The following is a 54,393-nucleotide window of genomic DNA, read 5'->3' as shown; positions in this document are numbered from 1 at the left end:
CGGGGTCGCGAGTTCGAGTCTCGTTTCCCGCTCCAAATTCTTATCTCTACACATATCCACAGTGAACGGCTGCTCGTGGTGCGTCTCTTTTCGTTCCTGATATATTCTTGTAAACAGAGTTATCCACAGACTGCGTATTTGTCTTCTGCGTTTAAAACGCTTCGCAGAGTGAATGATATTTTTATATCCCGCTGAAATATAAGAAATAAATAACATCTTAAATTGTTAAGCGGATCGCTTGACGATTTTTTCGTGCTTGAATAGCAATGTGTTTTTAATTTTATGCACAGGCTGTGGACGACTTATGCGTCCCGTGGAAGCCCTTTTTCAATGGCTCTGACCAGACGTTTCTGCTGCGGGAGTTGCACCTCGACTGCACTGGCATTTCGCTTTGCGATCTGCTGCGCGATCGCCCACTGGATGTGTTCATCGAGAAGTGGGTGCTCACCCCGGCGGTTTTCCAGCGCACAGAGCACGTCTTCACGCCAGGGCGCGTTGCCAAGGGCGACCGCGATATTCCGTAACCAGCGCAGGTGACCAATGCGCCGGATAGCTGAACCTTCGGTGATTTTCAAAAAGCGAGCTTCGTCCCAACTGAAGAGTTCAATTAGCGCCGGCGCGTGCAGTTGTTGGCGTGGGCTGAAATCCGCTTCGTCCGTTAATTGTGAATATCGGTTCCACGGACAGATGAGCTGACAGTCGTCGCAGCCGTAAATCCGGTTGCCCATTAAGGGACGCAAGTCTTCGGGAATGGCGCCTTCGAGTTCAATTGTAAGGTAAGAAATACAGCGGCGGGCATCTACCGTATAAGGGGCGACAATCGCGCCAGTTGGGCAGGTCGTCATGCAGGCGACGCACTTTCCGCATCCGTCTTCAACGGCGTGGTCCACGGGCAGCGGGAGATCGATTAACAATTCACCCAGAAAGAAAAACGACCCCGCTTCCCGGTTGAGGATAAGTGAGTGCTTACCTGTCCACCCCAGACCCGCTTTTTCCGCCAACGGTCGCTCCAGAATGGGCGCAGAGTCAACAAAAGGTCTAAAATTCAGCGAGACACAATGCTGCTGAATCCTCTCACCCAGTTTTTTTAGTCGGTTACGCAATAGCTTATGGTAGTCGCGCCCCAGCGCGTAGCGGCTAACGTAACCCAGGTCAGGATTTTTCAGCGTGCTGGCAAACGCAGCCCTGGCGGGAAGATAGTTCATACGCACGCTAATAACGCGCAGCGTACCAGGCAACAGCTCATGAGGGCGCGCGCGCATCATGCCGTGGCGCGCCATCCAGTCCATCTCGCCGTGGTACTGTTTGTCCAGCCATGCCTGCAGTTTGGGTTCGGCTTCGCTGAGATCAGTATCGGTAATACCTACCTGCTGAAAGCCCAGTTCCAGCCCCCACTGCTTAATTTTTTGCGCTAACTGATTGAGATCGAGGGGCTCTGACATGACGGACCATACCATAAAGAAAAACCCCGTAAGTATACCACACTCCCTCTGGCCCGCCGACGACATCAGAGGACTGGAGCAAGAGGCTGCTGATACGCTTGGGTTGACGTTGTTTGAACTGATGTTGCGTGCCGGAGAAGCGGCGTTTGACGTCGCGCGTGAAAGCTGGCCTTATGCCCGCCACTGGTTGGTGCTGTGTGGTCACGGGAATAACGGCGGCGACGGGTATGTGGTGGCGAGGCTGGCGAAAGCGGCGGGCATTAATGTCACGTTGCTGGCTCAGGAGAGCGAAAAGCCGCTGCCGGAAGAGGCCGAACAGGCGCGGGAAGCCTGGCTGAACGCGGGGGGAATTATTCATGCGCCGGAGATTATCTGGCCGGAAAAAGTGGACCTCATTGTTGATGCTTTGCTCGGCACCGGGTTAACCCAGGCGCCCCGTGAACCGATCGCCGCACTCATTGCACAGGCCAACGCCCATCCCGCGCCGGTTCTGGCGGTTGATATCCCGTCCGGGCTGCTGGCGCAAACGGGCGCAACGCCGGGCGCGGTAATCGATGCCGATCGCACCGTCACCTTTATCGCGCTGAAGCCGGGCTTGTTGACCGGAAAGGCCCGCGATGTGGTGGGCGAACTGCATTTTAACGCGCTGGGTCTGGAAGAGTGGTTAGCAGGTCAGGCGTCGCCGATCCGGCGCGTTGACGCTTCGCTGCTCGCGCAATGGCTGGCGCCGCGTCGTCCTACCTCTCATAAGGGCGATCATGGTCGCCTGGCGATCGTTGGCGGCGATCATGGCACCGCGGGCGCCATTCGCATGGCCGGAGAAGCGGCGTTGCGTACCGGCGCCGGACTGGTGCGGGTGCTGACCCGCAGGGAGAATATCGCGCCGTTGTTGACGGCTCGCCCGGAATTAATGGTTTATGAGCTGACGCCGCAGACGCTGGATGAGAGCCTCGAATGGGCGGATGTCGTGGCGATTGGCCCTGGGCTCGGTCAGGCGGAATGGGGCAAAAAAGCGCTGCAGAAGGTCGAGAATTTTCGCAAACCAATGCTCTGGGATGCCGATGCGCTGAACCTGCTGGCAATCAACCCCGATAAACGTCACAATCGCGTCATCACGCCGCATCCGGGAGAAGCCGCGCGGTTACTGGGTTGCTCTGTCGCAGAAATTGAAAGCGATCGCTTACTTTCTGCGCAGCGTCTGGTAAAACGTTATGGAGGCGTTGCGGTGTTGAAAGGCGCGGGAACGGTGGTTGCCGCGGAGCCGAATGCGTTGGGAATAATTGATGCCGGAAATGCAGGAATGGCCAGCGGCGGTATGGGGGATGTGCTCTCCGGGATCATTGCCGCATTGCTTGGACAGAAGCTTACCCCGTATGATGCAGCCTGTGCGGGCTGTGTTGCCCACGGCGCGGCGGCAGATGTTCTGGCAGCACGTTTTGGCATGCGCGGCATGCTGGCAACCGATCTTTTTTCCACGCTACAGCGTATTGTTAACCCAGATGTGATTGACGTTTATCATGATGAATCGAGTAATTCCGCTACCTGACGAACAGGCCACGTTAGACCTGGGGCTGCGGGTCGCCCACGCCTGCGACGGCGCGACCGTTATCTATTTGTTCGGGGATTTAGGCGCGGGTAAAACCACCTTTAGCCGCGGGTTCCTGCAGGCGTTAGGTCATGCCGGTAATGTAAAAAGCCCAACGTATACGCTGGTCGAACCCTATGCGCTCGATAACCTGATGGTTTATCACTTCGATCTGTATCGCCTCGCCGATCCGGAAGAACTGGAATTTATGGGGATCCGGGATTATTTTGCCAACGACGCCATTTGTCTGGTGGAGTGGCCGCAGCAGGGGAAAGGTGTATTGCCGGACCCGGATATTGAAATCCATTTAGAGTATAAGGCGCAAGGCCGTGAGGCGCGAATTAGCGCCGTTTCCTCCTCCGGGGAAGCGCTGATTGCGCGTTTAGCCGGTTAACCTTAAAGGTGGCGGGATGATGTATCGCATCAGAAAGTGGCTGGCGGCAACGCTGGTGTTACTGTGCGCGCAGGCTGGCGCGGCCAGTTTGTCCGATATTCAGGTTTCAAACGGTGAACAGCAGGCGCGGATTACGCTGAGCTTTATCGGCGATCCGGATTACGCCTTTTCGCAGCAGGGTAAACGTACCGTCGCGCTGGATATTAAGCAAACCGGCGTGATTCAAGGGTTGCCGCTGCAGTTTAGCGGCAACAACCTGGTGAAAACGATACGTTCCGGCACGCCGCAGGATCCGCAGTCGCTGCGTCTGGTGGTCGATCTCACGGAAAACGGCAAGACTGAAGCGGTAAAACGGCAGAATGGCGGCAATTACACCGTCGTCTTTACGATCAACGCCGATGCGCCGCCGCCTCCGCCAGTGGTCGCAAAGCGGGTTGAACCGCCCGTGGTGACGCCACGCCCGAGCGAACCGGCGCGAAACCCGTTTAAATCCAGCAATGAGCGTACTACGGCCGTCACCAGCAGTCATACGATCACGCGCCCCGCCGCGCGTACGACGACCAGTAACGGCGACGAGGTGGTCATTGCCATCGACGCCGGGCACGGTGGGCAGGATCCAGGGGCGATTGGCCCCGGCGGCACGCGGGAGAAAAACGTGACCATCGCGGTGGCCCGCAAGCTGCGCACGCTACTGAATAACGATCCTATGTTTAAAGGCGTTCTCACCCGCGACGGCGACTATTTCATCTCGGTAATGGGCCGCTCCGATGTGGCGCGTAAGCAGAACGCCAATTTCCTGGTGTCGATTCACGCCGATGCCGCGCCAAACCGTAACGCCACCGGCGCGTCGGTGTGGGTGCTGTCTAACCGTCGCGCCAATAGCGAAATGGCGAACTGGCTGGAAGAGCATGAAAAACAATCCGAGCTGCTCGGCGGCGCGGGCGACGTACTGGCGAACAGTCAGTCCGACCCTTACTTAAGCCAGGCGGTTCTGGATTTGCAGTTCGGCCATTCCCAGCGCGTAGGGTATGATGTGGCAACAAATATGTTAGGCCAGCTCGAACGTATCGGGTCATTGCATAAGCGGCGTCCGGAGCATGCCAGCCTGGGGGTGCTACGATCGCCTGATATTCCGTCGGTGCTGGTTGAAACCGGATTTATCAGTAACCACAGCGAAGAACGGCTGCTCGCCAGCGATGCGTACCAACAGCAACTGGCCGAAGCGATTTACAAAGGACTGCGGAGTTACTTCCAGGCGCATCCCCTGCAGTCAGGTCCACAAGGGACACAAACCGCGAGCGCCGTTACGCCTGGCGAGTCGTTGATTAACTAAGGAATTGTCATGCCGATTCAGGTGCTACCGCCACAACTGGCGAACCAGATTGCCGCAGGCGAGGTGGTGGAAAGACCTGCGTCGGTGGTCAAAGAACTGGTGGAAAACAGCCTTGATGCGGGCGCAACGCGTATCGATATTGATATCGAACGCGGCGGCGCGAAGCTTATCCGTATTCGCGACAACGGCTGCGGCATCAGGAAAGACGAGCTGGCGCTGGCGCTGGCCCGTCATGCCACCAGTAAAATCGCCTCGCTCGACGATCTGGAAGCGATTATCAGCCTCGGTTTTCGTGGCGAAGCGCTGGCCAGCATCAGCTCAGTCTCCCGCCTGACGTTAACCTCCCGCACCGCCGATCAGCAGGAAGCCTGGCAAGCCTATGCTGAAGGGCGTGATATGGATGTGACGGTTAAACCCGCCGCGCATCCCGTAGGCACCACGCTGGAAGTGCTGGACCTGTTCTATAACACGCCCGCCCGTCGCAAGTTTATGCGCACCGAAAAAACCGAGTTTAATCATATTGATGAGATCATTCGCCGTATTGCACTGGCGCGTTTTGACGTGACCATCAATTTGTCGCACAACGGTAAAATGGTGCGCCAGTATCGCGCGGTGGCGAAAGACGGGCCGCAAGAGCGCCGTCTTGGCGCGATTTGCGGCGCGCCATTTCTTGAACAGGCGTTGACTATCGAGTGGCAGCATGGCGATCTCACCCTGCGCGGCTGGGTTGCCGATCCCCATCACACCACCACGGCGCTGGCAGAAATTCAGTACTGTTACGTGAATGGTCGTATGATGCGCGACCGGCTGATAAATCACGCTATTCGTCAGGCTTGTGAAGATAAGCTTGGCGCCGATCAGCAGCCGGCTTTCGTGCTTTATCTGGAAATAGACCCGCATCAGGTCGATGTGAACGTGCATCCAGCCAAGCATGAAGTCCGTTTTCATCAGTCGCGCCTGGTACATGATTTTATCTACCAGGGCGTGCTGAGCGTGCTGCAACAGCAGCTTGAGTCGCCGCTGCCGCTGGAGGGGGATGACGCTCCTGCGCCAAGACACGTGCCGGAAAACCGCGTGGCGGCAGGGCGTAACCATTTTGCCGAGCCTGCGCAGGCGCGCGAAACGACAGCGCCGCGTTATTCTTCTCCTGTTTCGCCTGCGAACGGCGGCGCGCGTCCGACGCAGGCCGGTTGGCCCCATGCTCAGCCGGGCTACCAGAAGCAACAAGGAGAGGTCTATCGCCAGCTCCTAAAGACGCCTGAACCGGTTCCCGCAGGCAAAACGCGCGCGCCGGAAACGGCGGTTTCCGCGTTATCCGGACACAGCCAGAGCTTTGGACGCGTGTTGACAATCGTTGGTCACGACTGCGCGTTGCTTGAGCGTGATGGGCAAATTCACCTGCTGGCGCTGCCGGTGGCGGAGCGTTGGCTACGTCAGGCGCAGCTGACGCCGGGCGAGGGAGAGGTTTGCGCGCAACCGCTGCTCATCCCGCTGCGCCTGAAAGTGACCGCTGAAGAAAAAGCGGCGCTGACAAACGCGCAAAACGCGCTGGCGAAATTGGGGATCGAATTTCAGTCAGATGCCCAGCATGTGACCGTTCGGGCGGTGCCTTTACCCTTACGCCAACAAAATTTACAAATCTTGATTCCTGAACTGATAGGCTACCTGACGCAGCAGTCAGCGCTCGAACCTGACAATATGGCGCAGTGGATTGCACGCAATTTAATGAGCGAACACGCGCAGTGGACCATGGCGCAGGCCATTACGCTGCTGGCTGACGTGGAGCGGCTTTGTCCGCAGCTTGTGAAGGCGCCGCCGGGTGGTCTGTTACAACCTGTTGATTTACATACGGCGATGAATGCCCTGAAACATGAGTGATACCCCTAAGGCGAGCCTGCCAAAGGCAATTTTTTTGATGGGGCCGACGGCCTCGGGCAAAACGGCGTTAGCGATTGAACTGCGTAAAGTTTTGCCAATAGAGTTGATTAGCGTTGACTCCGCCCTTATCTACAAGGGGATGGATATCGGTACGGCGAAGCCGGACGCGAAAGAGTTACAGGCGGCGCCGCACCGATTGTTAGACATTCTCGATCCGTTGCAGGCATATTCAGCCGCAGATTTCCGCCGCGATGCGCTGGCGGAGATGGCAGATATCACCGCAGCCGGACGAATTCCGCTGCTGGTGGGCGGAACCATGCTGTATTTCAAGGCGTTGCTGGAAGGGCTTTCGCCGCTGCCGTCGGCGGACCCGGAGGTCAGGGCCAGAATAGAGCAGCAGGCGGTAGAGCAGGGATGGGATGCGTTGCATCAGCAGCTTCAGGCGATTGACCCTGTCGCCGCTGCGCGTATTCATCCGAATGATCCGCAAAGGCTTTCCCGGGCACTGGAAGTTTTTTTCATTTCGGGTAAAACTTTAACGGAACTGACGCAAACGTCAGGTGATGCTTTACCGTACCAGGTGTATCAGTTCGCCATCGCCCCGGCGAGTCGTGAATTGCTGCATCAACGCATCGAGCAGCGTTTTCATCAGATGTTGGCTTCAGGTTTTGAAGCAGAAGTCCGGGCGCTATTTGCCCGTGGAGATTTGCATACGGATTTGCCTTCCATTCGTTGTGTGGGATATCGCCAGATGTGGTCGTACCTTGAAGGCGAAATTTCATACGATGAAATGGTTTATAGAGGTGTTTGCGCCACGAGACAGTTGGCGAAGCGTCAAATGACCTGGTTGCGCGGCTGGGATGGGGTGCGCTGGCTTGACAGCGAAAAACCTGAACAGGCGCTCAACGAAGTATTACAGGTTGTTGGTGCTATCGCGAACTGAATGTGTACAATTGAGACGTATCGTGCGCAATTTTTCAGAACCAAAAGGTTCAAAGTACAAAGCATATAAGGAAAAGAGAGAATGGCTAAGGGGCAATCTTTACAAGATCCGTTCCTGAACGCACTGCGTCGGGAACGTGTTCCAGTTTCTATTTATTTGGTGAATGGTATTAAACTGCAAGGTCAAATCGAGTCTTTTGATCAATTCGTGATCCTGTTGAAAAACACGGTCAGCCAGATGGTTTATAAGCACGCGATTTCTACTGTTGTCCCGTCTCGTCCGGTTTCTCATCACAGCAACAATACCGGTGGCGGTACCAGCAGCAACTATCATCACGGTAGCAACGCGCAGGGTTCTTCTGCGCCGCAGGACAGCGAAGAAACTGAATAACGTTTCTGGCTGTTTTACACACGGGGAGCCAGGTTATCTGCGTTCCCCGCTGATTTATATCGAGGGGTTGACGCTTGTTTGACCGTTATGACGCCGGTGAGCAGGCGGTACTGGTACACATCTATTTTTCGCAAGACAAAGATATGGAAGACCTCCAGGAGTTTGAATCTCTGGTGTCTTCCGCCGGTGTCGAAGCAATGCAGGTGATTACCGGTAGCCGTAAAGCACCGCACCCGAAGTACTTTGTAGGTGAAGGTAAGGCTGTTGAGATTGCGGAAGCCGTAAAAGCGACTGGCGCTGCCGTCGTGCTATTTGACCATGCATTAAGCCCGGCCCAGGAGCGTAACCTGGAACGTTTGTGCGAGTGTCGTGTTATCGACCGTACCGGTCTTATCTTGGATATTTTCGCTCAACGTGCGCGTACCCACGAGGGGAAACTGCAGGTTGAGCTGGCGCAGCTGCGCCATCTGGCTACGCGCCTTGTCCGTGGCTGGACCCACCTTGAAAGACAGAAAGGCGGGATTGGTTTGCGCGGTCCGGGTGAAACCCAGCTCGAAACCGACCGCCGTTTATTGCGTAATCGTATTTTGCAGATCCAGTCGCGCCTGGAAAAAGTTGAAAAGCAACGTGAGCAGGGGCGACAGTCGCGCATTAAAGCGGATGTCCCGACCGTCTCGCTGGTGGGATATACCAACGCCGGAAAATCTACCCTTTTCAACCAAATTACAGAAGCCCGGGTCTATGCGGCAGACCAACTGTTCGCAACCCTGGACCCCACGTTGCGCCGTATTGACGTCGCGGACGTAGGTGAAACCGTGCTGGCGGATACCGTAGGGTTTATCCGCCATCTTCCGCATGACCTGGTGGCGGCGTTCAAAGCCACCCTCCAGGAAACGCGTCAGGCCACGCTGTTGCTGCACGTTGTAGATGCTGCTGATGTGCGTGTGCAGGAGAACATCGACGCAGTGGATACGGTTCTCGAGGAGATCGATGCTCACGAGATCCCAACCCTGATGGTGATGAATAAAATCGATATGCTGGACGACTTCGAGCCGCGTATCGACAGGGACGAAGAGAACAAACCGATTCGTGTCTGGCTTTCCGCGCAGACAGGGATCGGAATACCACAGCTTTTTCAGGCTTTGACGGAACGGCTTTCCGGCGAGGTAGCGCAACATACGCTGCGTTTGCCGCCGCAGGAAGGGCGTCTGAGAAGTCGTTTTTATCAGCTTCAGGCAATAGAAAAAGAGTGGATGGAGGATGACGGCAGCATGAGCTTGCAGGTTCGCCTGCCGATCGTGGACTGGCGTCGCCTCTGTAAACAAGAACCTTCCCTGGCCGACTACGTTGTCTGACCGGGAGGAAAGGGCCTGAGGATTTTTGCCCAATACTCTGAGCATTTCGGGTTATACGACAAGCCACCTGGTGCGACGTTGTCATCACCTGGAACACAGTGGGTATATCACCGCATAACAAATATGGAGCACAAACATGGCGTGGAATCAGCCCGGTAATAACGGACAAGACCGCGACCCGTGGGGAAGCAGCAAACCAGGCGGCAACTCTGAGGGAAATGGAAACAAAGGTGGTCGCGAGCAGGGGCCACCTGATCTTGATGATATCTTCCGTAAGCTGAGCAAAAAGCTCGGTGGACTGGGTGGCGGTAAAGGTACCGGCTCCGGCGGCGGAAGCTCATCGCAAGGCCCGCGCCCGCATCTGGGCGGACGTGTCGTCACCATCGCGGCGGCAGCTATCGTCATTATCTGGGCGGCAAGCGGTTTCTACACCATTAAAGAAGCTGAACGCGGCGTTGTTACGCGCTTCGGTAAATTCAGTCATCTGGTTGAGCCGGGTCTGAACTGGAAACCGACGTTTATCGATGAGGTGACGCCGGTGAACGTGGAAGCGGTTCGCGAACTGGCGGCGTCCGGTGTGATGCTGACCTCTGACGAAAACGTCGTGCGCGTCGAGATGAACGTTCAGTACCGCATCACCGATCCGCAAAAATACCTGTTTAGCGTGACCAGCGCCGACGACAGTCTGCGTCAGGCGACCGACAGCGCCCTGCGCGGCGTTATCGGTAAATACACCATGGACCGTATTCTGACCGAAGGGCGTACCGTTATTCGTAGCGACACCCAGCGTGAACTGGAAGAGACGATCCGTCCGTACAACATGGGGATTACCCTGCTGGACGTCAACTTCCAGGCTGCTCGTCCGCCGGAAGAGGTGAAAGCCGCGTTTGATGACGCCATTGCCGCACGTGAAAACGAACAGCAATACATCCGTGAAGCGGAAGCGTACACCAACGAAGTTCAGCCGCGTGCGAACGGTCAGGCACAGCGTATTCTTGAAGAAGCGCGCGCTTACAAAACGCAAACCATTCTGGAAGCCCAGGGTGAAGTGGCGCGCTTCGCGAAAATCCTGCCGGAATATAAAGCCGCCCCTGAGATCACTCGCGAGCGTCTGTATATCGAGACGATGGAAAAAGTGTTGAGCCATACCCGTAAAGTGCTGGTCAACGACAAGGGCGGTAACCTGATGGTACTGCCGTTGGATCAGATGCTGAAAGGCGGCAACGCGCCGGCAACAAAACGCGACAGCGGTTCCGACCTGCTGCGCTTGCCGACTACGTCATCTTCCAGCAGTAGCGGAGCAAGCAACACCTCGTCCACCAGTCAGGGCGATATTATGGACCAACGCCGCGCTAACGCGCAGCGTAACGACTACCAGCGTCAGGGGGAATAACGATGCGTAAGTCAGTTATTGCGATTGTCATCATCGTGCTGGTAGTGCTCTATACCTCAGTCTTTGTAGTGAAAGAAGGCGAGCGTGGCATTAAGTTCCAGTTCAGCAGCGTCGTGCGCGATGACGATAAGAAACCGTTGATCTATGAACCGGGGCTGCACTTCAAGGTGCCGTTTATTCAGTCGGTGAAAATGCTGGATGCGCGTATCCAGACGATGGATAACCAGGCCGATCGTTTCGTCACGAAAGAGAAAAAAGACCTGATCGTCGACTCATACATCAAATGGCGTATCAGCGACTTCAGCCGTTACTTCCTGGCAACGGGCGGCGGCGATGTGTCGCAGGCGGAAGTGCTGTTGAAACGTAAGTTCTCTGACCGTCTGCGTTCTGAGATTGGTCGTCTGGATGTGAAAGACATCGTGACCGATTCCCGTGGTCGTCTGACTCTGGAAGTCCGTGACGCGCTGAACTCCGGTTCTGCGGGAACAGAAGACGAAGTGGCGACGCCAGCAGCGGATAACGCCATTGCTGAAGCCGCGGAGCGCGTTCAGGCTGAAACCAACGGCAATGTGCCGGTGATCAACCCGAACAGTATGGCTGCGTTAGGTATCGAAGTGGTGGACGTGCGTATCAAGCAGATCAACCTGCCGACCGAAGTGTCCGAAGCGATCTACAACCGTATGCGCGCTGAGCGTGAAGCGGTCGCCCGTCGTCATCGTTCACAGGGTCAGGAAGAAGCGGAAAAATTGCGCGCGGCTGCCGACTACGAAGTGACCAAAACGCTGGCGGAAGCTGAGCGTCAGGGGCGTATCCTGCGCGGTGAAGGCGACGCCGAAGCGGCGAAACTGTTTGCCGACGCGTTCAGCCAGGATCCTGACTTCTATGCCTTTATTCGTAGCCTGCGCGCTTACGAGAAGAGCTTCGAAGGAAATCAGGACGTCATGGTCATGAGCCCGGACAGCGATTTCTTCCGCTACATGAAGACACCGAATACCGCAACGCGATAAACTCAACGCGTTTGAGTTTTCAAACCACCGCTCTCTCCGGAAGCGGTGGTTTTCTTTTATAAGGAGCAGAAATGAACGAAACAATCTGGCTGGCGCTTGCCCTGGTGTTGGTGCTGGAAGGTTTAGGCCCGATGCTCTATCCGCGCGCGTGGAAGAAGATGATTTCCGCAATGACGCAACTGCCGGAAAATACGTTACGTCGTTTTGGCGGTGGACTTGTGGTTGCGGGCGTTGTGGTCTACTACATGTTGAGGAAAACGATTGGCTGATCAAAAAAGCGGCGAATTTAGCTGATTTTTGCATGCAAAAAGTGCTGTATATCTGAAAAAGCGATGGTAGAATCCATTTTTAAGCAAACGGTGATTTTGAAAAATGGGTAACAACGTCGTCGTACTGGGCACCCAATGGGGTGACGAAGGTAAAGGAAAGATCGTCGATCTTCTGACTGAACGGGCTAAATATGTTGTGCGCTACCAGGGTGGACACAACGCAGGCCATACTCTCGTAATCAACGGTGAAAAAACCGTCCTCCATCTTATTCCATCAGGCATTCTTCGTGAGAACGTAACCAGCATCATCGGTAACGGTGTTGTTCTGTCTCCTGCTGCGCTGATGAAAGAGATGAAAGGTCTGGAAGACCGTGGCATCCCTGTCCGTGAGCGTCTGCTCCTGTCTGAAGCGTGTCCGCTGATCCTCGATTACCACGTAGCGCTGGATAATGCGCGTGAGAAAGCGCGTGGCGCGAAAGCGATCGGGACGACCGGTCGTGGTATCGGACCGGCTTATGAAGACAAAGTGGCTCGTCGCGGTCTGCGCGTCGGCGACCTGTTCGACAAAGCTACCTTCGCTGAAAAACTGAAAGAAGTGATGGAATATCACAACTTCCAGCTGGTGAACTTCTACAAAGTCGAAGCCGTTGACTACCAGAAAGTGCTGGATGATGTGATGGCGATTGCCGACATCCTGACCTCTATGGTTGTCGATGTTTCCGATCTGCTGGACCAGGCGCGCAAGCGTGGCGATTTCGTCATGTTCGAAGGCGCGCAGGGTACGCTGCTGGATATCGACCACGGTACTTATCCGTACGTAACGTCCTCTAACACCACCGCGGGTGGCGTGGCGACCGGCTCTGGCCTGGGCCCACGTTATGTGGATTACGTTCTGGGTATCATCAAAGCTTACTCCACGCGCGTGGGGGCGGGTCCGTTCCCGACTGAGCTGTTTGATGAAACCGGCGAGTTCCTCTGCAAGCAGGGTAACGAATATGGCGCCACCACCGGACGTCGCCGTCGTACCGGCTGGCTGGACTCCGTCGCCGTGCGCCGTGCGGTGCAGATCAACTCACTGTCCGGCTTCTGCCTGACCAAACTGGACGTACTGGACGGTTTGAAAGAAGTGAAAATCTGCGTTGCTTACCGTATGCCGGATGGCCGTGAAGTGACGACGACGCCGCTGGCGGCTGACGACTGGGAAGGTATCGAGCCGATCTACGAAACCATGCCGGGTTGGTCTGAATCCACCTTTGGCGTGAAAGAACGTAGCGGTCTGCCGCAGGCGGCGCTCAATTACATTAAGCGTATTGAAGAACTGACCGGTGTGCCGATTGATATCATCTCTACCGGCCCGGACCGTACTGAGACCATGATTCTGCGTGACCCGTACGACGCATAATTAAGGTATAATGCCCGGTAGCGCTTTGCTGACCGGGCCTTGTAAGCCGGATAAGGCATTTTCGCCGCCATCCGGCTATGTACAATGCAATATCCTCGCTTTTTTCCTTCCCAAACTGAAATAAATTAGCGACCTGGCGAGTGGCTGGTTTATCATCAATAAATGAGTTGTATCCCGTTTTCCCCTTTTCCTTGAGGTTGATGTGCAGTTAACGAGTTTCACCGATTACGGATTACGTGCGCTAATCTATATGGCGTCGCTACCGGAAGGACGCATGACCAGTATTTCTGAGGTGACAGAAGTCTACGGCGTGTCCCGTAATCATATGGTCAAAATAATCAATCAACTTAGCCGGGCGGGCTTCATTACTGCTATCCGGGGAAAAAACGGCGGGATACGCCTGGGCAAAGCCGCGAATACTATCCGTATCGGCGACGTCGTGCGTGAACTCGAACCGTTGTCGCTGGTGAACTGTAGCAGCGAGTTTTGCCATATCACCCCTGCCTGTCGACTCAAACAGGCGCTTTCTAAGGCCGTGCAATGTTTTCTGACGGAACTGGACAACTACACGCTTGCCGATTTGGTTGAAGAAAATCAACCGCTTTATAAATTATTGCTGGTGGAGTGACGAAAATCTCCACCGGAGCTGACAATGGAGGAACCTCAATGTCACAAGATCCTTTCCAGGAACGCGAAGCTGAAAAGTACGCGAACCCTATCCCGAGCCGGGAATTTATCCTCGAACACTTAACAAAACGTGAAAAACCGGCCAACCGTGACGAGCTGGCCGCAGAACTGAATATTGAAGGCGAAGAGCAGCAGGAAGCCCTGCGTCGTCGCCTTCGCGCAATGGAGCGTGACGGCCAGTTGGTCTTCACCCGCCGCCAGTGCTATGCGCTGCCGGAACGTCTTGACCTGTTGAAAGGTACCGTTATCGGCCACCGTGATGGTTACGGCTTTCTGCGCGTCGAAGGGCGTAAAGACGATCTGTACCTCTCCAGCGAGCAGATGAAAACCTGCATTCATGGCGATCAGGTGCTGGCGCAGCCGCTGGGCGCGGATCGTAAAGGCCGCCGTGAAGCGCGTATCGTGCGCGTGCTGGTGCCGAAAACCAGCCAAATTGTGGGCCGCTACTTTACCGAAGCGGGCGTGGGTTTTGTCGTCCCTGACGACAGCCGCCTGAGTTTTGACATCCTTATTCCGCCGGAAGAGATCATGGGCGCGCGCATGGGCTTTGTGGTGGTGGTTGAACTCACTCAGCGTCCGACGCGTCGCACCAAAGCGGTGGGTAAAATCGTCGAAGTGCTGGGCGACAACATGGGCACCGGCATGGCGGTTGATATGGCGCTGCGCACCCATGAAATCCCCTATATCTGGCCACAGGCAGTCGAAAAGCAGGTTGCCGGGCTGAAAGAAGAGGTTCCGGAAGCGGCGAAAGCAGGGCGCGTTGACCTGCGTTCTCTGCCGCTGGTGACCATTGATGGCGAAGATGCCCGCGATTTTGATGATGCGGTTTATTGCGAGAAGAAGCGCGGCGGCGGCTGGCGTTTGTGGGTGGCGATTGCCGACGTGAGCTATTACGTGCGTCCGCCAACGCCGCTCGACCAGGAAGCGCGCAACCGCGGCACCTCCGTTTACTTCCCGTCGCAGGTTGTGCCAATGCTGCCGGAAGTGCTTTCCAACGGCCTGTGTTCTTTGAACCCGCAGGTGGACCGCCTGTGCATGGTCTGCGAAATGACCATCTCGAATAAAGGCCGTCTGACCGGTTACAAATTCTACGAAGCGGTGATGAGCTCTCATGCGCGTCTGACCTACACCAAGGTCTGGCATATGCTGCAAGGCGATCAGGACCTGCGCGAGCAGTACGCACCGTTGGTGAAGCATATCGAAGAACTGCACAATCTGTACAAGGTGCTGGAGAAAGCGCGTGAAGAACGTGGCGGTATCTCGTTTGAAAGCGAAGAAGCGAAGTTTATTTTTAACGCTGAACGTCGTATTGAACGAATCGAGCAAACCCAGCGTAACGACGCCCATAAGCTGATTGAAGAGTGCATGATTCTGGCGAACATCTCTGCGGCGCGGTTCGTTGAGAAAGCCAAAGAGCCTGCGCTGTTCCGCATCCACGACAAGCCAACCACAGAGGCGATCACCTCTTTCCGTTCCGTGTTGGCGGAGTTGGGACTCGAACTGCCGGGCGGAAACAAACCTGAACCGCGCGACTATGCGGAACTGCTGGAATCCGTTGCCGATCGTCCGGACGCGGAAATGCTGCAAACCATGCTGCTGCGTTCAATGAAACAGGCAATCTACGATCCGGAAAACCGTGGTCACTTTGGTCTGGCGCTGCAATCTTATGCCCACTTTACTTCGCCGATCCGCCGTTATCCGGATCTCTCGCTGCACCGCGCCATCAAATATCTGTTGGCGAAAGAGCAGGGGCATAAAGGTAACACCACTGAAACCGGCGGCTACCATTATTCGATGGAAGAGATGCTCCAGTTGGGCCAGCATTGTTCGATGGCTGAACGCCGCGCCGACGAAGCGACGCGCGACGTGGCCGACTGGCTGAAGTGCGACTTTATGCTCGATCAGGTGGGTAACGTCTTTAAAGGCGTGATTGCCAGCGTCACTGGCTTTGGCTTCTTTGTGCGTCTGGATGAACTGTTTATTGATGGTCTGGTACACGTCTCCTCGCTGGAAAACGACTACTATCGTTACGATCAGGTCGGGCAGCGTCTGACCGGCGAATCCAGCGGCCAGACTTACCGCCTGGGCGATCGCGTGGAAGTGCGCGTCGAAGCGGTCAATATGGATGAGCGTAAGATCGACTTTAGCCTGATCTCCAGCGAACGCGCGCCGCGCAACGTTGGCAAGACAGCGCGTGAGAAAGCGAAGAAAGGCGATGCCGGGAAAAAAACCAGCCGTCGTCGGCAGGTCGGCAAAAAAGTGAACTTTGAGCCAGACAGCGCATTCCGCGGTGAGAAGAAGACGAAGGCCAGGCCGTCAACGGCGAAAAAAGGCGATAAAAAAGCGAAAAAGCCTTCGGCAAAAACGCTGAAAATCGCCGCCGCTACTAAAGCTAAACGCGCGGCGAAGAAAAACGCCGCCGAATAATTGCGAAAAACTGCCGCCGGGCCGTTAACCTGACCCGGCGAAAACAACCTTAATGAGTACTTTCATGAGTGAAATGATTTACGGCATCCATGCGGTGCAGGCCCTGCTTGAGCGTGCTCCTGAGCGTTTTCAGGATGTCTTTATTCTTAAAGGTCGTGAAGATAAGCGTCTGTTGCCGCTGATCCACGCGCTGGAAGCGCAGGGCGTGGTCATCCAGGTGGCGAACCGCCAGTTTCTGGATGAAAAAAGCGAGGGTGCGGTACATCAGGGGATTATCGCCCGGGTGAAGCCGGGGCGTCAGTATCAGGAGAACGATCTGCCGGATTTGATCGCTTCACACGATCAACCGTTCCTGCTGATCCTTGACGGCGTCACCGATCCACACAACCTCGGCGCCTGTCTGCGTAGCGCAGACGCCGCTGGCGTACATGCGGTGATTGTGCCGAAGGATCGCTCGGCGCAACTGAACGCGACGGCGAAAAAAGTCGCCTGTGGCGCTGCCGAAAGCGTTCCGTTAATCCGCGTCACTAACCTGGCGCGTACCATGCGTATGCTGCAGGAAGAGAACATCTGGATTGTGGGAACGGCAGGTGAGGCCGACCATACGCTTTACCAGAGCAAAATGACCGGCCGCATGGCGTTGGTGATGGGCGCGGAAGGTGAAGGTATGCGCCGTCTGACCCGTGAGCACTGCGACGAACTTATCAGCATTCCGATGGCAGGCAGCGTGTCATCGCTGAACGTCTCCGTGGCGACTGGGATTTGCCTTTTCGAAGCGGTGCGTCAGCGCAGCTAAATCTCTTTTTAAGTAAAAGCCATCCGTTTTCGGATGGCTTTTTTTTATTTATTGCGATTACTATAACCGACTAAAATGGATTATGACTCAATGGGAAATGTTATATGCCATGGACTCCGCTGGCGCTTGCTGATGCGCTACAGAATAATGTCGCTTTAAATATAGAAATCACAAATAATGAAAATGCCTTAATCATTAAAATGAATGATTATGGCGACCTGCTGCTCTCGGTGTTATTTACCTCACGACAGATAATTATTGAAACACGAGTCTGTCCGGTGACGGCGATTCATAATCAGCCTGAATTTAATCTTTTCCTGCTCCGTCACCAGAAAATGTTGCCGCTCTCATCGGTTGGCATTTCGGGCATTCAAAATGAAGAGTACTACGTGGTGTTTGGCGCGCTATCGCTATATTCCTCGTTGAACGATGTTGTTCTTGAAATTACCACGCTGGTCGAAAATGCGTTAGATCTCGCAGAAGTCACGGAAGAGTACGCGCAGTAATCATCAGGGAGAAAATGATGGGTATTTTAAAAAGTTTATTTACGCTGGGTAAATCAATGATCTCCCAGGCGGAAGCTTCAATTGAAGAAGCGCAGGGCGTAAGAATGCTGGAGCAGCATATTCGCGACGCTAAAACTGAACTTAATAAAGCGAATCAGTCGCGTGTCGAACTGCTCGCCCGGGTGAAACTCAGCAACGACAAACTTTATGATTTGCGCGAGCGTAAAGCCAGCCTCGAGAAGCGGGCGCTGGAAGCGCTGAATAAAAAGGTCGACGCCGCGTTAATCAATGAGGTCGCAGAAGAAATAGCGCGCCTGGAAAACCTCATTACGGCAGAAGAGCAAGTACTTGCTAACCTTGAAGCGTCGCGGGACGGCGTAGAGAGAGCCGTAACAGCCACCGGTCAGCGCATTTCACAATTTGAGCAGCAGTTGGAAGTCGTAAAGGCGACGGAGGCGATGCAGCGCGCGCAGCAGGCGGTCACCACCTCTACCGTAGGCGCCTCCTCCAACGTCTCTACAGCGGCAGAATCACTCAAGCGCATCCAGACGCGCCAGGCAGAACGTCAGGCACGGCTGGACGCGGCGGCGCAGTTGGAAAAAGTGGCGGATGGGCGCGATCTGGACGAGCGGCTGGCTGAAATGGGCATCGGCGGCAGCAATAAAAGTTCAGCTCAGGATGTGTTAGCGCGCCTGCAACAGCAAAAAGGTGAGTAATGCTGTTCACCTGGCTTGTCAGGGCCTGCCAGCGGCACTTTTCCCGGGTGACCTGGCCTGCGTTATTGGGTTTGTTTATCAGTCAGTACCTGATTTGTTTTCTGGTTCTGACCCTGCTGGGTGAAACGGCGCTGGTCGGTCGCCTGAGCGACTTCATCTACTACTGTTCGGTGGTGGGGTCTACGCTGGGTTTTGGTGACTTAAGCCCGCAGACCGCCGGAGGACGTTTGTTTACCGGCCTCTGGCAAATCCCGGTAAGCGTTGGCTTATTTGGTGCGCTGATGGGAAAGGTCATTGCGCAGGTACAAGGAACGTTAGCGAAAGGATTAACCGGGATGGGCGATTTTCGACATCTGCGTAAACATATGCTGGTGATTGGTTGGCGGGGCCATCAGACGGAGAAGATGATCTCGCTTCTGCTTTACGATACCCGACGCGCCTTTGAACGGGTTTTGCTGTGCGAGTGGGACGAGATGCAACACCCGCTGTCAGGCAACCGCTGGGTGGATTTTCTACGCGTCAGTAATATTAACGACCCACAGGAACATCAGCGGATGGGGCTGAGCCACTGCCAGAGCGTAATCATTTATGCCAGAACAGACGAGCAGACCTTTACCGCTGCGCTATCGCTGGCGGGCTTTGTTCCGCCGAACAGCCATATCGTGGTGTATCTGGAAGATGAACGTTACGCCGGACTGCTTGAAACACACTGTCCGCAAATAGAAATTGTGCGCAATCTCTCCGCGGAGCAGCTGTCCCGTTCGATCCAGGATCCCGGTTCCTCACAGTCGGTGGCTTCCATTATGAATCCCATGCTCGGCGACACCGGCTTTGCCCTGCCTGTGCCGCAAGCGGTTACGCCTTTCCGCTATGGCGCGCTGATGCGCTATATGAAACTTCATCATGACGCGACGGTGCTCGGTATCAGCTATTGCAAGAACGGTCGCGGCATGGAGCTAAACCCGGTGATTTCAACCGAAGTCCGCGGTGGCATGTGGTTACACCTGGTCGGCAACAGCCGCATCCTGGCGGACGATGTCGCCTGGCAAGAGATAGGAGAAGCGAGATGACGTCGTTCTTTCAACGGCTGTGGAGAAGGTCTGCCCCACAGGCGCCGGTTCGTGGACCGTTAGGACTGCACCTCAATGCCGGGTTTACGCTGGATACGCTGGCGTTCCGCCTACTGGAGGCGTCGCTTTTGGTGGAACTGCCCGGTGAAGAATATACCGTTGCGGCTGTCAGCCATATCGATCTGGGGGGAGGCAGTCAAATTTTCCGCTATTACACCTCCGGCGATGAGTTTTTACAGATAAACGCCACCGGAGGCACGGGCGTCGAGGATATCGACGACATCAAACTGTTCGTTTACCAGACCTGTGACGGCATAAGCCAGGAAGCGCACTGGCGTGCGGCCATCAGTCCAGTGGCCATTGGTACGCCGACGTTGACCTGGCAGGCGCAGCGCTGGCAGCGATTTTTTAACCGCGAGGAGCCGGGAAACATCGCGCCGATCTTTATGCTGGAAAAAGTGGAGAATCAACAGCAGGCAAAATGGGATATCCACAATTTTTCGATGGGCTACCAGCGTCAGATCACTGACGACACCTGGGAATACTTGCTGCTGAACGGGGAGGAGACATTTGACGAGCGCGGAGAGCCCGAGTGGGTCTTTTCACGCGCGCTGGGCGTTGATATTCCCCTGACTTCATTGAATATTATTGGTTAATTACAGGGAAGCATGTGATGCACATTCTGGATTCATTATTGGCCTTCTGCGCCTATTTTTTTATTGGCGCGGCGATGGTTATCCTTTTCCTTTTTATCTACTCCAAAATTACGCCGCACAATGAATGGCGATTGATAAAAACTAATAACACTGCAGCCTCGCTGGCCTTCAGCGGTACGCTGCTGGGATATGTTATTCCGTTATCCAGCGCGGCAATAAACGCCGTTAGCATTCCGGATTATTTTGCCTGGGGAGGCATTGTGCTGGTCATTCAGCTCATCATCTACGCTAGCGTCAGGCTGTATATGCCGACGCTGAGCGAGAAAATTATTCAGCATAATACGGCGGCGGGACTATTTATGGGCACCTCCGCACTGGCGGGCGGTATTTTCAATGCGGCTTGCATGACGTGGTAATGGACGATCATGGCTAAAAAAACAGGAAACAAAAAACGTAAAACAGGCTTAGGTCATGCAGCGATTACCCGGATCGACCGTCCGGTAAACCCTTTCGAGCCTAAACGCAGCCGGTACAGTGGCAAAGTGCTGACGCTGGCGATCATGGGCGGCGCGGCTTTTTTCGCCTTGAAAGGGTGCAGTGACAGTGACGATGTCGACAACGATGGTGACGGCGTTTTTTACGAAACGGTGCAGAACTGCATTGATGACGGCAATAATATTAGCGTTTGCGTTGATGCCTGGAATAACGCGAAAACCGAATTTTATAACACCTTGCCAAAAAGGATGAGCAAGAGCGACTGCGAAACCCAGTTCGGCAACTGTTATCAGGATATTATCGACCAGAGCTGGGTGCCTGTCATTTCTGGCTTTTTGCTCAGCCGTGCGCTCCGTAAAGATCGTGATGAGGCGTATGTTTATAGCAGCAATGGGTCATCCTACGTTTCTCGTCCCGTCTGGCGTACGACGTCTGGCGACTACGCCTGGCGTACTGGCTCACGAAAAACAGACTCTGCGACCAGCCATAGCTACAGCACGAAAAAGGTATCAACGGTGTCTCGTGGAGGTTACGGACGCTCGTCCAGCGCCCGTGGCAGCTGGGGGGGCTAACCATGCTGCGACATGATGTGCCGGTTCGCCGGGATCTGAATCAGATCGCCTGCGATCACGGTTTCGATTTTCATATCATTGATAACGAAATCTACTGGGATGAAAGCCGGGCTTACCGCTTCACGCTTCGGCAAATTGAAGAACAGATCGAAAAGCCGACGGCAGAATTGCATCAGATGTGCCTGGAAATCGTCGATCGTGCAATAAAAGATGAGCATATTCTTGAGCAACTGGCGATCCCGCCGCTTTACTGGGATGCGATTGCTGAAAGCTGGCGCAGCAAGGATCCTACGCTGTACGGACGTATGGATTTTGTCTGGTGCGGTAATGCGCCGGTTAAGCTGCTTGAATACAACGCAGACACGCCAACGTCATTATACGAGGCGGCGTATTTCCAGTGGCTGTGGCTGGAGGATGCCCGCCGAAGCGGCGCGATTCCCCGTGATGCCGATCAGTACAACGCGATACAGGAGCGCCTGATTTCGCGGTTTGCGGAGCTTTATCGTCCGGAACCATTTTATTTTTGCTGCTGTGAAGACAGCGATGAAGATCGCACCACGGTGCTTTATTTACAGGACTGTGCGGAGCAGGCGGGCCAGGAGACGCGGTTTCTTTATCTCGAAGAGCTGGGGCTTGGTGTTGGCGGCGTGTTAACCGATCTCAACGATAACGTGATTCAGCGCGCCTTTAAGCTCTATCCGCTGGAATGGATGATGCGGGACGATAACGGGCCGTTGTTACGCAAGCGACGAGAACAATGGATTGAACCTTTATGGAAAAGTATCCTCAGCAACAAGGGGTTAATGCCACTGCTGTGGCGCGTCTTCCCGCGGCATCCCAATTTGCTTCCGGCCTGGTTTGACGGGGAAAAGCCCTGTATCCAGGCGGGGGCAAGCTGTGTGCGCAAGCCGATTTTCTCCCGTGAGGGGGGTAACGTGACGATCTTTGACGGCCATCAGCAGGTAATGGAGCATGCCGATGGTGATTATGCCGACGAACCCATGATCTATCAGGCGTTTCAGCCGCTACCACGCTTCGGCGACAGCTATACGCTGGTCGGCAGTTGGATCGTAGATGATGAAGCCTGCGGTATGGGGATCCGTGAAGATAACACCCTGATCACCAAAGATACGTCACGATTCATACCTCACTACATCTCGGGGTGATCCCACTTTTGTGATCTCTCTCCGTCGTCATTCAACCGGCAGCGACCATACTTATTGTCCGGCCATTGAAGGAGGGAGACACAATGCACTGGCAAACGCATACCGTTTTTAACCAACCGATACCGTTGAATAACAGCAATCTTTTCTTGTCTGACGGCGCGCTGTGCGAAGCAGTTGTCCGGGAAGGGGCTGGCTGGGACGGTGAACTGCTCGCCAGCATCGGACAACAGCTTGGCACCGCCGAGTCTCTGGAGCTGGGACGGCTGGCGAACAGCTGGCCGCCGGAATTATTGCGCTATGACCCGCAGGGGCAGCGTCTGGACGATGTGCGTTTTCATCCCGCCTGGCATCTGCTTATGCAGGGGCTATGTACCAACCGCGTGCACAACCTGCCCTGGGAGGAGGAGGCGCGCGCCGGATCGTTTGTCGCCCGCGCCGCGCGCTTTGTCCTGCATGCGCAGGTGGAAGCCGGGACGCTATGCCCGATAACCATGACCTTTGCCGCCACGCCACTTTTACAACAAATGCTCCCGCCCCCCTTTTCTGACTGGTTGACACCGTTAGTGAGCGATCGCTACGACTCACATCTTTTGCCTGGCGGGCAAAAACGCGGCCTGCTCATTGGTATGGGGATGACGGAGAAACAGGGCGGGAGCGATGTGCTGAGCAATACCACCCGCGCGGAGCGACTGGAAGACGGATCGTACCGGCTGGTGGGGCACAAATGGTTTTTCTCCGTCCCGCAAAGCGATGCCCATCTGGTGCTGGCCCAGACGGATGGGGGGCTATCCTGTTTCTTCGTACCGCGTTTTTTGCCCGACGGAAAGCGCAATGCTGTGCGGCTCGAACGTCTCAAAGACAAATTGGGTAATCGCTCCAATGCCAGCTGCGAAGTGGAGTTTCAGGATGCCCTTGGCTGGCTGCTGGGTGAAGAGGGCGAAGGCGTTCGCCATATCCTGAAGATGGGCGGCATGACGCGCTTTGATTGCGCGCTCGGTAGCCATGGGTTGATGCGCCGCGCTTTCTCAGTGGCGATTTACCACGCGCACCAGCGTCAGGTTTTTGGCAAGCCGCTGATTGAACAGCCTATGATGCGTCAGGTACTCAGCCGGATGGCGCTACAGCTTGAGGGGCAAACCGCGCTGTTGTTCCGTCTGGCTCGCGCGTGGGAACGCCGGAGCGAAGCAAAAGAGCAACTGCTGGCCCGTCTGTTTACCCCTGCCGCTAAATTCGCGGTTTGTAAAAGCGGTATCCCGTTTGTGGCCGAAGCGATGGAAGTCCTCGGTGGCGTGGGGTATTGCGAAGATAGCGAACTGCCGCGGCTATACCGCGAAATGCCGGTTAACAGCATCTGGGAAGGTTCAGGAAACGTAATGTGTCTCGACGTTCTGCGGGTCATCAGTAAACAAACCGGCGCGGATGAAATACTGAGCGAAACCTTTTCTGATGTGAGGGGGCAGGACCGCCATTTTGATCGTGCGGTTCGCCAACTGCAACAGCGGCTACGTAAACCTGTGGAAGCGCAGGGGCGTGACATCACCCAACTGATTTATCTGCTCGGCTGCGGTTCGCAAATGCTGCGATACGCGTCGCCGCCGGTTGCGCAGGCATGGTGTCAGATGATGCTGGATACGCGTGGAGGAAGACGCTTATCGGAACAGGTTCAGGATGAAGTACTGCTGAGGGCGACGGGAGGAGTACGGTAATCTCTTAGCCGGGTGGCGCAACGCTGACCCGGCTCAGGAAGGGCAGAATCAGGCGTAAAGGATGGCCTGGACGCGCCAGTTATCAGGCTGCTGTTCTTCATACATCTGCACAATGCGATACCACGAAGCGCCTTGTTCATCGGCTTTAAGCGCCACGATACGCTCCACGTCCTGTGGATTTCCTGAAATATTACTGACTGAAATCAGGCCAATTTCATTGAGGCCCGTCACGCAGTCCGCGCTGGCAAATTCGGCAGATTGCGCCGTCGTGCTTATCAGCCCGGCAGTAAGCAGCAGTGAGGATAAGGCAAGAGATTGGTTCATCGTCAGCTCCATTTTACGTTTCCCCGCAAGACGCAGGGCATTCCATCGCCGTAATAAACCTCGAGCTTCCTGCTGTCGGTTTATTGTGCACAGATAAACGTATAGAGGCGTAAAGCAACGTGAAACTGACTTAAATTTCAGCATCTTTTATTTACGATATAAAATGGCCTGTGAATACCACTGACCCGTCACGATCGTCTCATCGACCATGACGATAACGTAATAATCGGCTTTCGCGGCGGCGGCTTTGGCTTTAACCTCATCAATTGCGTCATCCGGAGACCCCCTCACCATTGAGGTGACGGTGCCCATTCGCTGCAACCCTTGCGTTTGATTGCGGCGTATTTCCTGCGGATGATCGGCGACGGGTGGCGCTGGCTGCGGCTTACCTTCAAGTACGCTGCATCCCGTTAACAACATAACCAGCATCAAAGGGACAAGCCGACGCATAACTCTATCTCGTTTACTGATAGTCATAGTGTAGTGCCTATTTAATTTCCCTTTGGGGGAATGTTCCCGAAATGTTAACTTCCACGCGATTTTCGAATGAAAATGTCGTGAAAGCGTAATCCAGTTCTCAACATTATGAATCGTTGTTGAACACTTAACACTGCTTAATGGATCGCCCTGTGGCGTACCGGACAAAAAAGGACCCGCAAATGATTGAAATAGAAACATGTCAGTTGGCGGAGCATCACCTGCTGCACGCTTTCCCAACCGGTAAAATCAGTACGCCTTTACCGAGTATCATTTTCTATCACGGGTTCACGTCGTCAGCGCTGGTTTACAGCTACTTTGCCGTCGCGCTGGCCCAGGCCGGTTTTAGGGTCATTATGCCAGACGCCGCAGAACACGGCGCGCGTTTCAGCGGTAACGCACCGTTGCGAATGACGCGCTTCTGGCAGATTTTGCAGCAAAACATGCAGGAATTTACTGCGTTACGTGCGGCTATTCTCCAGGAGAACTGGCTGCAGGATGACAGGCTTGCCGTGGCGGGAGCGTCAATGGGCGGTATGACCGCACTCGGGATCATGACGCAGCATCCTGAAGTCAGCTGCGTGGCCAGCCTGATGGGCTCGGGTTACTTCACCCGTCTGGCAAAAACGCTGTTTCCCCCTTCGGCGTTGGATACGCCAGCGCAGCAGGCGACGTTCGACAGCGTTATCGCGCCACTGGCGAAGTGGGATGTCTCGCAACAGCTGGAACAGGTGTCCGACAGGCCGCTGCTGTTATGGCATGGAGTGGAGGATGATGTCGTGCCAGCAGAAGAATCGTTTCGCTTACAGCGGGCGCTGGCGCAGGCTGGACGAGACCGGAATCTGACCTGTGAGTGGCAGACGGGCGTGCGCCATCGCATCACACCCGAAGCCCTGGCGGCGACGGTCTCTTTTTTTCGTCAGCATCTTTAAACGCGTATAATGCTTACGCCCTGCGCCTCAAGCTGTTTCAGGATTTCAGGGTTAGCATGTTTGCCGGTGATAAGCATATCGATCTGATCTGCGCGACTGAACAGCATCCCCGCCCGTTCGCCCACTTTGCTGCTGTCGACCAATACGACCAGCTTGCCGACCACACTCAGCATTTTTTGCTCGGCCATAGCGGTGAGCATGTCCGTTTTGTACAGGCCATCCGTGGTCAGCCCTTTACCGCTGGTGAACATCCAGTGTCCGGCATAGAGACTGTTTTCACTGCCCTGGGGGCTCAGGGTGATCGACTGGGTTTTATTGTACTGGCCGCCCATGATGATCACGCTGTCATGCTCCTGATCGATCAGGTAATTGGCCAGCGGAAGATAGTTGGTGATGATCTGCACAGGTTTACCACACATCTCGCGCCCCAACAAAAAGGCCGTGGAGCCGCAGTTAATCACAACGCTTTCCCCCGGATTGACCAACTGGGAGGCGGCTTTCGCGATACGAACTTTTTCATCGTGGTTTTGGGCCTGATGCAGGTTCATTGGCGTCCAGCGTGGGCGCTGCTGGGCGATGGCTTCGGCTCCGTTTCGCACTTTTTTTAGCTTGCCGCTCTCATCAAGTTTATTGATATCCCGGCGTGCCGTTGCAGGGGAGATACCCAAACGTTCAACGACATTTTCCACGGTGACAAAGCCCAGTTGTGCCAGCATATCCAGTAAAATTTGATGTCTTTGCGCTTCAGTCATGAGCTATTCCGATACAAAATGATTTTAAAAGATGATATTTGAAATAGCCTGAAAATACTAAAGTAAATGTGAAAAAAATGCCGGGAAAACCCGGCATTATCGCGATTACAGGAACGATTTAAACGGCAGATCAGGCTCAATAGTGAAGCAGTCGTCAAAGCCGCGCGGATAGTGATATTCAAAGTTATCCTTATCCAAAGGCCAGATGAATTTCCCGCCAACCTGCCAGATGAACGGCTTAAAACCGTATTTAAGGCGATCTTTTTTCATTTCCCACAAGACGCGGATCTCCTGCGGATCGGCCTGGAAATTTGACCAGATATCATGGTGGAACGGGATCACGACTTTCGTGTTCAGGGATTCCGCCATGCGCAGAATGTCTGCACTGGTCATTTTATCGGTAATACCGCGTGGGTTTTCGCCATAGGAGCCCAGCGCCACGTCGATCTGATGCTCGTTGCCGTGCTTCGCATAGTAGTTGGAGTAGTGGGAATCTCCGCTGTGGTACAGCGTCCCCCCCGGCGTTTTGAACAGATAGTTTACGGCGCGCGCATCCATGCCGTCAGGCAGAACGCCTGCGGCTTTCTGGTCCGCCGGAAGGGTGATCAGCGCGGTGCGGTCAAACGCGTCAAGGGCATGTATTTCAATATCTTTTACTTTAACCACATCGCCTGGTTTTACCACGATGCAGCGCGATTTCGGCACACCCCAACCTATCCAAAGGTCCACGCAGGTCTGCGGCCCAATGAACGGCACATCGTCCGCGCAGTTTTGCATCACCGCTGCCGCCACATTGACATCAATGTGATCGTTATGATCGTGTGTTGCCAGCACCGCGTCGATCTGGCGAATCGCGAAAGGATCCAGCACAAATGGCGTGGTGCGCAGGTTTGGCTGCAATTTTTTTACGCCCGCCATACGCTGCATCTGGTGGCCGGTCTTCATCAGCGGGTTACCGTGGCTTTGTTTTCCGGTACCGCACCAGAAATCCACGCACACATTGGTGCCGCCTTCGGATTTCAGCCAGATGCCGGTACACCCCAGCCACCACATTGCAAATGTGCCTGGCGCCACGCGTTCTTGTTCAATCTCTTCGTTCAGCCAGCTTCCCCATTCCGGAAAAGTGTTCAGGATCCATGATTCACGGGTGATGGTATTCACTTTACTCATTGTTTGACTCCTGGGTTCAATCAAAAATAATCATTTTATGATTTGATGTGATTCATGTTGTCACCATTTTGAGCGGTTTGCAATGGGGGGAACGTGGGGTTTTACCTTGTTTATCACACGGTCAATATCGGATTATGCCGGTGATTGAGCGTGTGTATTTAATTAATTACATGAAAAATAAACAGTAATTCTGTTTTCTGGTTATATCATGAAATCCATTATGAAAAGAGGGGAAATAATTTGCGTGATGCGTCACAAATAATCAAATTTAATCTTGTGATGATTATTTGTGATTACTAGAGTGATGGCACCAACCACACCGGGATTACCCCTCGTGTTCCTTTTTACTGGAGAGAGTTATGGAGATCCTCTACGACGTCTTTACCGTTTTCTTTAATCAGGTAATGACAAACGCGCCGCTTCTGCTCGGCATCGTGACGTGCCTCGGTTATATCCTGCTGCGTAAAAGCGTCAGCGTGATTATTAAAGGCACCATCAAAACCATTATTGGTTTTATGCTGTTGCAGGCGGGGTCTGGCATTTTGACCAGCACCTTTAAGCCGGTTGTTGCCAAAATGTCTGAGGTGTACGGCATCAATGGCGCGATCTCCGATACCTACGCCTCCATGATGGCAACCATTGACCGGATGGGCGATGCATACAGTTGGGTAGGGTATGCCGTGCTTCTGGCGCTGGCGCTGAATATTTGTTACGTCCTGCTCCGACGTATTACCGGCATCCGCACCATCATGCTGACCGGGCACATCATGTTCCAGCAGGCGGGGCTGATCGCGGTGTCGCTCTACATCTTCGGCTATTCGATGTGGACCACTATTATCTGCACCGCCATCCTGGTCTCCCTGTACTGGGGCATTACGTCCAACATGATGTACAAGCCGACTCAGGAAGTGACTGACGGCTGCGGTTTCTCCATCGGTCACCAGCAGCAGTTCGCCTCCTGGATCGCTTATAAGGTCGCGCCATATCTGGGTAAAAAAGAAGAAAGCGTTGAAGATCTCAAGCTACCGGGCTGGCTGAATATCTTCCACGACAACATCGTTTCAACGGCCATCGTGATGACGATTTTCTTTGGCGCGATCCTCCTTTCCTTCGGCATCGACACGGTGCAGGCGATGGCGGGTAAAACACACTGGACGGTGTATATCCTGCAAACCGGCTTCTCATTTGCCGTGGCGATTTTCATCATCACCCAGGGCGTGCGTATGTTCGTCGCCGAACTGTCCGAAGCGTTCAACGGTATTTCTCAACGCCTGATTCCCGGCGCCGTGCTGGCTATCGACTGCGCCGCGATTTACAGCTTTGCGCCTAACGCGGTGGTCTGGGGCTTTATGTGGGGCACCATCGGCCAACTGATCGCGGTCGGTATTCTGGTGGGTTGCGGTTCGTCCATTCTGATCATTCCAGGCTTCATCCCGATGTTCTTTTCCAACGCCACTATTGGCGTCTTTGCCAACCACTTTGGCGGCTGGCGCGCGGCGCTGAAGATCTGTCTGGTGATGGGGATGATCGAAATCTTTGGCTGCGTCTGGGCCGTGAAACTCACGGGTATGAGCGCCTGGATGGGGATGGCCGACTGGTCGATTCTGGCGCCGCCGATGATGCAGGGCTTCTTCTCCCTCGGCATCGCGTTTATGGCCGTCATTCTGATTATCGCATTGGTTTATATGGTCTTCGCCGGACGCGCGCTACGTGCGGAAGAAGACGCAGAAAAACAACTGGCAGAACATTCTGCTTAATGAGGAGTGTGGATTATGACCGTACGTATTCTGGCTGTATGTGGCAACGGGCAAGGGAGTTCCATGATCATGAAAATGAAAGTGGATCAGTTTTTAACCCAATCCAATATCGACCACACGGTAAACAGCTGTGCTGTCGGCGAGTACAAAAGCGAGCTGGGCGGCGCCGACATCATCATCGCCTCAACCCATATCGCCGGTGAGATTAGTGTGACAGGTAACAAGTATGTGGTGGGCGTTCGCAATATGTTATCGCCCGCTGACTTTGGCCCAAAGCTGCTGGAAGTGATCAAACAACATTTTCCGCAGGATGTGAAGTAAGGGGGCGTCATGAAACTACGTGATTCGCTGGCGCAAAACCATTCTGTCCGTTTGCAGGCTGAAGCCAGCACCTGGCAAGAGGCCGTGAAGATTGGCGTTGACCTGCTGGTGGCCGCTGATGTCGTCGAGCCGCGCTACTACCAGGCCATTCTTGATGGCGTAGCGCAGTTTGGCCCGTACTTCGTGATTGCCCCTGGGCTGGCGATGCCGCATGGCCGACCGGAAGAGGGCGTTAAGAAAACCGGTTTCTCGTTGGTAACGCTGAAGACGCCGCTGGCGTTTAACCACGAAGATAACGATCCGGTCGATATCCTGATCACCATGGCCGCCGTTGATGCGAATACCCATCAGGAAGTGGGCATCATGCAGATCGTGAATCTGTTTGAAGACGAGGCCAATTTTGACCGTTTACGCGCCTGCCGCACCGAGCAGGATGTGCTTGATTTAATTGATAACGCCACCGCGGCGGCTGTTTAAGAGGAATTTCATATGTCTCAGTTACCCATGTTACAGGTTGCGCTGGATAATCAAACGCTGTCTCACGCCTACGAGACCACCCGCCTGATTGCGGAAGAAGTAGACATTATTGAGGTGGGCACCATTCTCTGCGTTGGGGAAGGGGTACGCGCGGTGCGTGACCTGAAAGCGCTCTATCCACACAAAATCGTACTGGCGGACGCCAAAATTGCTGACGCGGGCAAGATCCTGTCCCGGATGTGCTTTGAAGCCAACGCCGACTGGGTGACCGTCATCTGTTGCGCTGATATCAACACTGCGAAAGGCGCGCTGGATGTGGCGAAAGAGTTTAACGGCGACGTACAGATTGAGCTGACCGGATACTGGACCTGGGAGCAGGCGCAGCAGTGGCGTGATGCGGGCATCCAGCAGGTGGTTTATCACCGTAGCCGTGACGCGCAGGCGGCGGGCGTTGCATGGGGCGAGGCGGATATCAGCGCCATCAAGCGCCTTGCCGATATGGGCTTTAAAGTGACCGTGACCGGTGGCCTGGCGCTGGAAGATCTGCCGCTGTTCAAAGGGATTCCTGTTCACGTCTTTATTGCCGGGCGTAGCATTCGCGATGCCGACTCTCCGGTTGAAGCGGCGCGCCAGTTTAAACGTTCCATCGCCCAACTGTGGGGATAAGGAGCGGATATGCTGTCGAAACAGAACCCGTTAGGCATCTATGAAAAAGCGCTCCCTGCCGGGGAGTGCTGGCTGGAGCGCCTGCGGATGGCGAACACGCTGGGTTTTGACTTCGTTGAAATGTCGGTGGATGAGACCGATGCGCGCCTTGCGCGACTCGACTGGAGCCGCGAACAGCGACTGACGCTGGTGAGCGTCATTGCGGAGACTGGCGTGCGTATTCCATCCATGTGTCTGAGCGCCCATCGTCGTTTTCCGTTAGGAAGCGAAGATGACGCGGTGCGCGCCCAGGGCCTGGAGATCATGCGCAAGGCGATTCAGTTGGCGCAGGATATCGGGATCCGTGTGATCCAGTTAGCCGGCTACGACGTCTATTATCAGGAAGCCAATAACGAGACGCGCCGTCGTTTTCGTGACGGTCTGAAAGAGAGCGTAGAGATGGCTAGCCGTGCGCAGGTGACGCTGGCGATGGAGATCATGGATTACCCTCTGATGAACTCCATCAGTAAGGCGTTAGGCTACGCGCACTATCTGAATAATCCGTGGTTCCAGTTGTATCCCGATATCGGCAACCTGTCGGCATGGGATAACGATGTTCAGATGGAGCTGCAGGCCGGGATAGGTCATATCGTGGCGGTTCATGTAAAAGACACGAAGCCGGGCGTATTCAAGAACGTGCCGTTTGGCGAAGGCGTTGTCGATTTTGAACGTTGTTTTGCGACGCTCAAGCAGAGTGGGTATTGCGGGCCATACCTGATTGAGATGTGGAGCGAAACGGCGGACGATCCGGCGCGTGAGGTGGCGAAAGCGCGCGACTGGGTGAAAGCGCGCATGGTCAGCGCAGGTCTGGTGGAGGCAGCATGATGCAGATGTTAAAGCAGCAGGTGTTTAACGCCAACATGGATCTTCCTCGCTATGGCCTGGTGACCTTTACCTGGGGCAACGTCAGCGCCATCGACCGGGAACGCGGCCTGGTCGTGATAAAACCGAGCGGGGTCCCTTACGAGACCATGACGGTTGATGACATGGTGGTGGTCGACATGGACGGTCATGTCATGGAGGGGCGGTATCGTCCTTCATCCGATACCGCTACGCATCTTGCGCTGTACCGCCATTATCCGTCACTCGGGGGCGTCGTGCATACCCACTCCACCCATGCCACCGCCTGGGCGCAGGCGGGGCTGGCGATACCGGCGCTCGGCACCACCCATGCGGATTACTTTTTTGGCGACATCCCTTGTACCCGGGCGCTGAGCGAAGCAGAAGTGCAGGGTGAGTACGAGCGCAATACGGGCACGGTAATCATCGAAACGCTGGGCGACATTGAACCGCTGCATACGCCGGGAGTTGTGGTGTATCAGCACGGCCCATTTGCGTGGGGCAAAGATGCTCACGATGCGGTGCATAATGCCGTGGTCATGGAGGAGGTAGCGCGGATGGCATGGATTGCGCGGGGGATTAACCCAGACCTCAGCCCCATCGACGATTATCTGATGAACAAACACTTCATGCGTAAACACGGTCCGAACGCTTACTATGGGCAGAAGTGAAGCTGCAAGAAGTGAAGAAGTAAATAGCGCCGGAACTCACTCCCTGGCGGGGAGGTAATCGGTCAGGTTCTGGCGGTTTTTGCAAAAAAAGCCCCCTGCAAAGGGGGCAAATCAGAGTATGGCATTATTTTTCGTTGGTTTACCTGGTGCTAGCGAAAAATCTCTGCGCTGGGGTGGATGTTGCCATTGCTGCCGGGTTCGCGGATCAAAATGACATGGTAATACGTCGCGCCTTGCGCATCGGCTTCGTCGTTCAGCGCATCTTTAGCGTCGCTTTCCGTGGCGACGTTATGGTTGATGTAAATGACGCCTAAGCTCTGAACATCATCCATATTTCTGGCCTGCTGGTTATCAATCTCAATGGCGGCAAGCGCATTGGCGCCCAGCAAAAGCCCAGCCAGAAGGGCTATCATACGGGTTCGCATACCTACCTCCTCGACTGCTAACTCGGATGAGCGAGACCGTTTTTAGGGTAACCCCTGTTGATCTTATTTTAATCGCTACCCGCAATGTCGATGGCGACCTTTTCTGATGCAGTTGTTCAAAAAATTACCGCATCAGGCATAGCAGAATTAATTCTTTGACTCAGTGGGAATCGCCTCTGCAGTGGCGGCATCTTGTCTGTTATCAGGCAGTCTGACGCGTATCAACCTGTCATGAAAAACCAGGATCAGCGTATTTCCCTGCCAGTTAAAAGCCATGTTTTTTAACCCGCAGTAGCGAAGCCGATGCAATGATGCAATTTTTGTCGCGCTGGCGACATCCCAGATATCAGCGGTTATTCCTGAACCCGTCGGTTTTTCACAACCTGCCTGAGCAAAAAAGCGCCCATGAGCGGAACGGGCGGTTGCAGTGATACTGTCAGTATTTTTAAGCTCTGCGCTAAAGCGCCATTTGCCGCTGAGACTATCAATAAAATAGGTCCCCATTCGCCAGGCATTCATGTGATGTTGAAGCGGTGATTGATGTTGATAATGCAGCGCTATCCAGTGGGCCTCACTGGAGCCCAGCGGATATGGCGTATGTCGGGTAATGTCATCGGCAGATAAATCGATGCGGCGGCTTCTGATATCGGCTGGCGATCGGAAAGGAACCGTATACGAAAGCTCAGCTCTTCCGGTTTCTGAATTAAGTTTGACTAATCCATTGCTGTCTTCAAGCCAAAAATAGCCAGGGGTTGAAATCAGGACCGGTTGAATGGAGTTTCCGCTGGCGAAATGGTTACGACAAGTTTTGAACAGGCTATTTTCTGGCGGAGATATACGCGGATCGATACGGCGAAAAATCAAACATCCTTTCCCCTCGTCGCTATAGTCGCTCGAAAAGGTAATGGGATTCCCGTTCGCATCACTGAACCATGATGTCACGCCAGTTTCTTCATTTAAAGCCAGCGTAGCTATTTTTCTGGTGGGGATATTCAGTTCAAACCACTGGCCTGAAGACGTTTTGAACCAGGCCTTCTGTCCTTTATGGACCAACGTTAAACCGGACAGGCTTTCCCCTTGCCAAAGTTGGGTGGCATGCTGCGGATTTCCGGGCTCGGTGATATAGAGTTCCGAAACGTAATTTTGCTGTTGGCGATCGTAGCGTTTCGTGGCGAATAATGAATTACCGTCAGGAAGTTCCTTGTATTCCTTAATTTCCCGGGAGTCATCCGTATCAGAAAGGAGATCTTTGAGTGTGATTGTTACCATGCTCATGGCGTCGGATGACGTTGTTTCACCAGACTGACGTTCAGGCGCGCTTTCCGCTAACGGTACTTTTTTAACCCATGCCGTGACCTCTGAAGCCAGTTCGCTTTGCAGATTATTTTTCTTCAGGTAGGTGGTAATGGGTTTGATACTCTCTTCCAGTACGAGCTTGTCAGAGAGATAGCTCTGTAATGGCCTGAGGCCCGGCCCGAGGAGAGTGAAGTTTTTCCAGTAGTCGATTCTGTTCGCTATTGCCTTTAGATACGAATAATTAGGATTAGGCGATACAACACATGTTGTTAGGATCAACGCAACTTTTGGCTCGCCAAAAACAGCGCTGGCGTCCATTATTTTCAGATAAGTGGTTCGTTTAGTGTCACCTACAGAGTAAGTTTTTCGTGCCTCTGTAAACGATATTTCTTCTTGTAGTTCAGGCTGTTTAATTAATTCCTGCGGCGCCCGCCATAACCAATGCTGTGAAATCGCCAGATTTGTTTTGTGTTCAACTTCTTTGGCCGTGATATAGCCTGCCTGCTGTGCTTGCCATAATTTCGGCGTGATAAATTTTTCAGCCAGGCTGGTGGCCACTTCCGGTCTGTGTGATAGCAGGGTCTGCCCCCAGTCCTCTTCCAGGTAAGCGACAGGCATTGACGCTGACTGAAGGCTAAAATTTTCTTGTTTAAGTAAGTCCGACAGCTTCGGCGCCAGCGTATTCCAGTCGGCGGCGATCGCCAGCGTCATTTTATCCGCTTCAATACGTTTTTTGCCATCCAGCCAGACCAGAATGTTGGTATCGTCCAGGGACGCTCTCGGCGAATTTGCCAGGCCCCGCTCTGCGGGCGATTCCCACTGCCACCGGGTAAAAACCGGTGCAGGATTATAGTCAGCATAGGGTGATGGTAAACAGCTTTCAGGGTGCGGCGGGCTCTCTGTGCCAGTCTGAATGACATACCAGGCCATCAGGCCTGTGAAAATAAACGCCAGCCCACATTTTTTGCTAAGCATCCTTTGCTCCAGGTCAAATATTCCATTTTATCTCCCTGCATACTAAGTGGTCATCCCGGCAAAAACCATCTAATAACAACCACAAGATGAACTTCTCTCTTCTCGCCGGGGGATGAGCAGCGACAGCGAGCAGGCGATTGTTTGCAAATCGCCTTGAGTTTCCCGTCTGACCCCAGTATTATGACGCGTCATTTTTCAGCCGACCTTTAACACGTTCCTTGCCTCCCCGGGCCTCGGCTGACCCAGACAGGAGGCTGAATAATCCGTAAGGAGCAATTCGATGCGTCATTACGAAATCGTTTTTATGGTCCATCCTGACCAGAGCGAACAGGTTCCGGGCATGATCGAGCGTTACTCTGCTGCCATCACTGGCGCAGAAGGCAAGATCCACCGTCTGGAAGACTGGGGCCGCCGTCAGCTGGCTTACCCGATCAACAAACTGCACAAAGCGCACTACGTTCTGATGAACGTTGAAGCGCCGCAGGAAGTGATCGATGAGCTGGAAACTACCTTCCGCTTCAACGATGCCGTTATCCGTAGCATGGTAATGCGTACCAAGCACGCTGTTACCGAAGCATCTCCGATGGTTAAAGCGAAAGACGAGCGCCGTGAGCGTCGCGATGATTTCGCAAACGAAACCGCAGATGATGCTGAAGCTGGGGATTCTGAAGAGTAATTTCTGATGACCAACCGTCTGGTGTTGTCCGGCACCGTGTGCAGGGCTCCCCTTCGAAAGGTCAGTCCATCAGGAATTCCGCATTGCCAGTTCGTGCTTGAGCATCGTTCTGTGCAAGAGGAAGCCGGGTTTCACCGGCAGGCGTGGTGCCAAATGCCCGTTATTGTTAGCGGACATGAAAACCAGGCCATTACTCACAGTATAACGGTCGGTAGTCGCATAACCATTCAGGGATTTATCTCTTGCCACAAAGCAAAGAACGGCCTGAGCAAAATGGTTCTGCATGCCGAGCAGATTGAATTGATAGATTCTGGAGACTAGCCATATGGCACGTTATTTCCGTCGTCGCAAGTTCTGCCGTTTCACCGCGGAAGGCGTTCAAGAGATCGACTATAAAGATATCGCTACGCTGAAAAACTACATCACCGAAAGCGGTAAGATTGTCCCAAGCCGTATCACCGGTACCCGTGCAAAATACCAGCGTCAGCTGGCTCGCGCTATCAAACGCGCTCGCTACCTGTCCCTGCTGCCGTACACTGATCGCCATCAGTAATCGGTCACGGTCCATTAATACGACTTTGAGAGGATAAGGTAATGCAAGTTATTCTGCTTGATAAAGTAGCAAACCTGGGTAGCCTGGGTGATCAGGTTAACGTTAAAGCGGGCTACGCTCGTAACTTCCTGGTACCACAGGGTAAAGCTGTTCCTGCTACCAAGAAAAACGTTGAATACTTCGAAGCACGTCGCGCTGAACTGGAAGCTAAACTGGCTGACGTTCTGGCTGCTGCAAATGCACGCGCAGAGAAAATCAACGCACTGGAAACCGTTACTATCGCGTCTAAAGCAGGCGACGAAGGTAAACTGTTCGGTTCCATCGGTACTCGCGACATCGCTGACGCTGTTACTGCAGCTGGCGTTGAAGTGGCTAAGAGCGAAGTTCGTCTGCCGAACGGCGTTCTGCGTACCACTGGTGAGCACGAAGTGAACTTCCAGGTTCACAGCGAAGTCTTCGCTAAGCTGACCATTAACGTTGTTGCAGAATAAGTTTTTATTCTGACAGCTTCGTGAAAAACGCCGACCTCGTGTCGGCGTTTTGCTTTTCTTCCTCTGCGCTTTTTCACACTGGCTATTCTTTGCCCTTTTCGGGATAATCATCAAAAATAAAACATAATTTCAATGTGGTGAAGAATGGATACCCCGCACCCGCAACCTCTGTTTGCGCGTAAAAATATTGTCTACCTGAGCGCCGCGTTTTGCTGCCTGTTATGGGGGAGCGCCTACCCGGCGATTAAAAGCGGCTATGAGATCTTCCAGATCGCAACCGATGATATTCCTTCAAAAATTGTTTTTGCCGGTTACCGCTTCCTGTTTGCCGGTCTGCTGCTTTTGCTGCTGGCCATGGCGCAGCGTAAGCCCATCGGCAGATTACGTTCTCGCCAGTTCGGCCAGCTCACGTTACTGGGGCTGACGCAGACCTCTTTACAGTACATCTTCTTTTATATTGGCCTGGCTTTCACCACCGGGGTGAAAGGCTCGATCATGAATGCGACAGGCACCTTCTTTAGCGTACTGCTGGCGCACTTCATCTACCAGAATGACAAGCTGAGCTATAACAAAACACTGGGTTGTATCCTCGGCTTCGCGGGAGTGATGGTGGTGAATTTCAGCAGCGGGCTGGACTTCAGTTTTAGCCTGCTGGGCGACGGGTCTGTTGTCCTGGCGGCATTTATCCTTTCCGCCGCCACGCTTTACGGCAAGCGCATCTCGCAGACGGTTGACCCTACGGTAATGACCGGTTACCAGTTGGGGATTGGCGGCCTGGCGCTGATCGCTGGCGGTTACGCGTTTGGCGGCACGCTCACCGTCCACGGGTTTTCATCTGTCGCGATTCTCGGTTATCTGACATTACTCTCGTCGGTAGCGTTTGCACTGTGGAGCATTTTGCTCAAATACAACCGGGTGGGAATGATTGCACCGTTTAACTTCTTGATTCCCGTTTCCGGAGCGGTGCTGTCGGCAGTGTTTCTTGGCGAGAATATTCTTGAATGGAAATACGCGATTGCGCTGGTGCTGGTGTGTTCGGGGATCTGGTGGGTCAATAAGGTGCGTAAAGCGTAAATCAGGCCCGGTGGCATACTGTCGCCGGGCATAGGTGATTATCGCGCCCGCAGGAAACTGCCGTCCGGCTGACGGGTGAACAGTACCTGCTGGTCATTGCCGGTATCGATGGTTAAGCCTGTCACTACGCCGTTCGCATTCTGGCGAATCTGCACTAACTGCCCTTCTTTAAGGGTGCTCAACGGCTTGCCTGCGCCTTCCACTTTTGCCATGGCATACACGTCTGTCGGCGGCAGCCCGTGGTCGCGGAACAACTGCGCCATCGTTTTACCAGAACCAACGCGGTAAGAACGCCATTGCTGATCGATCCCGCTGTCCGGCTGGAAAGGCTGCGTTTCCGGCTGGCCTTCCTGAATGGGTTCCGGCGCCACCGGTGCGACCTGTCCGGGATCGTTTTGCGGCGTGACGAGCTGCGCCTGCAGCTGTGCTTCGGTCGGTGGCTGAGACGGTGACTGAATATCCAGCTGCGCGTCACGGGTTACCGTAGGCGCAACGCTATTATCGTCGGAGGGAAGCAGGAAACCGATGACCAGCACCACTGCCGCAATAATAATGCCGCGGCGGTGCATCGGCGGAAGCGGGTCCATAAGGCGAAAATTGTCCGGTGCATGCCAGATTTTCGCCAGGGTAGGTTTTAGTTCAAAGCGCCCGGGCATGGCTTTCCTCCTGCTCCGCGTCTCGTTCCTCAATCATAGAGTATAGACAGCTAACGCTATGATGTTCGTGATATTACCCGCTTTTGATATATTCATACGGGATACCCCTATTGTTTCTTTTTCCCCAGGATTTGTCATCCACCCCATGACAACATTTTACCGCAGAGGGCGCGGCTGTTATGCTGCCCGCTACTTTAAATCCGATGAAAGGAAATACGATGGCAACCCCGACTTTTGACACTATCGAAGCGCAAGCAAGCTACGGCATTGGTTTGCAGGTAGGACAGCAACTGAGCGAATCCGGCCTGCAGGGGCTGTTGCCTGAAGCGCTGGTTGCAGGTATTGCCGATGCGCTGGAAGGTAAACAACCGGCTGTTCCGGTTGACGTGGTGCACCGCGCGCTGCGTGAAATTCATGAGCGTGCTGATGCCGTACGTCGCGAACGTTTCCAGGCGATGGCCGCGGAAGGCGTGAAGTATCTGGAAGAAAACCGTGAGAAAGAGGGTGTGAGCAGCACCGAATCCGGTCTGCAATTCCGCGTACTGACCCAGGGTGAAGGTCCGATTCCGGCCCGTACTGACCGCGTTCGCGTGCATTATACCGGCAAGCTGATTGACGGCACCGTATTCGACAGCTCCGTAGCGCGCGGCGAACCGGCTGAATTCCCGGTTAATGGCGTGATCGCCGGCTGGATTGAAGCGCTGACCTTAATGCCGGTCGGCTCGAAGTGGGAACTGACTATTCCTCATGAACTCGCCTACGGTGAACGCGGCGCGGGTGCCTCCATTCCGCCGTTCAGCACGCTGGTGTTTGACGTCGAGCTGCTGGAAATCCTGTAAGCAGAGTCTTCTGTTCCCTTCGGAAAAGAGGGGAACAGAAAATATGCAATAAAACCGCGTATTCGCCGAACATCGGCATTTTATCTTGCAAATGGTTCCGTTGCGTGTATTTTTGTGAGCTAATTCGCGTTATCAGAGTGATATGACACTCACTTTAAACATATAGTTAACATAATATTTAAATCTTAGTATTCATCCCGCCGATTCTTACCTAATATCGATGAGTCCTGACAACAGGATCGTCGTATCATACAGAAGCACAACAGACGCATTAAAGGCCGCAGAGCCTGCACAACACAGACAGGTACAGGAAGAATAAAACATGGTAGATCAGGTAAAAGTCGCCGCCGATGAACAGGCACCGGCTGAACAGTCGCTACGGCGCAATCTCACAAACCGACATATTCAGCTTATCGCCATTGGCGGGGCGATCGGTACGGGCCTCTTTATGGGGTCCGGCAAAACCATCAGCCTCGCCGGACCGTCGATCATTTTTGTTTATATGATCATCGGCTTTATGCTCTTCTTCGTCATGCGGGCGATGGGCGAGCTGCTGCTCTCAAATCTGGAATATAAATCTTTTAGTGACTTTGCTTCGGATCTGCTGGGACCGTGGGCAGGCTATTTTACCGGCTGGACCTACTGGTTCTGCTGGGTGGTGACCGGGATGGCGGACGTCGTGGCGATTACCGCTTATGCCCAGTTCTGGTTCCCGGGGCTTTCCGACTGGGTGGCCTCACTGGCTGTCGTGGTCTTGCTGCTGAGCCTTAACCTCGCCACCGTGAAAATGTTCGGTGAGATGGAGTTCTGGTTCGCGATGATTAAAATCGTCGCCATCGTCGCGCTGATTATCGTGGGGCTGGTGATGATCGCCATGCACTTTACATCACCGACCGGCGTCGAAGCGTCTTTTGCGCACCTGTGGAATGATGGCGGCTGGTTCCCGAAAGGCATCAGCGGCTTCTTTGCTGGCTTCCAGATTGCAGTGTTTGCGTTTGTTGGTATCGAACTGGTGGGGACAACGGCGGCTGAAACGAAAGATCCGGAGAAATCCCTGCCGCGCGCCATCAACTCCATTCCTGTTCGTATCATTATGTTCTACGTGTTCGCGCTGATCGTCATTATGTCCGTCACGCCGTGGAGCTCCGTGGTACCGGATAAGAGCCCGTTCGTTGAGCTGTTTGTACTGGTTGGTCTGCCTGCCGCGGCAAGCGTGATCAACTTCGTGGTGCTGACCTCTGCGGCCTCTTCGGCAAACAGCGGTGTGTTCTCGACCAGCCGCATGCTGTTCGGCCTGGCGCAGGAAGGGGTGGCGCCGAAAGCGTTCGCGAAGCTGTCTAAACGCGCGGTACCGGCCAAAGGGCTGACCTTCTCTTGCATCTGTCTGCTGGGCGGCGTGGTGATGCTGTACGTCAACCCGAGCGTGATTGGCGCGTTCACCATGATCACCACGGTGTCGGCAATCCTGTTTATGTTCGTGTGGACCATTATCCTGTGTTCATACCTGGTGTATCGCAAACAGCGTCCGCACCTGCATGAGAAATCGATCTATAAAATGCCGCTTGGCAAGCTGATGTGCTGGGTGTGCATGGCGTTCTTCGTGTTTGTGATCGTGCTGCTGACCCTGGAAGACGATACCCGTCAGGCGCTGCTCGTCACGCCGCTGTGGTTTATCGCCCTGGGACTGGGCTGGCTGTTTATCGGTAAGAGACGTATGGCAGGAATGCGTTAAATCGTATCGCCCGGTGGCGGCAACGCTTACCGGGCTCGCTTACTGGTACCGGTTGTAGGCCGGATTAGGCGTATCCGCCATCCGGCAAATCGCTTATTCCCCGGCTAAGGCACGCGGGAACAGGACATTATTCTCCAGACTGATGTGCTCCATCAGGTCATCAATCATCTCGTTAATCCCGTTGTACATCGCTTTCCAGGTGGTGCAGGCTTCCGGCGGAATGGTCACATTCTGCGTGGTATGCTTAATCACTTCCAGCAGTTCACCCGCCTCATCATGCTCGCTTTCCATCACGCTGATTGGCCCCATCGCCTGGCTGCCCATTCCCTGTTTGATCATTGGAAACAGGATCTGTTCTTCTTTCATCATGTGGCTCGACAGCTCCTGATGCAGCATAGTCAGGTACTTCGCCAGACCTTTCGGCACGTTTGGCTTATCAGCATGCACGCGTTCAACTTTGGTCGCCTGCAGGATCAGTTCCGGCAATTGCTCACGGTGTCTGTCGTGGTAGCGCACGATGATGTGGTTGATGATTTCGGCTAACGGCGCGGTACGCCAGTCTTTTTCAATGGGCTGTTCAGCCAGTTGGGCAAGCTGCGCCTCAATGGCGTCAACGTCCAGCTCTTTGCGAGCGGCCGCCCGCGCCAGCGTCTGCTTACCGCCGCAGCAGTAGTCCATATCATACTTACGAAACAGCGCCGACGCGCGAGGAATAGAAAGCGCCAGTTCACCTAAAGGTTGATCGCGATAAGCCATAGCCGTTACCTCATTTTGAATAATATAAGATGCATTTTAAATGCATCTTTAGGTGGGCGCTATAACCCTTTCGGGTCAGAGGATTTTGTGATGTCTGTCACGAAAAATTCTTTCGTTTTTAACGTACTGATACTTATCAGAAAGCGCGCCATTCTCCCATAAACGGAGTCCTGGCGAATTAAACAACCCGCGATCGCTGCCGATACCAAGTCCTCAGACAACACCTGCAACATAAAAGGCAAAAGATGTTTAAACGAATCAACGTGATCACTTTATTGATCGTGGTGCTACTCGCGCTCGGGGCGATGCAGCTTCTTTCGGCTGGCGTGTTTATTAACGCGCTGAAAAATGACAAACAAAATTTCACGGTGTCGCAACTTGCAAGCCAGAACGTGGCGGAATTTACCGATGCGTGGATCAGCCTCAATCAGGCGCGGGTAACGCTGAACCGGGGGATGCTGCGTTTGCAAAGCAGCATGGCAGGGCAGATCAACGGCGGCCAGCTCAGCGAACTGGTGAAAACTGCAGATGCTCTGCTGGCGAACGCAAAAAAACATTACGACACCTATTATGCGCTACCGGAAACGCCAGGGATGGACGAGCGCCTGGCGGACAGGCTGGAAGAACAGTACGGCATTTACTCAGCGACGCTGGCAAAAATGAACGCCTTGCTGGCGGAAGGCAAACTGGAAGAGATGTTTAAGCAGAACGCCGAACAGAAACAAACGGCAATGCAGAGCGTCTATCACGAATGGCGCACCGCGCAGGCGAAGCTCACCAGCGCGGGGATCAAGGATAACGAAAGCGACTATCAGCGCATTCTGTGGATTCTGTCCTTTATCCTGCTGGCGGTCGTGGTCGTCATCCTGATCAGTTGGATAGCGATGCAGCGCGTGCTGTTGAAGCCGCTGCATGAAGTGATGTCCCATATTCGCCATATCGCGTCCGGCGATCTCACGCACAGCATTGACGCGGAAGGCAACAACGAAATGGCGCTACTGGCGCGTAACGTACGCGATATGCAGCAGTCGCTGGCGAATACCGTCCGCGTGGTGCGCGATGGCGCCGATACGATCTACACCGGCGCCGGTGAGATTACGGCGGGCAGTAACGATCTCTCCTCACGTACTGAACAGCAGGCCGCTTCGCTGGAAGAAACCGCAGCCAGCATGGAGCAGTTGACCGCCACCGTCCGGCAGAATGCGGACAACGCCCGCCAGGCGACGCAACTGGCGAAGAACGCCTCGGGTACGGCGAAAAAGGGCGGTGAGGTCGTGGAAGGCGTCGTGCGCACCATGGATGAGATCGCCGCCAGTTCCAGCAAGATAGCCCAGATCACCAGCGTGATTGACGGCATTGCCTTCCAGACCAACATCCTGGCGCTTAACGCCGCGGTGGAAGCGGCGCGCGCAGGCGAGCAGGGGCGCGGATTCGCCGTGGTCGCTGGTGAAGTTCGTACGCTGGCGAGCCGCAGCGCCCAGGCCGCGAAAGAGATCAAGGCGCTGATTGAAGACTCTGGCGATCGGGTGAATGCCGGTTCCGCGCTGGTGCATGAAGCCGGTGAAACGATGAATGAGATTGTCAGCGCGGTCACCCGTGTGACCGACATCATGGGCGAAATCGCCTCTGCGTCGGATGAGCAGAGCCGGGGAATCGATCAGGTGGGACAGGCGGTGGCGGAGATGGATCGCGTGACTCAGCAGAACGCCTCGCTGGTGGAGGAGTCAGCGTCTGCCGCCGCCGCGCTGGAAGAACAGGCTGCGCGTCTGAATCAGACGGTAGCGGTATTTAAAGTATAAGCAGCAGCATTAACTGCAGGGCGGACACGCGCAGCGCTGTCCGGCCCATTTACATCTCCGGGACGGGCGCCACGCCGGGTTTTTCCGGTTTGGCTTTTACGGCGAGCACCACGCCGACAATGAGCAGCGCTATGCCGCTTAATGTCAGCAGCGGGGGAATGTCCTGACGCAGAATAAAGGTGTACAACAGGCCCGCCAGCGTCTCAAAAACAATTAATGGCCCAAGGATCACCGTCGGCAACCGTTGGCTGGCGATATTCCAGCACAGAGCCCCTACCCACGAGCACAGCACCGCAATTGCCACCATCAGGCCGATAAAGACCGCAGGTCGCGGGCCAAAGGGGAGCGCAAAGCCTGGGGTTTGGTTGTGTAGCCACAAGCAGGCGGCGATGTAGCCTGCGAAAGAGACGGGCAGGGTGACCAACGCCTGCGCTGTCGCCCACATCATTGGATGCTTGTCCGGATTTTCGCGCAGCCAGCGCGCATTACGCAGCGCATACCACGCCCAGCAGGCCACCGAAACCACCGCCAGCGCGATGCCAGAGCCATAGCGCCAGCCGCTGAAATTCGGCAGCCCCTGACCCAGCTCCGCGATATTCACACACAGCAGTCCGATGCCTGTCAACGCCAGTGAAGGGGCAAGGCGTCGCCAGGCGAGTCTGCCGTCGCGATGACTGTACAGCAGGTTAGCAAATACCGGAATGACGACCGGCAGCGTGCCGATAATCATCGTCGATACCGGCGCGCCGGTGCGCTGAATGGCGCTGGCGAGGCAGAGATAGTAAATCAGGTTGCCCATCATGGTCAGCGCCAGCGCGGTGAACCAGTCCTTTGAGGTCAATTGGCGAAGACGGGCGCGACCAAGCCAGGCGAGCGGCAGAGCGATCAGGCCCAGCGCCAGGTAACGCCCCATCGACTGCAGCATCGCCGGGTATTCCGGTACGATCAACGGCCCGACAAAAATCAGTCCCCACATTAACCCTGCCAGCAGGGCATATATCACGCCGCTAATCATTATGTTTCTCCCTCTGCTTTAACCCTGCGCCGAGTGTAGGCAGGGAAAACGCGGGCGTATTGTATGAGATTGCGCATTAGCGGGGGAAAACCTGTCTCTGGTAGCGCACGGGAGTGATGCCGTAGCGATGGGTAAAGGCGCGAGTCAGATGCGACTGGTCGGTAAGGCCAGCGGCGGCGGCCACTTCGGCGGCGGGCATCCCGAGAGTGAGAAAGGCTTTCGCCCTCCACAGGCGGATCGCCATCAGCATCTGATGCGGCGTGACGTGAAAATGCGCTTTGAACTGGCGCTGAAAATGCCAGGGACTGAGCGTCGCGACAGCGGCCAGTTCGCCTAAGGTGACCGGACGCATGTAGTTGTCGTGGAGATAATCGCGTACCCGCGCAAAGCGGTGCGCGCCTTCACGCGGCGCCCGCATCGGCTGCGCCAGCGGCCGGAAGGTATCGATTAAATCCAGCAACAGTCCTTTCTGCGCCAGCGGATCGTCGGTGTGCCACAAACCGTGGATCAGCGAGCAAATCTGGCGTGAACGCAAGGGATCGTGTCTTGTCACTTCGCGAAACCCCCAGTGGCGGATCCCCGTTATCTCTTCCAGCAGGGTGGGGTCAAGATAGATCATCCGGTAGCGCCAGCCATCGGCGGTTTCAGCTTCGCCGGTGTGCAGCTCGTCCGGATTCATGGTGATAACGGAATGGGCGGGCGCCAGATACTGGGTGCCGCGATAGCGAAAGCGCTCGGCTCCCGCCTCAATAGCCCCAATGCCGAAGGCTTCGTGGGTGTGGGGTTCGAAGGCGTAGCGAGAAATATGCGCATGATACAGTTCCACGCCCGGCACTTCCGCCAGATGGCGAAAACGGGCGCTGTCTTTCTCATCGCTGAATTGCTCAGGTACACCTTGCATGTCATCTCTCCCCACGCATCATCCTGCCATTATCAAAGAGGATACGTGAGGATGCCACCTAATTTAACTAATTTTTAACACTTGCAGCATGGTGCGAACGCTGTCGGCAAGCGTGGTGGTGGGACGACCAATCAGTTGGCTCAATGTACGGCTGTTATCGAACAGACCGCCTTCAGAAGCGCCAATATCCGAATCCGCCAGCATATCAGCCAGGCCAGCGGGCAGACCTGCCCCCCGCAGCGCCGCGGCGAAGTCCGCTTCACTCAGGTTCTGATAGACAATGTGTTTGCCGCTCTGTTGACTCAGTTCGTCAGCCAGTTGGCTCAGCGTCCAGGCGTCGTCCCCCGCCAGTTCATACACTTTTCCGGCATGGCCGTCGGTGCTGAGGACGCGCGCAGCGGCGGCGGCATAGTCAGCACGCGTCGCAGAGGCGATTTTGCCCTCGCCAGCGGCGCCGATAAACACGCCGTGCTCCAGCGCGGCGGGCGCGCTCGCCAGGTAGTTTTCGCTATACCAGCCGTTGCGCAGCAGCGTATACGGGATGCCGGATTCCGCCAGCATCTTCTCAGTCTCGACATGCTCAAGGTGCAGGCCGAGCGGGGAACGGTCTGCATGAAGCAGACTGGTGTAAGCGATAAATTTTACGCCTGCCGCTTTTGCCGCGTTAATCACATTACGGTGTTGCACAGCGCGCTGCCCGACCTCGCTTGACGAGATCAACAACAGCTTTTCGACGCCCTGTAGCGCGGTAGTGAAGGCGGCCTCATCGCTATAGTCTGCCTGGCGGACGGCGATTCCCCGCTGGCTTAGCGTCGTGGCCTTCGCCGGGTGACGCACAATCGCCACGACCTGGCTGGCGGGAACAGTTTTTAGCAGGCTTTCGATAACATGGTGGCCGAGTTGGCCGGTAGCGCCGGTGATGGCAATCATGGGGTGACTCCTTTACGTGTCTGTTGTGTTCCATTACGCTATCACCTAAACTTACTTTTAGTAAGTACGTACAAAAAGGTAAGTGTAAATGGGTAAATCCACTCTTTCTCAGCAGCTTCGCGACGGCAACCTGTTTGCCGAGCAGTGCCCTTCCCGCGACGTGCTTAAGCATGTCACCAGCCGTTGGGGCGTGTTAATTCTGGTTGCGCTGCGTGACGGCACGCACCGGTTTAGCGATCTGCGGCGCAAAATGGGGGGCGTGAGTGAAAAGATGCTGGCGCAGTCATTGCAGGCGCTGGAACGGGATGGGTTTATCAACCGGGTGTCCTATCCGGTGGTACCGCCGCATGTCGAGTATAGCCTGACGCCGCTTGGCGAGCAGGTAAGTGAAAAGGTCGCCGCGCTGGCGGACTGGATTGAGCTGAATTTACCGCAGGTGCTGGCGCTGCGGGAAGCGCGTGCGGCATGACGTCTTGCCGGATAAGCGCATGAACAGCGCAATCCGGCACGCCGCACAACGTTTACTTGCTCAAATCCACCTGATAAATCGCAAACCCAACGTCATCGGTAGCGACTTTTTGCATCGGATACTGCCCTTTCTCTTTAATAAATGCCGCCGCTTTCGCGGTGGGTGAGGTTTCAAAGCGAATATCCAGTTTGCGGTCGCTGTGAATCGGCGCCAGACGCCAGTTATTATCTGCTGCCGGGTGGATCTCGCCTGTACGCTTCGACTCCGCGCCGATCCACGCCGCCAGCACAGAACGGTTTTCATCCGGTGAGGCAAACGCGATATGGCTGTCGCCGGTTCCGGCGAACTTACCGCCGTATGCGCGATAGTTATTGGTGGCGACCAGGAAAAGCGCATTCGGGTCGATCGGCTTGCCGTTAAAGGTCAGGTTTTTGATGCGCTCGGCTTTTGGATTTACCGTCTGGCATTCGCCGTCGTAACGGGCGGGCTGGGAGACGTCAATCTGATAGTTCACGCCATCGATCACGTCGAAGTTATACGTGCGGAAACCGTCCCAGTTGATCAGCGACTGCGGTTTGCTGCTGTTGATATCAATCTGATTAAACTGCCCGGCGGCGCACTCCAGCCACTCTTTCACCTCTTTACCGCTGGCTTTCACCACCACCAGGGTGTTCGGATACAGGTACAGATCCGCGGCATTACGGAAGGTAAGCTGACCTTTTTCGACTTCGACAAAGCTGGCCGGATCGTTCTTACGTCCGCCCACTTTAAACGGCGCGGCGGCAGACAATACCGGCAGTTTCGCCAGATCCGGATCGCCCTGAATAAAGTGTTCCACATAGGCTTTCTGCGCGTTGTTCACTACTTGTACGGTCGGATCGTCCTGCACCAGCGCCAGAAAGCTGTACATGTTGTCGGCGGATTTGCCGATCGGTTTGCTGACGAAATCGCGGGTGGCGTCATGATCGCTTTTCAGAATCCGCACCAGCTTTTCATCTTCGGCGGCCAGCGACTTTTTCGCCGCGGGGTCGTAAATCGGGCGCGCTTCAGCTTTCGCTCCGGTTACCTGCCACTTTCCGCTGTCATTGTTAAGCACCAGATCCACAACCCCAAGATGATCGCCCCACATGCCCGGCATCACCGCTGGTATGCCGTTTAGCGTGCCCTTAGCGATATCTGCGCCTTTGATACCGGCAAAGTCTTTGCCCGGAAAGACCGCGTGCGCGTGACCAAACATAATGGCGTTAATGCCCGGCACGTCGCTGAGATAATAAACGGAGTTTTCCGCCATGCTCTGGTACGGGTCGGCGGAAAGGCCGGAGTGAGCAATCGCCACGACGATATCCGCCCCTTTCTCGCGCATTTCCGGCACGTATTTCCGCGCGGTTTCGGTAATATCATTCACCGTCACTTTGCCGCTCAGGTTGGCTTTATCCCAGGTCATGATTTGCGGCGGCACAAAGCCGATATAGCCGATTTTCAGGGTTTGCGTATGGCCTTCGTTATCCACCACGTCCGTTTCTTTAATCAGATACGGCGTAAACAGCGGCTTTTGTGTTTTCACGTCGATGATATTGGCGTTGACGTAGGGGAACGTGGCGCCAGCCAGCGCCTTGTGCAGGTAATCCAGCCCGTAGTTAAACTCGTGGTTGCCAAGATTACCGACCGCGTAGTCCAGCGTGTTCATCGCTTTATAGACCGGGTGAATATCGCCGTCCTTTAGCCCCTTCGCCGCCATGTAGTCACCTAAGGGACTTCCCTGAATCAGATCGCCGTTGTCGACCAGTACGCTGTTTTGCACTTCGCCACGCGCTGCGTTGATCAGGCTTGCGGTGCGTACCAGACCGAATTTTTCGGTCGGCGTATCCTTGTAATAATCGAAATCCATCATATTGCTATGCAGATCGGTGGTTTCCATTATTCGCAGATCGACCGTCGCGGCGTTCACGCTGGCCGCGATCAGCGTGGCCAAAAGCGTTACACTAAACTTAATCATCAGGGGCATCCTTTTTTAGATCGAGGCCACAAAAGAAAATGTATATAAATTTTCTTTCTTACAGAACTGTGAATCATGACATGAAAAGCGGCGGCAAAAACGCAGACGCTATCACAGTTGGCGGATCCTCCTGCAATGGGGTATAAGTAAAACAACGAGTTAACACCACTGTACGAAAACGAGGTGGAGAATGTTAGAACAAGTCTGTCAGCTTGCACGGAACGCGGGCGATGCCATTATGCAGGTTTATGATGGAATCAAACCGATGGAGATCGTTAGCAAGCAGGACGATTCTCCCGTCACCGCAGCGGACATCGCCGCGCACGCCGTCATCGTTGAAGGGTTAAAGACGTTAACGCCGGACATCCCGGTTCTGTCGGAAGAAGATCCTCCCGCCTGGGAAGTGCGTCAGCACTGGCAGCGCTACTGGCTGGTGGACCCGCTGGACGGCACCAAAGAGTTTATCAAACGCAATGGCGAATTCACCGTCAACATCGCGCTGATCGATAACGGTAAACCGGTGCTGGGCGTGGTTTATGCGCCGGTGATGAAGGTGATGTATAGCGCCGCTGAGGGCAAGGCCTGGAAAGAGGAATGCAGCGTACGCAAACCGATCCAGGTACGCGATGCGCGTCCGCCGCTGGTAGTCATTAGCCGCTCGCACACGGATAACGAACTGAAAGAGTATCTTCAGCAGTTGGGCGAACACCAGACCACGTCGATCGGTTCGTCGTTAAAATTCTGTCTGGTGGCAGAAGGACAGGCGCAGTTGTACCCACGCTTCGGACCGACCTGCATCTGGGATACCGCCGCTGGCCATGCGGTTGCCGCCGCCGCCGGGGCGCACGTTCACGACTGGCAGGGCAAACCGCTGGACTACACCCCGCGTGAATCGTTCCTCAACCCCGGCTTCCGGGTGTCTATTTACTGAGTAATTTATGCAGCAGGGCGATCACCTGCTGCACATCTTGTTGGCTTAACGCACCGTCTTTGGCCCACTGCACACGACCTTCTTTATCCAGCACCACAATGGCGGAGCTTTCTTCCTCCAGTTGCCAGGCCTTACGCGCTACGCCGTTGCTGTCGACAATAAATTGCGACCACGGGTAGAGCTTCTTATTGCTCTCCAGGCTGCTACGCACAAACATGCCGGAGCCGGGAATGGCGTCATCGGTGTTCACGATAGTGGTGGTCTGGTAGGTATCGTGGGGCAGTTTTGCCGATTTAATCGCCTCTATCAGCGTGGCGTTCTTCTCTTTAGCCGAGGTGCGTCCCGCGATGTGCTGGAGGATGCGCACTTTGCCCGGCAGTTGCGCGCTGTTCCACTTTTTGTAGCTGAACGTATCGTTTTCCAGCACCAGCTCGCTGCGATCGGCTATTCCCACCGCCGGTACGCGTTGGTTGATTTCGAAGCTATGGGCGGAAGCCATCATCGGCGCTAACAGGCATGCCAGCGCCAGAATCTTACGTAGGGTCATGGTGTTTCCTTTTTCTTGTTTGCAGGTGATCCGACCACTTTGGGCCGCTGTTTAATCATATGTGCGAATGATGCTTTTTCCCGTAAACGCGGCGTCAGTTTGCGGACGGGCGCACAAATCCTGCGAAAAACGACGTCTTATACTGAAGGCATCGGCAGCAATCAAAGATGATTCTGATTAACTGTAATAAAAAGGTAAATAAACTTATACACGCTGGAAACATCGTACAGATAGTCTATAGTCAAATGGCATTAAAATTTGCGCCTTAGAACTGTTGGGCCGATTGTGGCACCGCAAGGGCGTAAGACTTACGCAGGAGACAACAATGAAAATTTTCCAACGGTACAACCCACTGCAGGTGGCGAAGTACGTGAAGATCCTGTTCCGCGGACGGTTATATATCAAGGACGTTGGCGCTTTTGAGTTCGATAAGGGTAAGATTCTTATCCCAAAAGTGAAGGACAAACAGCATCTTTCTGTGATGTCCGAAGTTAACCGTCAGGTTCTGCGTCTGCAAACTGAGATGGCTTAACCAAAGTGCTATGCAGTTGTGTTACGTAGTAAATGAACGGCTCCCGATGGGAGCCGTTGATGTTTGTGGGATCAGGAGGCGTGGGCCTCGTCCTTCGCATCGGGCAGTTTCGGCGTCAGGACGTTGGGTTTGCTGTCCAGACGGGTCACCAGCAGCTGGTCGATACGGTAGTTGTCGATATCCACCACTTCGAATTTGTAGCCGGAAAACTTCACCGAATCGGTACGTTTTGGGATCTTCCGCAGCATAAACATCATAAAGCCGCCGATGGTCTCGTAGTTGCCCGACTGCGGGAACTCGTCAATATCCAGCACGCGCATCACGTCGTCGATTGGCGTACCGCCGTCGATCAACCATGAGTTCTCGTCGCGCGCCACAATCTGCTCTTCCAGCCCCTGACCGACCAGATCGCCCATCAACGTGGTCATCACGTCATTCAGAGTGATAATACCCACCACCAGCGCGTATTCGTTCATGATCACCGCGAAGTCTTCCCCGGCAGTTTTGAAACTTTCCAGCGCCTCGGAGAGGGTCAGAGTATCGGGAACAATGAGCGTATTGCGGATCTGCACGCCGCTGTTCAGCGCCATGCTTTGATTCGCCAGCACCCGGTTCAGCAGATCTTTTGAGTCCACGTAGCCAATGATATGGTCGATATCTTCATTACATACCAGAAACTTAGAGTGCGGATGCTCCGCGACTTTGGTTTTCAGGCTTTGCTCATCTTCGTGCAGATCAAACCAGATTACGTTTTCACGTGAGGTCATGGAAGACGGCACGGTACGCGACTCCAGCTCAAAGACATTTTCAATCAGCTCATGTTCCTGCTTACGCAGCACACCCGCGAGCGCCCCGGCTTCCACCACGGCGTAGATATCGTCAGAGGTGATGTCATCTTTACGCACCATCGGCAGTTTGAAGATGCGGAAGATCACGTTCGCCAGCCCGTTGAAGAACCACACCAGCGGGGTGAACACAAACAGACAGAAGCGCATCGGGTTGATGATACGCAAAGCCACTGCTTCTGGCGCAATCATACCGATGCGTTTCGGGGTTAAGTCCGCGAAGAGAATAAACATGCCGGTTACCAGCGAGAAAGAGAGAATAAAGCTCAACTGCTCGGAGAGTTCCGCTGACATGTACCGGGAAAACAGCGAGTGAAATGCCGGAGAAAAAGCGGCGTCGCCGACGATACCGCCCAAAATGGCGACTGCGTTCAGGCCAATTTGCACCACGGTAAAGAACATGCCGGGATTTTCCTGCATCTTCAGAACGCGCTGCGCATTAAGATTGCCTTCATCGGCCAGCAGCTTCAGTTTGATTTTACGTGAGGCGGCAAGCGAGATCTCGGATATCGAGAAGAACGCACTCACAGCGATCAGGCAAAGAATGATAAAAATACTGTTTAACATATCTTATCCGACCGTTCAGGTCAGATCCTCGGAAGGGAAGTTTATAATTCGTGCGATACAGAAATTGAAAACCGGCTCGTAGCGGTGAGCCGGTAAGTTCAGGGGCTAGTATAGCGTAAGCGACTGTAAAGTCGCCAGAGGGTTAATTTTCAGCAATAACGGCAGGGTTTTTCGCGCCAGGCTTCGCATCCCAGACTTCGTCATATTCATAGCCGGTCAGGGCTTTAATGACCTGGCGGGTCTCTTCGTCACAGTCGGCGCAGTTGCCGCCCAGCTTGCGCCGCGCCACCTCTTTAATCAGGATCTTGTGCGTCTTCTGGGTCAACTTAAACCTGAATGTGGTATAGAAGCTGACGGCCAGCAACGCCGCGGTGGCGAAGATCATCAGACCGATAATGGCGTGCAGGGCGCTGATGGGTTGCGCACCGCCGCCTTTGACAAAGCCGCTCTCTTCCAGTACCACGCCTATCAGCATAATCGCCAGTGCGACGGTGCTTTTACGGGTTAATACCATCACCCCGGCAAAAATCCCTTCCCGACGCTGGCGGGTGACAATCTCATCGACATCCGGAATAAAGCTATAGATGTTCCACGGAATGTAATACAACCCCGCTTTTGCCAGACCGAACAGCACAAAAAGGGCGGAAAAGAGCAGGGCGGGGATCGGTACGTCGACGACGTAAATCGCCAGCAGGCTGGCGAGAACGATAAAAATACAGCCGTAAGAAAGCCGTAGCGCGCTGGATGGCGTCATATTTAGCTTGTTCATCAGCATCATAAAGCCAAACGTACCCGGAATAGAAACAAACGCCGCGATACTGAGTAATCCAGACACCGTCGCCGCATCCTGCTTTAAGCCGTAAACCACGTAATAGGTAAATACCGAGCCAAACACATCCATGGCGGTAAACGAGCAAATATAAATAAGAATATGTTGACGGAAAATACGTATTTTAAAGGATGAAAAGAGATCAATAACCAGATACTTAAGATGGTTGAATAACCCACTGCTGCGCTGCGTTTCCGGCGTGAATTCATATTCTTCGCGTACGTCTTTCGCTTCCCACGTTGTCGCCCAGGTGGTAAACACCGCGACAAAATAAATGATCGCAAAAACAATCCCGGTTAGCGTATAGGTAAAAGAATTATCTTTACCGGTGAACTGCATGATAATACCCGGCACCGACACCGCTAAAAATCCGCCCAGCGACGAGCACATCATACGGACGCCAGCCAGACGCGTACGTTCGCTAAAGCGGTTAGTCATCTCTGCGGCCAGCGTCTCCCATGGCACCAGCACCATCGCTGACAGCAGCTCAATAGACAGATAGGTGCCCAGATAATACCAGTAGCTCATGTCGGTGACCCACACCAGCGCGTAGAGAAACATGAGCGGGGCGCTGATTAACAAAAAGAAACGTCGTCGGCCAAATTTCCGGCCAAGCCAGGTATTACCGAAATTATCGGTAATATAGCCCATCACCGGACTTAAAATGGCGTCAATAATTCGGGCGATTGCAAATATCGAGCCCGCTTCCAGCACAGATAATCCACAATAGGTGGTATAAAAAAATAAAAGCCAGGTGCCAATAACCGCGAATGCACCGCCTCCAAATAAATCGGTTACGCCATAGCCTATCGCTACGCCGTAACCCACTCTCCGTTCAGTAGGTTTCGCCATATCATTATTCCTGTAGGGGACTTTTTATTGCCGGAGGGCGGCGTCGCCAGCTCCGGCCTGGGTTTAACGCATTGCGGGTTTATTTCTCCAGGG

57 protein-coding genes (1 of these 57 running past the window's edge) are annotated in these 54,393 nt (G+C 54.4%); 40 read left to right on the top strand and 17 right to left on the bottom strand.

Annotated elements, in window-relative coordinates; all coding sequences use genetic code 11:
• Window positions 1-302 precede the first annotated feature (302 nt).
• Window positions 303-1,442: a tRNA epoxyqueuosine(34) reductase QueG gene (gene queG, locus APU02_RS19255; RefSeq protein WP_060570947.1), complete on the bottom strand. Its 1,140-nt coding sequence runs from the start codon at window positions 1,440-1,442 to the stop codon at window positions 303-305.
• On the opposite strand from queG, the gene nnr reads away from it, so the two are divergent.
• The 22 genes from nnr to APU02_RS19145 all read left to right on the top strand — a co-directional run bounded on the left by nnr (window position 1,441) and on the right by APU02_RS19145 (window position 24,188).
• Entirely contained in the window at window positions 1,441-2,988 is a 1,548-nt protein-coding gene (gene nnr / locus APU02_RS19250) for a bifunctional ADP-dependent NAD(P)H-hydrate dehydratase/NAD(P)H-hydrate epimerase (protein WP_060570946.1), read from the top strand. The two genes, queG and nnr, sit on opposite strands and share 2 nt — an antisense overlap.
• Window positions 2,960-3,421, top strand: a complete 462-nt coding sequence (gene tsaE, locus APU02_RS19245; RefSeq protein ID WP_042289607.1) for a tRNA (adenosine(37)-N6)-threonylcarbamoyltransferase complex ATPase subunit type 1 TsaE — start codon at window positions 2,960-2,962, stop codon at window positions 3,419-3,421. Before nnr ends, tsaE begins: the two co-directional genes overlap by 29 nt.
• A 16-nt stretch (window positions 3,422-3,437) precedes the next feature.
• Window positions 3,438-4,754, top strand: coding sequence for an N-acetylmuramoyl-L-alanine amidase AmiB (gene amiB, locus APU02_RS19240; protein WP_060570945.1), 1,317 nt, complete (start codon window positions 3,438-3,440; stop codon window positions 4,752-4,754).
• Window positions 4,755-4,763: 9 nt separating this feature from the next.
• Complete coding sequence (mutL, locus tag APU02_RS19235; protein WP_060570944.1) at window positions 4,764-6,632, top strand: DNA mismatch repair endonuclease MutL; 1,869 nt, start codon at window positions 4,764-4,766, stop codon at window positions 6,630-6,632.
• Window positions 6,625-7,575 (top strand): tRNA (adenosine(37)-N6)-dimethylallyltransferase MiaA, encoded by a 951-nt coding sequence (gene miaA / locus APU02_RS19230; RefSeq protein WP_060570943.1) that lies wholly within the window; start codon window positions 6,625-6,627, stop codon window positions 7,573-7,575. Before mutL ends, miaA begins: the two co-directional genes overlap by 8 nt.
• A gap of 81 nt (window positions 7,576-7,656) precedes the next feature.
• Entirely contained in the window at window positions 7,657-7,965 is a 309-nt protein-coding gene (gene hfq, locus APU02_RS19225; RefSeq protein WP_042289598.1) for an RNA chaperone Hfq, read from the top strand.
• 74 nt (window positions 7,966-8,039) lie between these two features.
• Entirely contained in the window at window positions 8,040-9,320 is a 1,281-nt protein-coding gene (gene hflX, locus APU02_RS19220) for a ribosome rescue GTPase HflX (RefSeq protein WP_042289596.1), read from the top strand.
• A gap of 136 nt (window positions 9,321-9,456) precedes the next feature.
• Window positions 9,457-10,713: an FtsH protease activity modulator HflK gene (gene hflK, locus APU02_RS19215; RefSeq protein ID WP_042289593.1), complete on the top strand. Its 1,257-nt coding sequence runs from the start codon at window positions 9,457-9,459 to the stop codon at window positions 10,711-10,713.
• Window positions 10,714-10,715: 2 nt separating this feature from the next.
• Complete coding sequence (gene hflC, locus APU02_RS19210; RefSeq protein ID WP_042289590.1) at window positions 10,716-11,720, top strand: protease modulator HflC; 1,005 nt, start codon at window positions 10,716-10,718, stop codon at window positions 11,718-11,720.
• A 71-nt stretch (window positions 11,721-11,791) separates the two neighbouring features.
• A complete protein-coding gene (locus APU02_RS19205; RefSeq protein WP_042289588.1) occupies window positions 11,792-11,989 on the top strand; it encodes a DUF2065 domain-containing protein in 198 nt (65 codons plus the stop codon).
• A gap of 103 nt (window positions 11,990-12,092) precedes the next feature.
• Entirely contained in the window at window positions 12,093-13,391 is a 1,299-nt protein-coding gene (purA, locus tag APU02_RS19200; RefSeq protein WP_042289586.1) for an adenylosuccinate synthase, read from the top strand.
• Window positions 13,392-13,593: 202 nt separating this feature from the next.
• Window positions 13,594-14,019: a nitric oxide-sensing transcriptional repressor NsrR gene (gene nsrR, locus APU02_RS19195; RefSeq protein WP_042289582.1), complete on the top strand. Its 426-nt coding sequence runs from the start codon at window positions 13,594-13,596 to the stop codon at window positions 14,017-14,019.
• Between the two features lie 38 nt (window positions 14,020-14,057).
• Window positions 14,058-16,505 (top strand): ribonuclease R, encoded by a 2,448-nt coding sequence (gene rnr / locus APU02_RS19190; protein ID WP_042289581.1) that lies wholly within the window; start codon window positions 14,058-14,060, stop codon window positions 16,503-16,505.
• Window positions 16,506-16,569: 64 nt separating this feature from the next.
• Window positions 16,570-17,301 carry a 23S rRNA (guanosine(2251)-2'-O)-methyltransferase RlmB gene (rlmB, locus tag APU02_RS19185; RefSeq protein WP_042289578.1) on the top strand — a complete coding sequence of 244 codons (732 nt, stop codon included), beginning with the start codon at window positions 16,570-16,572 and terminating at the stop codon, window positions 17,299-17,301.
• A 104-nt stretch (window positions 17,302-17,405) separates the two neighbouring features.
• Window positions 17,406-17,807, top strand: coding sequence for a DUF2170 family protein (locus APU02_RS19180; RefSeq protein ID WP_042289575.1), 402 nt, complete (start codon window positions 17,406-17,408; stop codon window positions 17,805-17,807).
• A 17-nt stretch (window positions 17,808-17,824) separates the two neighbouring features.
• Window positions 17,825-18,523 carry a PspA/IM30 family protein gene (locus APU02_RS19175; RefSeq protein ID WP_060570942.1) on the top strand — a complete coding sequence of 233 codons (699 nt, stop codon included), beginning with the start codon at window positions 17,825-17,827 and terminating at the stop codon, window positions 18,521-18,523.
• Window positions 18,523-19,593 carry a potassium channel family protein gene (locus APU02_RS19170; protein WP_060570941.1) on the top strand — a complete coding sequence of 357 codons (1,071 nt, stop codon included), beginning with the start codon at window positions 18,523-18,525 and terminating at the stop codon, window positions 19,591-19,593. Before APU02_RS19175 ends, APU02_RS19170 begins: the two co-directional genes overlap by 1 nt.
• On the top strand, window positions 19,566-20,249 hold the full coding sequence (locus APU02_RS19165; RefSeq protein ID WP_082636866.1) for a YjfK family protein: 684 nt from the start codon (window positions 19,566-19,568) through the stop codon (window positions 20,247-20,249). The genes APU02_RS19170 and APU02_RS19165 overlap by 28 nt, the downstream gene beginning before the upstream one ends.
• A gap of 17 nt (window positions 20,250-20,266) precedes the next feature.
• Complete coding sequence (locus tag APU02_RS19160; RefSeq protein ID WP_060570939.1) at window positions 20,267-20,665, top strand: DUF350 domain-containing protein; 399 nt, start codon at window positions 20,267-20,269, stop codon at window positions 20,663-20,665.
• Window positions 20,666-20,674: 9 nt separating this feature from the next.
• Window positions 20,675-21,316 (top strand): DUF1190 domain-containing protein, encoded by a 642-nt coding sequence (locus APU02_RS19155; protein WP_060570938.1) that lies wholly within the window; start codon window positions 20,675-20,677, stop codon window positions 21,314-21,316.
• 2 nt (window positions 21,317-21,318) lie between these two features.
• On the top strand, window positions 21,319-22,482 hold the full coding sequence (locus APU02_RS19150) for a glutathionylspermidine synthase family protein (RefSeq protein ID WP_060570937.1): 1,164 nt from the start codon (window positions 21,319-21,321) through the stop codon (window positions 22,480-22,482).
• An 83-nt stretch (window positions 22,483-22,565) separates the two neighbouring features.
• Window positions 22,566-24,188, top strand: coding sequence for an isovaleryl-CoA dehydrogenase (locus tag APU02_RS19145; RefSeq protein ID WP_060570936.1), 1,623 nt, complete (start codon window positions 22,566-22,568; stop codon window positions 24,186-24,188).
• A 48-nt stretch (window positions 24,189-24,236) separates the two neighbouring features.
• Here APU02_RS19145 and yjfN read toward each other — a convergent pair whose 3' ends face one another.
• Complete coding sequence (yjfN, locus tag APU02_RS19140) at window positions 24,237-24,512, bottom strand: DUF1471 family protease activator YjfN (protein ID WP_072197155.1); 276 nt, start codon at window positions 24,510-24,512, stop codon at window positions 24,237-24,239.
• 147 nt (window positions 24,513-24,659) lie between these two features.
• Window positions 24,660-24,989 (bottom strand): biofilm peroxide resistance protein BsmA, encoded by a 330-nt coding sequence (bsmA, locus tag APU02_RS19135; protein WP_042289558.1) that lies wholly within the window; start codon window positions 24,987-24,989, stop codon window positions 24,660-24,662.
• A gap of 182 nt (window positions 24,990-25,171) precedes the next feature.
• On the opposite strand from bsmA, the gene yjfP reads away from it, so the two are divergent.
• Complete coding sequence (yjfP, locus tag APU02_RS19130; protein ID WP_060570935.1) at window positions 25,172-25,921, top strand: esterase; 750 nt, start codon at window positions 25,172-25,174, stop codon at window positions 25,919-25,921.
• Here yjfP and ulaR read toward each other — a convergent pair.
• Entirely contained in the window at window positions 25,918-26,673 is a 756-nt protein-coding gene (gene ulaR, locus APU02_RS19125; RefSeq protein ID WP_042289553.1) for an HTH-type transcriptional regulator UlaR, read from the bottom strand. The genes yjfP and ulaR overlap by 4 nt on opposite strands.
• Window positions 26,674-26,778: 105 nt before the next feature.
• Complete coding sequence (gene ulaG / locus APU02_RS19120) at window positions 26,779-27,843, bottom strand: L-ascorbate 6-phosphate lactonase (protein ID WP_060570934.1); 1,065 nt, start codon at window positions 27,841-27,843, stop codon at window positions 26,779-26,781.
• A gap of 359 nt (window positions 27,844-28,202) precedes the next feature.
• Between ulaG and ulaA the strand changes: the two genes are divergently transcribed.
• Genes ulaA through APU02_RS19090 form a run of 6 tightly spaced genes read left to right on the top strand, consistent with a single transcriptional unit; the run spans window position 28,203 to window position 32,614 of the window.
• Window positions 28,203-29,600 (top strand): PTS ascorbate transporter subunit IIC, encoded by a 1,398-nt coding sequence (ulaA, locus tag APU02_RS19115; protein ID WP_060570933.1) that lies wholly within the window; start codon window positions 28,203-28,205, stop codon window positions 29,598-29,600.
• Window positions 29,601-29,615: 15 nt separating this feature from the next.
• Window positions 29,616-29,921: a PTS ascorbate transporter subunit IIB gene (gene ulaB / locus APU02_RS19110; RefSeq protein WP_042289546.1), complete on the top strand. Its 306-nt coding sequence runs from the start codon at window positions 29,616-29,618 to the stop codon at window positions 29,919-29,921.
• A gap of 9 nt (window positions 29,922-29,930) precedes the next feature.
• A complete protein-coding gene (ulaC, locus tag APU02_RS19105; RefSeq protein ID WP_042289543.1) occupies window positions 29,931-30,398 on the top strand; it encodes a PTS ascorbate transporter subunit IIA in 468 nt (155 codons plus the stop codon).
• Between the two features lie 12 nt (window positions 30,399-30,410).
• The gene (ulaD, locus tag APU02_RS19100) at window positions 30,411-31,064 is read left to right on the top strand and encodes a 3-keto-L-gulonate-6-phosphate decarboxylase UlaD (protein WP_120714914.1); all 654 of its coding nucleotides are present in this window, start codon (window positions 30,411-30,413) and stop codon (window positions 31,062-31,064) included.
• 9 nt (window positions 31,065-31,073) lie between these two features.
• Window positions 31,074-31,928, top strand: coding sequence for an L-ribulose-5-phosphate 3-epimerase (locus tag APU02_RS19095; protein WP_060570932.1), 855 nt, complete (start codon window positions 31,074-31,076; stop codon window positions 31,926-31,928).
• Window positions 31,928-32,614 carry an L-ribulose-5-phosphate 4-epimerase gene (locus APU02_RS19090; protein ID WP_060570961.1) on the top strand — a complete coding sequence of 229 codons (687 nt, stop codon included), beginning with the start codon at window positions 31,928-31,930 and terminating at the stop codon, window positions 32,612-32,614. The genes APU02_RS19095 and APU02_RS19090 overlap by 1 nt, the downstream gene beginning before the upstream one ends.
• Window positions 32,615-32,763: 149 nt before the next feature.
• Here the strand turns inward: APU02_RS19090 and yjfY are convergent, their stop codons facing one another.
• Window positions 32,764-33,039 (bottom strand): DUF1471 family protein YjfY, encoded by a 276-nt coding sequence (gene yjfY / locus APU02_RS19085; RefSeq protein ID WP_042289537.1) that lies wholly within the window; start codon window positions 33,037-33,039, stop codon window positions 32,764-32,766.
• Window positions 33,040-33,186: 147 nt separating this feature from the next.
• Window positions 33,187-35,310 carry a hypothetical protein gene (locus tag APU02_RS19080; protein WP_060570931.1) on the bottom strand — a complete coding sequence of 708 codons (2,124 nt, stop codon included), beginning with the start codon at window positions 35,308-35,310 and terminating at the stop codon, window positions 33,187-33,189.
• A gap of 280 nt (window positions 35,311-35,590) precedes the next feature.
• Between APU02_RS19080 and rpsF the strand changes: the two genes are divergently transcribed.
• From rpsF to APU02_RS19055, 5 genes are all read left to right on the top strand, one after another.
• Window positions 35,591-35,986, top strand: coding sequence for a 30S ribosomal protein S6 (gene rpsF, locus APU02_RS19075; protein WP_001216673.1), 396 nt, complete (start codon window positions 35,591-35,593; stop codon window positions 35,984-35,986).
• Window positions 35,987-35,992: 6 nt separating this feature from the next.
• Window positions 35,993-36,307 (top strand): primosomal replication protein N, encoded by a 315-nt coding sequence (priB, locus tag APU02_RS19070; RefSeq protein WP_042289531.1) that lies wholly within the window; start codon window positions 35,993-35,995, stop codon window positions 36,305-36,307.
• 4 nt (window positions 36,308-36,311) lie between these two features.
• Window positions 36,312-36,539 (top strand): 30S ribosomal protein S18, encoded by a 228-nt coding sequence (rpsR, locus tag APU02_RS19065; protein ID WP_000135199.1) that lies wholly within the window; start codon window positions 36,312-36,314, stop codon window positions 36,537-36,539.
• 41 nt (window positions 36,540-36,580) lie between these two features.
• Window positions 36,581-37,030 carry a 50S ribosomal protein L9 gene (rplI, locus tag APU02_RS19060; RefSeq protein WP_012907347.1) on the top strand — a complete coding sequence of 150 codons (450 nt, stop codon included), beginning with the start codon at window positions 36,581-36,583 and terminating at the stop codon, window positions 37,028-37,030.
• A gap of 144 nt (window positions 37,031-37,174) precedes the next feature.
• Window positions 37,175-38,104: a DMT family transporter gene (locus APU02_RS19055; RefSeq protein ID WP_042289528.1), complete on the top strand. Its 930-nt coding sequence runs from the start codon at window positions 37,175-37,177 to the stop codon at window positions 38,102-38,104.
• Between the two features lie 38 nt (window positions 38,105-38,142).
• On the opposite strand, the gene APU02_RS19050 is transcribed toward APU02_RS19055, so the two are convergent.
• On the bottom strand, window positions 38,143-38,760 hold the full coding sequence (locus tag APU02_RS19050) for an OapA family protein (protein ID WP_060570930.1): 618 nt from the start codon (window positions 38,758-38,760) through the stop codon (window positions 38,143-38,145).
• A gap of 218 nt (window positions 38,761-38,978) precedes the next feature.
• On the opposite strand from APU02_RS19050, the gene fklB reads away from it, so the two are divergent.
• Both fklB and cycA read left to right on the top strand, forming a co-directional pair.
• Window positions 38,979-39,599, top strand: coding sequence for an FKBP-type peptidyl-prolyl cis-trans isomerase (gene fklB, locus APU02_RS19045; protein ID WP_042289524.1), 621 nt, complete (start codon window positions 38,979-38,981; stop codon window positions 39,597-39,599).
• A gap of 322 nt (window positions 39,600-39,921) precedes the next feature.
• Entirely contained in the window at window positions 39,922-41,331 is a 1,410-nt protein-coding gene (gene cycA, locus APU02_RS19040; RefSeq protein ID WP_042289521.1) for a D-serine/D-alanine/glycine transporter, read from the top strand.
• A gap of 93 nt (window positions 41,332-41,424) precedes the next feature.
• Here cycA and ytfE read toward each other — a convergent pair whose 3' ends face one another.
• Complete coding sequence (gene ytfE, locus APU02_RS19035) at window positions 41,425-42,087, bottom strand: iron-sulfur cluster repair protein YtfE (RefSeq protein ID WP_042289519.1); 663 nt, start codon at window positions 42,085-42,087, stop codon at window positions 41,425-41,427.
• A 245-nt stretch (window positions 42,088-42,332) separates the two neighbouring features.
• Between ytfE and APU02_RS19030 the strand changes: the two genes are divergently transcribed.
• A complete protein-coding gene (locus APU02_RS19030) occupies window positions 42,333-43,886 on the top strand; it encodes a methyl-accepting chemotaxis protein (RefSeq protein WP_060570929.1) in 1,554 nt (517 codons plus the stop codon).
• Between the two features lie 49 nt (window positions 43,887-43,935).
• On the opposite strand, the gene APU02_RS19025 is transcribed toward APU02_RS19030, so the two are convergent.
• The 3 genes from APU02_RS19025 to APU02_RS19015 all read right to left on the bottom strand — a co-directional run bounded on the left by APU02_RS19025 (window position 43,936) and on the right by APU02_RS19015 (window position 46,732).
• Window positions 43,936-44,901 (bottom strand): DMT family transporter, encoded by a 966-nt coding sequence (locus APU02_RS19025; protein ID WP_060570928.1) that lies wholly within the window; start codon window positions 44,899-44,901, stop codon window positions 43,936-43,938.
• Window positions 44,902-44,977: 76 nt separating this feature from the next.
• The gene (locus APU02_RS19020) at window positions 44,978-45,802 is read right to left on the bottom strand and encodes an AraC family transcriptional regulator (RefSeq protein WP_060570927.1); all 825 of its coding nucleotides are present in this window, start codon (window positions 45,800-45,802) and stop codon (window positions 44,978-44,980) included.
• Window positions 45,803-45,865: 63 nt separating this feature from the next.
• Window positions 45,866-46,732 (bottom strand): SDR family oxidoreductase, encoded by an 867-nt coding sequence (locus tag APU02_RS19015; RefSeq protein ID WP_060570926.1) that lies wholly within the window; start codon window positions 46,730-46,732, stop codon window positions 45,866-45,868.
• Between the two features lie 88 nt (window positions 46,733-46,820).
• On the opposite strand from APU02_RS19015, the gene APU02_RS19010 reads away from it, so the two are divergent.
• Window positions 46,821-47,201, top strand: coding sequence for a helix-turn-helix domain-containing protein (locus APU02_RS19010; protein ID WP_060570925.1), 381 nt, complete (start codon window positions 46,821-46,823; stop codon window positions 47,199-47,201).
• A gap of 52 nt (window positions 47,202-47,253) precedes the next feature.
• On the opposite strand, the gene APU02_RS19005 is transcribed toward APU02_RS19010, so the two are convergent.
• Entirely contained in the window at window positions 47,254-49,197 is a 1,944-nt protein-coding gene (locus APU02_RS19005) for a bifunctional 2',3'-cyclic-nucleotide 2'-phosphodiesterase/3'-nucleotidase (RefSeq protein ID WP_042289506.1), read from the bottom strand.
• A 190-nt stretch (window positions 49,198-49,387) separates the two neighbouring features.
• Between APU02_RS19005 and cysQ the strand changes: the two genes are divergently transcribed.
• The gene (gene cysQ / locus APU02_RS19000; RefSeq protein ID WP_042289503.1) at window positions 49,388-50,128 is read left to right on the top strand and encodes a 3'(2'),5'-bisphosphate nucleotidase CysQ; all 741 of its coding nucleotides are present in this window, start codon (window positions 49,388-49,390) and stop codon (window positions 50,126-50,128) included.
• Here the strand turns inward: cysQ and APU02_RS18995 are convergent.
• Window positions 50,118-50,675 carry a YtfJ family protein gene (locus APU02_RS18995; RefSeq protein WP_060570924.1) on the bottom strand — a complete coding sequence of 186 codons (558 nt, stop codon included), beginning with the start codon at window positions 50,673-50,675 and terminating at the stop codon, window positions 50,118-50,120. The genes cysQ and APU02_RS18995 overlap by 11 nt on opposite strands.
• 325 nt (window positions 50,676-51,000) lie before the next feature.
• On the opposite strand from APU02_RS18995, the gene APU02_RS18990 reads away from it, so the two are divergent.
• A complete protein-coding gene (locus APU02_RS18990) occupies window positions 51,001-51,207 on the top strand; it encodes a DUF1107 domain-containing protein (RefSeq protein ID WP_004857160.1) in 207 nt (68 codons plus the stop codon).
• A gap of 71 nt (window positions 51,208-51,278) precedes the next feature.
• Here APU02_RS18990 and APU02_RS18985 read toward each other — a convergent pair whose 3' ends face one another.
• The 3 genes from APU02_RS18985 to APU02_RS18975 all read right to left on the bottom strand — a co-directional run.
• On the bottom strand, window positions 51,279-52,619 hold the full coding sequence (locus tag APU02_RS18985) for a hemolysin family protein (protein ID WP_060570923.1): 1,341 nt from the start codon (window positions 52,617-52,619) through the stop codon (window positions 51,279-51,281).
• Between the two features lie 142 nt (window positions 52,620-52,761).
• A complete protein-coding gene (locus APU02_RS18980) occupies window positions 52,762-54,300 on the bottom strand; it encodes an MFS transporter (RefSeq protein WP_060570922.1) in 1,539 nt (512 codons plus the stop codon).
• A 79-nt stretch (window positions 54,301-54,379) separates the two neighbouring features.
• Window positions 54,380-54,393 carry the 3' end of a Gfo/Idh/MocA family oxidoreductase gene (locus APU02_RS18975; protein ID WP_060570960.1) on the bottom strand. 1,009 nt of this gene lie beyond the right edge of the window, so 14 of the gene's 1,023 nt are visible here — the last part of the coding sequence; its start codon lies off the right edge, out of view; it ends in the stop codon at window positions 54,380-54,382.

Origin of the sequence: Citrobacter sp. 50677481, assembly GCF_001463265.1 — a bacterium.
Taxonomy (GTDB): domain Bacteria; phylum Pseudomonadota; class Gammaproteobacteria; order Enterobacterales; family Enterobacteriaceae; genus Citrobacter_A; species Citrobacter_A sedlakii.
This window is presented reverse-complemented; position numbering and strand designations above follow the sequence as displayed.

Coding starts and splice junctions, on each gene's coding strand:
- APU02_RS19170 (WP_060570941.1), top strand. CDS start 18,523: ATGCTGTTCACCTGGCTTGTCAGGGCCTGCCAGCGGCACTTTTCCCGG.
- APU02_RS19010 (WP_060570925.1), top strand. CDS start 46,821: ATGGGTAAATCCACTCTTTCTCAGCAGCTTCGCGACGGCAACCTGTTT.
- APU02_RS19205 (WP_042289588.1), top strand. CDS start 11,792: ATGAACGAAACAATCTGGCTGGCGCTTGCCCTGGTGTTGGTGCTGGAA.
- APU02_RS18985 (WP_060570923.1), bottom strand. CDS start 52,619: ATGTTAAACAGTATTTTTATCATTCTTTGCCTGATCGCTGTGAGTGCG.
- rplI (WP_012907347.1), top strand. CDS start 36,581: ATGCAAGTTATTCTGCTTGATAAAGTAGCAAACCTGGGTAGCCTGGGT.
- ytfE (WP_042289519.1), bottom strand. CDS start 42,087: ATGGCTTATCGCGATCAACCTTTAGGTGAACTGGCGCTTTCTATTCCT.
- nnr (WP_060570946.1), top strand. CDS start 1,441: ATGACGGACCATACCATAAAGAAAAACCCCGTAAGTATACCACACTCC.
- rlmB (WP_042289578.1), top strand. CDS start 16,570: ATGAGTGAAATGATTTACGGCATCCATGCGGTGCAGGCCCTGCTTGAG.
- bsmA (WP_042289558.1), bottom strand. CDS start 24,989: ATGACTATCAGTAAACGAGATAGAGTTATGCGTCGGCTTGTCCCTTTG.
- ulaG (WP_060570934.1), bottom strand. CDS start 27,843: ATGAGTAAAGTGAATACCATCACCCGTGAATCATGGATCCTGAACACT.
- APU02_RS18990 (WP_004857160.1), top strand. CDS start 51,001: ATGAAAATTTTCCAACGGTACAACCCACTGCAGGTGGCGAAGTACGTG.
- APU02_RS19055 (WP_042289528.1), top strand. CDS start 37,175: ATGGATACCCCGCACCCGCAACCTCTGTTTGCGCGTAAAAATATTGTC.
- purA (WP_042289586.1), top strand. CDS start 12,093: ATGGGTAACAACGTCGTCGTACTGGGCACCCAATGGGGTGACGAAGGT.
- APU02_RS19095 (WP_060570932.1), top strand. CDS start 31,074: ATGCTGTCGAAACAGAACCCGTTAGGCATCTATGAAAAAGCGCTCCCT.
- tsaE (WP_042289607.1), top strand. CDS start 2,960: ATGATGAATCGAGTAATTCCGCTACCTGACGAACAGGCCACGTTAGAC.
- APU02_RS19155 (WP_060570938.1), top strand. CDS start 20,675: ATGGCTAAAAAAACAGGAAACAAAAAACGTAAAACAGGCTTAGGTCAT.
- hfq (WP_042289598.1), top strand. CDS start 7,657: ATGGCTAAGGGGCAATCTTTACAAGATCCGTTCCTGAACGCACTGCGT.
- rnr (WP_042289581.1), top strand. CDS start 14,058: ATGTCACAAGATCCTTTCCAGGAACGCGAAGCTGAAAAGTACGCGAAC.
- ulaB (WP_042289546.1), top strand. CDS start 29,616: ATGACCGTACGTATTCTGGCTGTATGTGGCAACGGGCAAGGGAGTTCC.
- cycA (WP_042289521.1), top strand. CDS start 39,922: ATGGTAGATCAGGTAAAAGTCGCCGCCGATGAACAGGCACCGGCTGAA.
- APU02_RS19005 (WP_042289506.1), bottom strand. CDS start 49,197: ATGATTAAGTTTAGTGTAACGCTTTTGGCCACGCTGATCGCGGCCAGC.
- fklB (WP_042289524.1), top strand. CDS start 38,979: ATGGCAACCCCGACTTTTGACACTATCGAAGCGCAAGCAAGCTACGGC.
- APU02_RS19145 (WP_060570936.1), top strand. CDS start 22,566: ATGCACTGGCAAACGCATACCGTTTTTAACCAACCGATACCGTTGAAT.
- mutL (WP_060570944.1), top strand. CDS start 4,764: ATGCCGATTCAGGTGCTACCGCCACAACTGGCGAACCAGATTGCCGCA.
- rpsR (WP_000135199.1), top strand. CDS start 36,312: ATGGCACGTTATTTCCGTCGTCGCAAGTTCTGCCGTTTCACCGCGGAA.
- ulaA (WP_060570933.1), top strand. CDS start 28,203: ATGGAGATCCTCTACGACGTCTTTACCGTTTTCTTTAATCAGGTAATG.
- ulaD (WP_120714914.1), top strand. CDS start 30,411: ATGTCTCAGTTACCCATGTTACAGGTTGCGCTGGATAATCAAACGCTG.
- APU02_RS19180 (WP_042289575.1), top strand. CDS start 17,406: ATGCCATGGACTCCGCTGGCGCTTGCTGATGCGCTACAGAATAATGTC.
- yjfP (WP_060570935.1), top strand. CDS start 25,172: ATGATTGAAATAGAAACATGTCAGTTGGCGGAGCATCACCTGCTGCAC.
- yjfN (WP_072197155.1), bottom strand. CDS start 24,512: ATGAACCAATCTCTTGCCTTATCCTCACTGCTGCTTACTGCCGGGCTG.
- yjfY (WP_042289537.1), bottom strand. CDS start 33,039: ATGCGAACCCGTATGATAGCCCTTCTGGCTGGGCTTTTGCTGGGCGCC.
- APU02_RS18980 (WP_060570922.1), bottom strand. CDS start 54,300: ATGGCGAAACCTACTGAACGGAGAGTGGGTTACGGCGTAGCGATAGGC.
- APU02_RS19080 (WP_060570931.1), bottom strand. CDS start 35,310: ATGCTTAGCAAAAAATGTGGGCTGGCGTTTATTTTCACAGGCCTGATG.
- APU02_RS19020 (WP_060570927.1), bottom strand. CDS start 45,802: ATGCAAGGTGTACCTGAGCAATTCAGCGATGAGAAAGACAGCGCCCGT.
- APU02_RS19015 (WP_060570926.1), bottom strand. CDS start 46,732: ATGATTGCCATCACCGGCGCTACCGGCCAACTCGGCCACCATGTTATC.
- ulaC (WP_042289543.1), top strand. CDS start 29,931: ATGAAACTACGTGATTCGCTGGCGCAAAACCATTCTGTCCGTTTGCAG.
- APU02_RS19175 (WP_060570942.1), top strand. CDS start 17,825: ATGGGTATTTTAAAAAGTTTATTTACGCTGGGTAAATCAATGATCTCC.
- ulaR (WP_042289553.1), bottom strand. CDS start 26,673: ATGACTGAAGCGCAAAGACATCAAATTTTACTGGATATGCTGGCACAA.
- hflK (WP_042289593.1), top strand. CDS start 9,457: ATGGCGTGGAATCAGCCCGGTAATAACGGACAAGACCGCGACCCGTGG.
- APU02_RS19160 (WP_060570939.1), top strand. CDS start 20,267: ATGCACATTCTGGATTCATTATTGGCCTTCTGCGCCTATTTTTTTATT.
- cysQ (WP_042289503.1), top strand. CDS start 49,388: ATGTTAGAACAAGTCTGTCAGCTTGCACGGAACGCGGGCGATGCCATT.
- APU02_RS18995 (WP_060570924.1), bottom strand. CDS start 50,675: ATGACCCTACGTAAGATTCTGGCGCTGGCATGCCTGTTAGCGCCGATG.
- priB (WP_042289531.1), top strand. CDS start 35,993: ATGACCAACCGTCTGGTGTTGTCCGGCACCGTGTGCAGGGCTCCCCTT.
- amiB (WP_060570945.1), top strand. CDS start 3,438: ATGATGTATCGCATCAGAAAGTGGCTGGCGGCAACGCTGGTGTTACTG.
- rpsF (WP_001216673.1), top strand. CDS start 35,591: ATGCGTCATTACGAAATCGTTTTTATGGTCCATCCTGACCAGAGCGAA.
- APU02_RS19030 (WP_060570929.1), top strand. CDS start 42,333: ATGTTTAAACGAATCAACGTGATCACTTTATTGATCGTGGTGCTACTC.
- APU02_RS19050 (WP_060570930.1), bottom strand. CDS start 38,760: ATGCCCGGGCGCTTTGAACTAAAACCTACCCTGGCGAAAATCTGGCAT.
- miaA (WP_060570943.1), top strand. CDS start 6,625: ATGAGTGATACCCCTAAGGCGAGCCTGCCAAAGGCAATTTTTTTGATG.
- APU02_RS19090 (WP_060570961.1), top strand. CDS start 31,928: ATGCAGATGTTAAAGCAGCAGGTGTTTAACGCCAACATGGATCTTCCT.
- hflC (WP_042289590.1), top strand. CDS start 10,716: ATGCGTAAGTCAGTTATTGCGATTGTCATCATCGTGCTGGTAGTGCTC.
- APU02_RS19025 (WP_060570928.1), bottom strand. CDS start 44,901: ATGATTAGCGGCGTGATATATGCCCTGCTGGCAGGGTTAATGTGGGGA.
- queG (WP_060570947.1), bottom strand. CDS start 1,442: ATGTCAGAGCCCCTCGATCTCAATCAGTTAGCGCAAAAAATTAAGCAG.
- APU02_RS19150 (WP_060570937.1), top strand. CDS start 21,319: ATGCTGCGACATGATGTGCCGGTTCGCCGGGATCTGAATCAGATCGCC.